Source organism: Streptomyces sp. CLCI03 (assembly GCF_053615355.1).
Window position 1 is genome coordinate 4077517 of record NZ_CM132132.1, and the last position, 57280, is coordinate 4134796.

The 57280-nt window shown below is 71.1% G+C and carries 51 protein-coding genes and 2 tRNA genes (2 of these 53 running past the window's edge); 21 read left to right on the forward strand and 32 right to left on the reverse strand.

What is annotated here, in order from left to right; genetic code table 11:
* Positions 1 to 138 carry the beginning of a class E sortase gene (locus ACWG52_RS18800; RefSeq protein WP_390139332.1) on the reverse strand. 630 nt of this gene lie to the left of the window's left edge, so only the first 138 of its 768 coding nucleotides appear in the window; it begins with the start codon at positions 136 to 138; its stop codon lies off the left edge, out of view.
* Entirely contained in the window at positions 110 to 883 is a 774-nt protein-coding gene (locus ACWG52_RS18805; protein ID WP_375934655.1) for a DUF881 domain-containing protein, read from the reverse strand. Before ACWG52_RS18805 ends, ACWG52_RS18800 begins: the two co-directional genes overlap by 29 nt.
* A gap of 91 nt (positions 884 to 974) precedes the next feature.
* Between ACWG52_RS18805 and crgA the strand changes: the two genes are divergently transcribed.
* Positions 975 to 1229, forward strand: a complete 255-nt coding sequence (gene crgA / locus ACWG52_RS18810) for a cell division protein CrgA (protein ID WP_033214882.1) — start codon at positions 975 to 977, stop codon at positions 1227 to 1229.
* Positions 1230 to 1344: 115 nt separating this feature from the next.
* Here the strand turns inward: crgA and ACWG52_RS18815 are convergent, their stop codons facing one another.
* Together ACWG52_RS18815 and ACWG52_RS18820 are read right to left on the reverse strand one after the other, a co-directional pair.
* Entirely contained in the window at positions 1345 to 2226 is an 882-nt protein-coding gene (locus ACWG52_RS18815) for a rhomboid family intramembrane serine protease (RefSeq protein WP_389804268.1), read from the reverse strand.
* 85 nt (positions 2227 to 2311) lie between these two features.
* Complete coding sequence (locus ACWG52_RS18820; protein ID WP_033214886.1) at positions 2312 to 2839, reverse strand: peptidylprolyl isomerase; 528 nt, start codon at positions 2837 to 2839, stop codon at positions 2312 to 2314.
* Between the two features lie 147 nt (positions 2840 to 2986).
* Here ACWG52_RS18820 and ACWG52_RS18825 point away from each other — a divergent pair, with 147 nt between their 5' ends.
* On the forward strand, positions 2987 to 3694 hold the full coding sequence (locus ACWG52_RS18825) for a DUF5324 family protein (protein ID WP_375934661.1): 708 nt from the start codon (positions 2987 to 2989) through the stop codon (positions 3692 to 3694).
* A gap of 66 nt (positions 3695 to 3760) precedes the next feature.
* Here ACWG52_RS18825 and ACWG52_RS18830 read toward each other — a convergent pair whose 3' ends face one another.
* A complete protein-coding gene (locus tag ACWG52_RS18830) occupies positions 3761 to 4303 on the reverse strand; it encodes a LysM peptidoglycan-binding domain-containing protein (RefSeq protein ID WP_389804271.1) in 543 nt (180 codons plus the stop codon).
* Between the two features lie 198 nt (positions 4304 to 4501).
* Here ACWG52_RS18830 and ACWG52_RS18835 point away from each other — a divergent pair, with 198 nt between their 5' ends.
* On the forward strand, positions 4502 to 5407 hold the full coding sequence (locus tag ACWG52_RS18835; protein WP_389804274.1) for a hypothetical protein: 906 nt from the start codon (positions 4502 to 4504) through the stop codon (positions 5405 to 5407).
* Positions 5408 to 5492: 85 nt separating this feature from the next.
* Positions 5493 to 5672: a hypothetical protein gene (locus ACWG52_RS18840; protein ID WP_453129021.1), complete on the forward strand. Its 180-nt coding sequence runs from the start codon at positions 5493 to 5495 to the stop codon at positions 5670 to 5672.
* A gap of 98 nt (positions 5673 to 5770) precedes the next feature.
* On the opposite strand, the gene ACWG52_RS18845 is transcribed toward ACWG52_RS18840, so the two are convergent.
* Positions 5771 to 8827 carry an AfsR/SARP family transcriptional regulator gene (locus ACWG52_RS18845; RefSeq protein WP_389804279.1) on the reverse strand — a complete coding sequence of 1019 codons (3057 nt, stop codon included), beginning with the start codon at positions 8825 to 8827 and terminating at the stop codon, positions 5771 to 5773.
* A gap of 431 nt (positions 8828 to 9258) precedes the next feature.
* On the opposite strand from ACWG52_RS18845, the gene ACWG52_RS18850 reads away from it, so the two are divergent.
* The gene (locus tag ACWG52_RS18850; RefSeq protein ID WP_389804282.1) at positions 9259 to 10638 is read left to right on the forward strand and encodes an NB-ARC domain-containing protein; all 1380 of its coding nucleotides are present in this window, start codon (positions 9259 to 9261) and stop codon (positions 10636 to 10638) included.
* A gap of 50 nt (positions 10639 to 10688) precedes the next feature.
* On the opposite strand, the gene ACWG52_RS18855 is transcribed toward ACWG52_RS18850, so the two are convergent.
* From ACWG52_RS18855 to ACWG52_RS18910, 12 genes are read right to left on the reverse strand one after another with little or no spacing between them, the layout of a single operon-like run.
* Positions 10689 to 11666, reverse strand: a complete 978-nt coding sequence (locus ACWG52_RS18855) for an MmcQ/YjbR family DNA-binding protein (protein ID WP_389804285.1) — start codon at positions 11664 to 11666, stop codon at positions 10689 to 10691.
* A 29-nt stretch (positions 11667 to 11695) separates the two neighbouring features.
* Positions 11696 to 12841, reverse strand: coding sequence for an NAD(P)/FAD-dependent oxidoreductase (locus ACWG52_RS18860; RefSeq protein WP_453129022.1), 1146 nt, complete (start codon positions 12839 to 12841; stop codon positions 11696 to 11698).
* 37 nt (positions 12842 to 12878) lie between these two features.
* The gene (locus tag ACWG52_RS18865; protein WP_389804291.1) at positions 12879 to 14141 is read right to left on the reverse strand and encodes an ATP-grasp domain-containing protein; all 1263 of its coding nucleotides are present in this window, start codon (positions 14139 to 14141) and stop codon (positions 12879 to 12881) included.
* A gap of 5 nt (positions 14142 to 14146) precedes the next feature.
* A complete protein-coding gene (locus ACWG52_RS18870) occupies positions 14147 to 14650 on the reverse strand; it encodes a YbaK/EbsC family protein (RefSeq protein WP_389804293.1) in 504 nt (167 codons plus the stop codon).
* Positions 14650 to 16428 (reverse strand): ABC transporter substrate-binding protein, encoded by a 1779-nt coding sequence (locus tag ACWG52_RS18875; protein WP_389804296.1) that lies wholly within the window; start codon positions 16426 to 16428, stop codon positions 14650 to 14652. Before ACWG52_RS18875 ends, ACWG52_RS18870 begins: the two co-directional genes overlap by 1 nt.
* A complete protein-coding gene (locus ACWG52_RS18880) occupies positions 16425 to 16760 on the reverse strand; it encodes a hypothetical protein (RefSeq protein ID WP_389804298.1) in 336 nt (111 codons plus the stop codon). The genes ACWG52_RS18875 and ACWG52_RS18880 overlap by 4 nt, the downstream gene beginning before the upstream one ends.
* A complete protein-coding gene (gene ddaH, locus ACWG52_RS18885) occupies positions 16757 to 17581 on the reverse strand; it encodes a dimethylargininase (RefSeq protein WP_389804301.1) in 825 nt (274 codons plus the stop codon). Before ddaH (ACWG52_RS18885) ends, ACWG52_RS18880 begins: the two co-directional genes overlap by 4 nt.
* Entirely contained in the window at positions 17574 to 18827 is a 1254-nt protein-coding gene (locus ACWG52_RS18890) for an ATP-grasp domain-containing protein (RefSeq protein ID WP_389804304.1), read from the reverse strand. The genes ddaH (ACWG52_RS18885) and ACWG52_RS18890 overlap by 8 nt, the downstream gene beginning before the upstream one ends.
* 15 nt (positions 18828 to 18842) lie before the next feature.
* Entirely contained in the window at positions 18843 to 20135 is a 1293-nt protein-coding gene (locus ACWG52_RS18895) for an MFS transporter (RefSeq protein WP_389804307.1), read from the reverse strand.
* A gap of 15 nt (positions 20136 to 20150) precedes the next feature.
* Complete coding sequence (locus ACWG52_RS18900; RefSeq protein WP_389804309.1) at positions 20151 to 21770, reverse strand: class I tRNA ligase family protein; 1620 nt, start codon at positions 21768 to 21770, stop codon at positions 20151 to 20153.
* On the reverse strand, positions 21767 to 22135 hold the full coding sequence (locus ACWG52_RS18905; RefSeq protein WP_389804312.1) for a cupin domain-containing protein: 369 nt from the start codon (positions 22133 to 22135) through the stop codon (positions 21767 to 21769). Before ACWG52_RS18905 ends, ACWG52_RS18900 begins: the two co-directional genes overlap by 4 nt.
* Positions 22136 to 22189: 54 nt before the next feature.
* Entirely contained in the window at positions 22190 to 23500 is a 1311-nt protein-coding gene (locus ACWG52_RS18910) for a lysine N(6)-hydroxylase/L-ornithine N(5)-oxygenase family protein (RefSeq protein WP_389804315.1), read from the reverse strand.
* A gap of 318 nt (positions 23501 to 23818) precedes the next feature.
* On the opposite strand from ACWG52_RS18910, the gene ddaH (ACWG52_RS18915) reads away from it, so the two are divergent.
* The 11 genes from ddaH (ACWG52_RS18915) to ACWG52_RS18965 all read left to right on the forward strand — a co-directional run bounded on the left by ddaH (ACWG52_RS18915) (position 23819) and on the right by ACWG52_RS18965 (position 34963).
* Entirely contained in the window at positions 23819 to 24685 is an 867-nt protein-coding gene (ddaH, locus tag ACWG52_RS18915) for a dimethylargininase (RefSeq protein ID WP_453129023.1), read from the forward strand.
* 107 nt (positions 24686 to 24792) lie between these two features.
* On the forward strand, positions 24793 to 25347 hold the full coding sequence (locus ACWG52_RS18920; protein WP_453129024.1) for a methylated-DNA--[protein]-cysteine S-methyltransferase: 555 nt from the start codon (positions 24793 to 24795) through the stop codon (positions 25345 to 25347).
* Positions 25348 to 25387: 40 nt separating this feature from the next.
* On the forward strand, positions 25388 to 26143 hold the full coding sequence (locus ACWG52_RS18925; RefSeq protein WP_453129025.1) for a 2OG-Fe(II) oxygenase: 756 nt from the start codon (positions 25388 to 25390) through the stop codon (positions 26141 to 26143).
* A 283-nt stretch (positions 26144 to 26426) separates the two neighbouring features.
* On the forward strand, positions 26427 to 27512 hold the full coding sequence (locus tag ACWG52_RS18930) for a 50S ribosomal protein L11 methyltransferase (protein WP_389804931.1): 1086 nt from the start codon (positions 26427 to 26429) through the stop codon (positions 27510 to 27512).
* A 71-nt stretch (positions 27513 to 27583) separates the two neighbouring features.
* The gene (locus ACWG52_RS18935; protein ID WP_033214908.1) at positions 27584 to 28999 is read left to right on the forward strand and encodes an iron-containing redox enzyme family protein; all 1416 of its coding nucleotides are present in this window, start codon (positions 27584 to 27586) and stop codon (positions 28997 to 28999) included.
* Entirely contained in the window at positions 28990 to 29364 is a 375-nt protein-coding gene (locus ACWG52_RS18940) for a Rieske 2Fe-2S domain-containing protein (RefSeq protein ID WP_078908961.1), read from the forward strand. Before ACWG52_RS18935 ends, ACWG52_RS18940 begins: the two co-directional genes overlap by 10 nt.
* A gap of 123 nt (positions 29365 to 29487) precedes the next feature.
* A complete protein-coding gene (locus ACWG52_RS18945) occupies positions 29488 to 30738 on the forward strand; it encodes an ATP-grasp domain-containing protein (RefSeq protein ID WP_390166619.1) in 1251 nt (416 codons plus the stop codon).
* On the forward strand, positions 30735 to 32021 hold the full coding sequence (locus tag ACWG52_RS18950; protein WP_389804331.1) for an MDR family MFS transporter: 1287 nt from the start codon (positions 30735 to 30737) through the stop codon (positions 32019 to 32021). The genes ACWG52_RS18945 and ACWG52_RS18950 overlap by 4 nt, the downstream gene beginning before the upstream one ends.
* Positions 32022 to 32083: 62 nt before the next feature.
* Complete coding sequence (locus ACWG52_RS18955; protein ID WP_389804334.1) at positions 32084 to 33043, forward strand: alpha/beta hydrolase; 960 nt, start codon at positions 32084 to 32086, stop codon at positions 33041 to 33043.
* Positions 33030 to 34325 (forward strand): ATP-grasp domain-containing protein, encoded by a 1296-nt coding sequence (locus ACWG52_RS18960; protein WP_389804337.1) that lies wholly within the window; start codon positions 33030 to 33032, stop codon positions 34323 to 34325. Before ACWG52_RS18955 ends, ACWG52_RS18960 begins: the two co-directional genes overlap by 14 nt.
* A 20-nt stretch (positions 34326 to 34345) precedes the next feature.
* On the forward strand, positions 34346 to 34963 hold the full coding sequence (locus ACWG52_RS18965) for a LysE family translocator (RefSeq protein ID WP_389804340.1): 618 nt from the start codon (positions 34346 to 34348) through the stop codon (positions 34961 to 34963).
* A 29-nt stretch (positions 34964 to 34992) separates the two neighbouring features.
* On the opposite strand, the gene ACWG52_RS18970 is transcribed toward ACWG52_RS18965, so the two are convergent.
* On the reverse strand, positions 34993 to 37179 hold the full coding sequence (locus tag ACWG52_RS18970) for a BTAD domain-containing putative transcriptional regulator (RefSeq protein WP_389804342.1): 2187 nt from the start codon (positions 37177 to 37179) through the stop codon (positions 34993 to 34995).
* Positions 37180 to 37663: 484 nt separating this feature from the next.
* Here ACWG52_RS18970 and ACWG52_RS18975 point away from each other — a divergent pair, with 484 nt between their 5' ends.
* Positions 37664 to 38338, forward strand: coding sequence for an RNA polymerase sigma factor (locus ACWG52_RS18975; protein WP_453129026.1), 675 nt, complete (start codon positions 37664 to 37666; stop codon positions 38336 to 38338).
* Entirely contained in the window at positions 38335 to 39111 is a 777-nt protein-coding gene (locus tag ACWG52_RS18980) for an MGMT family protein (RefSeq protein ID WP_389804347.1), read from the forward strand. Before ACWG52_RS18975 ends, ACWG52_RS18980 begins: the two co-directional genes overlap by 4 nt.
* Positions 39112 to 39118: 7 nt before the next feature.
* Here the strand turns inward: ACWG52_RS18980 and ACWG52_RS18985 are convergent, their stop codons facing one another.
* A complete protein-coding gene (locus ACWG52_RS18985) occupies positions 39119 to 39430 on the reverse strand; it encodes an ArsR/SmtB family transcription factor (RefSeq protein WP_389804350.1) in 312 nt (103 codons plus the stop codon).
* Between the two features lie 226 nt (positions 39431 to 39656).
* Between ACWG52_RS18985 and ACWG52_RS18990 the strand changes: the two genes are divergently transcribed.
* Positions 39657 to 41144 (forward strand): FAD-dependent monooxygenase, encoded by a 1488-nt coding sequence (locus ACWG52_RS18990; protein ID WP_389804353.1) that lies wholly within the window; start codon positions 39657 to 39659, stop codon positions 41142 to 41144.
* A 49-nt stretch (positions 41145 to 41193) separates the two neighbouring features.
* Here ACWG52_RS18990 and ACWG52_RS18995 read toward each other — a convergent pair.
* Positions 41194 to 41266: transfer RNA gene (locus ACWG52_RS18995), tRNA-Ala, on the reverse strand.
* A gap of 162 nt (positions 41267 to 41428) precedes the next feature.
* On the opposite strand from ACWG52_RS18995, the gene ACWG52_RS19000 reads away from it, so the two are divergent.
* On the forward strand, positions 41429 to 41977 hold the full coding sequence (locus ACWG52_RS19000) for a helix-turn-helix domain-containing protein (RefSeq protein WP_030012999.1): 549 nt from the start codon (positions 41429 to 41431) through the stop codon (positions 41975 to 41977).
* 44 nt (positions 41978 to 42021) lie between these two features.
* A complete protein-coding gene (locus ACWG52_RS19005) occupies positions 42022 to 43353 on the forward strand; it encodes a serine/threonine-protein kinase (RefSeq protein WP_389804356.1) in 1332 nt (443 codons plus the stop codon).
* On the opposite strand, the gene ACWG52_RS19010 is transcribed toward ACWG52_RS19005, so the two are convergent.
* The 11 genes from ACWG52_RS19010 to dnaA all read right to left on the reverse strand — a co-directional run.
* Entirely contained in the window at positions 43340 to 44602 is a 1263-nt protein-coding gene (locus tag ACWG52_RS19010) for a hypothetical protein (RefSeq protein ID WP_453129027.1), read from the reverse strand. The two genes, ACWG52_RS19005 and ACWG52_RS19010, sit on opposite strands and share 14 nt — an antisense overlap.
* A 167-nt stretch (positions 44603 to 44769) precedes the next feature.
* Positions 44770 to 44904, reverse strand: a complete 135-nt coding sequence (locus tag ACWG52_RS19015; RefSeq protein WP_208809277.1) for a DLW-39 family protein — start codon at positions 44902 to 44904, stop codon at positions 44770 to 44772.
* Between the two features lie 144 nt (positions 44905 to 45048).
* Positions 45049 to 45122, reverse strand: a tRNA-Ile gene (locus tag ACWG52_RS19020).
* A gap of 118 nt (positions 45123 to 45240) precedes the next feature.
* Entirely contained in the window at positions 45241 to 45873 is a 633-nt protein-coding gene (locus tag ACWG52_RS19025; protein ID WP_078908963.1) for a DUF3566 domain-containing protein, read from the reverse strand.
* A gap of 3 nt (positions 45874 to 45876) precedes the next feature.
* Positions 45877 to 48486, reverse strand: a complete 2610-nt coding sequence (gene gyrA, locus ACWG52_RS19030) for a DNA gyrase subunit A (protein ID WP_389804363.1) — start codon at positions 48484 to 48486, stop codon at positions 45877 to 45879.
* Between the two features lie 43 nt (positions 48487 to 48529).
* A complete protein-coding gene (gene gyrB / locus ACWG52_RS19035; RefSeq protein WP_389804934.1) occupies positions 48530 to 50551 on the reverse strand; it encodes a DNA topoisomerase (ATP-hydrolyzing) subunit B in 2022 nt (673 codons plus the stop codon).
* A 281-nt stretch (positions 50552 to 50832) separates the two neighbouring features.
* Positions 50833 to 51366 (reverse strand): DUF721 domain-containing protein, encoded by a 534-nt coding sequence (locus ACWG52_RS19040; protein WP_389804365.1) that lies wholly within the window; start codon positions 51364 to 51366, stop codon positions 50833 to 50835.
* Complete coding sequence (gene recF, locus ACWG52_RS19045; protein ID WP_390166623.1) at positions 51363 to 52499, reverse strand: DNA replication/repair protein RecF; 1137 nt, start codon at positions 52497 to 52499, stop codon at positions 51363 to 51365. Before recF ends, ACWG52_RS19040 begins: the two co-directional genes overlap by 4 nt.
* A gap of 88 nt (positions 52500 to 52587) precedes the next feature.
* A complete protein-coding gene (gene gnd / locus ACWG52_RS19050; RefSeq protein WP_033214929.1) occupies positions 52588 to 53463 on the reverse strand; it encodes a phosphogluconate dehydrogenase (NAD(+)-dependent, decarboxylating) in 876 nt (291 codons plus the stop codon).
* Between the two features lie 298 nt (positions 53464 to 53761).
* Complete coding sequence (gene dnaN / locus ACWG52_RS19055; RefSeq protein WP_030713963.1) at positions 53762 to 54892, reverse strand: DNA polymerase III subunit beta; 1131 nt, start codon at positions 54890 to 54892, stop codon at positions 53762 to 53764.
* Positions 54893 to 55768: 876 nt separating this feature from the next.
* Positions 55769 to 57280, reverse strand: the 3' portion of a protein-coding gene (gene dnaA, locus ACWG52_RS19060; RefSeq protein WP_389804372.1) for a chromosomal replication initiator protein DnaA. The gene runs 267 nt beyond the window's last position; only the last 1512 of its 1779 coding nucleotides appear in the window; the start codon falls outside the window, past its right edge — the gene reads right to left on this strand; it ends in the stop codon at positions 55769 to 55771.

Below are 57280 nucleotides of genomic sequence, written 5' to 3' on the forward strand. Positions count from 1 at the left end.
CCACAGCAGGACGTAGGCGACGAAGAGCACGATGAGGGTGCCCGCCGTCAGGCACACCTCGCTGAACGTCCGTACCACCAGGCGCAGTACGACGTCAGGACGGACCCGATCACGGGGTGGGCGCCACCGGCTTCGCATAGTGGAGGTCCACTGTGCCGGAGTAGCCGGGAAGTGTCAGCGCCTTGTGCTCGTCCACTTTCCAGCCGAGCCCGTAGGCGTTCACGTACAGCTGGTAGTTCTGCAGGGCCGGGGAGGCGGCGAGGGCCTTCTTCATCGTGCCCGGGTCGCCGACCGCCGAGATCTTGTACGGGGGCGAGTAGACGCGGCCCTGGAGGATCAGGGTGTTGCCCACGCAGCGCACCGCGCTCGTGGAGATCAGCCGCTGGTCCATGACCTGGATGCCCTGGGCACCGCCGCGCCACAGAGCGTTGACCACGGCCTGCAGGTCCTGCTGGTGGATCACCAGGTCGTTGGGCTGCGGCTCGGGCACGTTGGGGATACGGGCGGTGGCGTTCGGCGGGGCGTCGTTGAGGGTGACCGTCAGGCCCTTGCCGGTCAGCTCCTCGGTGCCGGAGGCGGCGCGCAGGGCGGCCAGCTTGGCGTCCTCGGCCTTGGTGCTGCCGTCGTCACGCTCCGCGAGGGTGTCCACCTGTCCGCGTACGGCCGCGGTGCTCTGTTCCAGCTCCGCGTTGTCCTGGCTGCGCTCCTTGATGAGGTCCGACAGCTTCAGGAGTGAGGCGTCCGTCCGGATGTTCGTACCCTTGGAGGTGTTGAAACTGGTGACGAAGAGCAGCCCGGCCAGGGCGAAGACGGCGGCCGTCAGCAGCCGGACCGGCCTGGCCCGGCGACGGGGACCCGCGGAGGAGTCGTCTGAATTGCTCAACGTACCCTTCTCCTTCAACGCCACAGGTCCACTACGCTAACGGACGCCCGGGGCAGGCAAGGTCCCCAGCGCATCGACAGGAGAGCCCCTCGTGCCGAAGTCACGTATCCGCAAGAAGGACGACTACACGCCGCCGCCGACCCGGCAGCCGCAGAACATCCGGCTGACGAATCGCAGCTGGGTCGCCCCGGTCATGCTGGCGTTCTTCCTGATCGGACTCGCGTGGATCGTCGTGTTCTACGTGACCGAGACCCAGCTGCCGATCGAGTCGCTGGGCAATTGGAACATTGTGGTCGGTTTCGGCTTCATCGCTGCCGGATTCGGCGTATCCACGCAGTGGAAGTAGCACCCGAAAGCCCCTGAGGGAAGCTCTCCCCATGAGTTATCCACAGCGTCATCCACACCTGAGGAAAAGACAGAAGATCTGTGGATAACTCTGTGGAGAGTTGACGCCGGTGTGATCAGGTGAGTTCCGCGGTGCGGATCAGGATCAGCGTCGCGGCCAGCAGGAAGGCCACCGCGCAGGTGCCCCACTGGACGAGTGCGCGATGCCGGCCGGCGGTGGGCATGAGCATGCCCAGACCCACCAGCGCTCCGGTGACCAGGCCACCCACATGGGCCTGCCAGGACACCGTGAGCGCGCCACCGAGCGGTACGAAGGTCAACACCAGCATCAGCACGACCATGACGATCACCGGCCGCATCTCGTAGCGCAGCCGCTTCGCCAGGACGACGGTCGCACCCAGCAGGCCGAAGACCGCGCCGGAGGCACCGAGGGTCGGAACGTTCGGCTCGCTCAGCAGATAGACCAGCGCGCTGCCGCCGAGGCCCGAGAGCAGGAAGACCGCGAGATAGCGGACCCGGCCCAGCGCCGCCTCCAGCGGCCCGCCGATCACCCACAGGCCGATCATGTTGCCGATGATGTGCCACCACTCGATGTGCAGGAACACCGAGGTCAACAGCCGGTGGTACTCGCCTGTGGAAACTCCCCGGACGGGCCCGACGAGGTACGCGAACTCCCGGTACCGACCGATCAGCTCCATCCGGACCGCGAGCGCCGGGTCGGCGAGCACCGCGAGGAACACCAGGACGTTGATCCCGATGAGGATCTTGGTGACCAGATGGGGGTCGGCGGCGACCACCCCGCCCGCGATGGTGCGCGGCGCGTTCGCGGTCGGCCGGTGCCCGGTGCCGGAGCCCGCCTGGACGCACTCGGGGCACTGGAAGCCGACCGAGGCGCTGATCATGCACTCGGGGCAGATGGGACGCTCGCAGCGGGTGCAGCTGATCCCCGTGTCGCGGTCCGGGTGGCGGTAGCAGCCCGGCAGACGGTCGGTGTCCATCGGTTCCCTCGGTCAGCGGCGAGGCGGGGCTGCCCCGCCGGTACGTATCCAGTACGGACGGGCGGGGCCGGAAGGTTCCCGGGCGTCAGCGCTTCTCGACGACGACGGACTGGATGATCACGTCGTCCAGGGGGCGCTCGGTCCGCGGGTTGGTGGGGCCGGCGGCGATGGCCTGCACCACCTTCTGGCTCGCCGGGTCGGTGACCTCGCCGAAGATGGTGTGCTTGCGCGTCAGCCAGGCGGTCGGCGCGACGGTGATGAAGAACTGCGAGCCGTTGGTGCCCGGGCCCGCGTTGGCCATGGCGAGCAGGAAGGGCTTGGTGAAGGCCAGGTCGGGGTGGAACTCGTCCGCGAAGCGGTAGCCGGGGCCGCCGGTGCCGTTGCCGAGCGGGTCACCGCCCTGGATCATGAAGCCGCTGATGACACGGTGGAAGACGGTGCCGTCGTACAGCGGGTCCGTGGTCTTCTGGCCGTCGGTGGGGCGGGTCCATTCCCGGGCGCCCGTGGCGAGCTCGACGAAGTTCCTGACGGTCTTCGGGGCGAAGTTCTCCAGCAGCTCGATCTCGATGTCGCCGTGGTTCGTCTTCAGGGTGGCGTAGAGCTTCTCGGCCACGGATCTGCCTTCCATAGTCATCACTGTCGGTCCAGATGGTCGCACGGAGCGCTCCGCAGCACTGAAATCCTCCACCCGTATGCCCTGTCACGCATGCCTGTCCGCGATATGGCAGGCATGATCCGACAAAGGGTGGAAAGGTGAACTGTGTCCGCCACCGAGGAGGAGGATCCCGTGACCGGCAAGGAGAGCATGCGCCTGGCAGCCGAGAGCGCCAGGGAGAGTGTGCGGCACGCGACGGAAGTGGTGGCACCGTACGCGGAATCCGCCAAGGAAGCCGCGGTGCACTACGCCCAGGAAGCGAACGAGCGGCTGGCACCCAAGGTGTCGTACGCGGCGACCAGCGCCGCCCAGCACGCCCGTTCGACCTACGACTGCCATCTGCATCCCCGGCTCAAGGCGGCGCGGGCCCATGTGCCGGAGCCCGTCGACCGGGCGGCGACGCAGGCGCGCCGGGCGGCACGGCAGGCCGCCGAATACACCCAGCCGAAGATCGAGAGCGCGATCGCGGCCGCCACACCGGTGGCCGAGGAGGCCGCGTCCCGGTCGACCGCCGCCATCGCGGCGCTGCGCGGCCAGGTGACCGCCAAGGAAGTGCAGAAGCTGGTGCGACGTCATCACCGGCGCGAGCGCAACGGAAAGATCCTGCGCGGTGCCGCACTGGTCGGCGTACTGGCGGCGGCCGCCTTCGCGGTGTGGAAGTGGTGGGACCAGCAGTCGAATCCGGACTGGCTCGTCGAACCGCCGGCGGCCACCGAGCTGTCGGCGCGCGACGCGGCGCCGACCGGCTTCGACGAGGAGCTGGCCGAGAAGGAGCGCGAGGCCGAGTCGGGCCCCGACGACAGGCAACTCTGAACGGCGCACGGGAAGGGGCCCGGATCCTGTCACCAGGATCCGGGCCCCTTCCGCGTCCGCGGGGCGTCAGCCGGGGAGGGTGAGCACCGTGCCCGGACGGATGAGGTCGGGATTGGGGCCGACGGCTCCCCTGTTCATCGCGTAGAGCTCACGCCAGCGGGCCTCGTTGCCCAGTTCCTGACGGGCGATCGCGGGGAGCGAGTCGCCGGCCCGGACGGTGTACGTGCGCTTCTTCGCGGCGGACCCGGGCCCCCGCGTCGGGGCCGCCGGTACCGCCTTGTGCGCGGCCGAGTGCGGGGTCGGCGTGTGCATGGCGCCCGGCGCGGCGGGGGAGAAGGCCCCGGGCTTGGGCATCGCGGTCGGCCGGGGAGCGGCGGGCACCGCCTTGTGCGCCGCGGACGTGGGGGTCGGGGTCGCGGGGGCGGGCCTGGGCGGCGCGGCCGCCGCCATGCGCTCGGCGGTGGCCCGGGTGGCCGACGCGGCGTCGGCCGCCGAACCCGCGGGCGGCCTCCGCGTCTCGCCCGCCTGCTGCTGCACCTGCTCCTTCGCCTTCTCGGCGGCGTCGTGCGCCTTGTGCTTGTCGGACTTCAGGAAGTCGAAGAGTCCCATGTCTGTACGCCTCCGGCGTGCTGGTCCCCCCTGGGATCGTGCCCTTCTTCCACTGTCCTGCACCGGGCGTCCGAAGGCCCTGCGACGGGGCCGTCCGGGGGACACGCCGGCCCCGGCCCCGACCCACGCGGGAACGCGGCGGGAAGGGACCGGGAAGGCCCGGCGACACCATCGTGGGACACGATGGAGGAGATTTCTGTGATCATCAGACAGTCCGCGGAGCGGGTAGTGCTGGTCAGGCCCGGACCCGGGCTCGTGCGCGCCGCGCTCGTGGCGGGCCTGGACGTCTGGGTGGTGTCCGATCCCGGACCCCACCCACCGAACGCGCGGCTCCCCGCCGAGCTGCCCCCGCAACGCCTCCTCCGGGTGGACTTCGACGACCCGGACGCACTGCGCACCGTGCTGACGGACACCGTCCGACGGCACGGGATCGGCCAGGTCCTCCACCTCGCGAGCGATCTGGAGAAGGGTCTCGGCAGCGGGGCCGCGGCCGCGGCCGAGGAGGTGGTGCGGGAGCTGTCCGCCGACGGCGGGAAGCCGGCCCGCGCCCTGCCGGACGCGGTCACGATCCGGCGGATCCTCAACGAGAGCCGGACCTCCGCGGTACGGGCCCACGAGGCCCGGTCCGTCACCGAGGCCTGTTCGCTGGCCGAGGACTTCCCGCTGCCCGTGGTCATCAAGTCGGCCGACAGATCCGGTTGTTGGTGGACCGTTCCGGTGCACGACCGTCCCGCGCTCGCCCGGTGGGCCGAACAGGCCGTCACCGCCCGGCACTCGGCCCCTTATCTCGTCGAAGAGCTTCTGACCGGAGCCAAGTTCAGGGTGGAGACGCTGACCGTCGACGGGATGCACCTCGTCGCCGACATCGCCCCCGAGGGAACGGCGCCGCCGCTCCACGACGCGGAGCAGGCCCAGATCCGCGCGACCGTCCGCGCCCTGCTGGATCTCGCCGGGTACGAATCGGGCACCACGCGGACGGATGTGCTGGTCGGAGCGCGGGGATCACGTATCGCGGCGGCCACGGAACCGGACCGGGAACAGGCCGGGAACAGCCGTTCCCGCAGCACGACCACGGGCGGTATCGAGAGGGGAACGGACCGGTAAGACCCTCGGCCACTCTTTGGTCTGTCGAGAGCGGCCACCGCACCACACGGGAGCCGCACCGGGTACACACCAGGGGGTTCCACACATGCGCAGCAAGCCGGCGGGCCTGATCGGAATCATCGCGGTGGCTCTGGCGATCGGAGTCGGTGCGACGGTCAGCGGCCCGGTGGACGCCGGTCAGCCCTCCGGCTACCAGGTCCTCGCGGACGACAAGGGTCCCGGGATCGCCCCCCCGGCCCCGACGCCGACCCCGTCCCCCCGCTAGTCCTGCCGCTCGCCGCGCACGGCGAAGTGCCCCTCACGGCGAAGTGCCCCGCACCGGATTCGGTGCGGGGCACTTCGCGTCGCGCGCCGCTCTGCCGCTCAGTACGCCCGCCGGTGCGCCGGCAGGCCCATGAAGTCGAATAACTCCTCGGCGGCCACGCGGTACCCCGCCGCGGCCGAAAGGTCCCCGAGCGCCTCGGCCGCGTGGACCATGCCCACCAGCGCGGACGCCTCCTCGGCGCGGAAACTCATCGGCTCCGCCAGCTTGTGGGCGTGCGCGTGCAGGTCGAGCGCCACCTCGTGCTCCCCCCACGCCCTGTGGAGCCGGCCCAGCACGTTCTCCACCTTGGCGAGCCTGATCGGGGCGCCGCTGGTGCGGCCCAGGGCCAAGGAGCGCTCGGCGAACGCGCGGGCCTGCGCGGCGTCGCCCCGCTCGTGCGCGACCTGGGCGGACAACGCCAGCACCAGGGCCACGTCGCCCGGCGACCGGGTCTCGTCGCACAGGTCGCGGGCGCGTTTGAGGCCGGCGTCGGCGTCCGCGTACTCGCCGAGCCCCACCTGCGCGAAGGCAAGGTCGGCCAAGGCCATGATCTCGTTGCTGCGGTAGCCGAGGTCGCGGTCGATCTCGATCGCCCGGCGGGCGGCCGCGGCCGCCTCCGGATAGCGGCCCCACCGCTCGTACAACGTGCTGAGGGTGGTCAGGCTCTCCGACTCCGCGCGCAGATTGCCCAGTTCCCGGGCCGCCGTCACGGACCGCTCCAGCAGGGGAAGGGCCTCCCCGTACCTCCCGAGCATCGACAGCAGCAGCCCGATGGTCGATTCGCTGTTCGCCTCGGTGTGCCGGTCCCCGGCGCGGACCGCGGTGTCGCGCGCCTCACGGGCGACCTCCAGCCCCTCCTCGAAGCGGCCCAGCTTCCAGCAGGCCGCGCCCAGATTGGCCAGGCTGATGCCGAGGAGCGCCGGATCGTCGAGTCGGCGGGCCGCCGCCACCGCGAGGTGGCCGACGCTCCAGAACTCGTCGAGCTGCCCGTGCGAGTGCAGGTGGAAGCCGATGTTGCGGCTCAGGCAGGCCGCGTACCGGTCGTGGCCGGACCGCTCGGCCAGGGACACGGCGGCCAGCAGGCCCGCCTGCTCCCGGTCGAACCAGCTCACGGCCTGCTCGGCGTCCCGGAAGCGCGGGCGTTCGCCCTGGTACGGCGGGATGCCGGTGGGGCGGCGCTCACGACCCGGGAACAGCATCTCGCAGGCCGCGTCCGAGGTCGTCATGTAGTAGCTGAGCAGCCGCTCGACCGCCGCCGCGTCGTCGTCCGCCGTCGCCGGACCCCGCAGGCTCTGGGCGAAACTGCGCACCAGGTCGTGGAAGGTGTAGAGGCCGATGTCGGGCTGCTGGACCAGATGCACGTCGAGCAGGAACTCCAGGGCGTCCTCGGCGTCCCGGACGGTCGTCCCGAGGAGCGCCGCCGCCGAATGGACGTCGGTCCCGGCGCACGGGTACAGGCTGAGGATGCGGAACGCGGTCCGGTACTCCTCGTCCATCGCCAGGTAGGACAGGCGCAGCGTCGCCGCGACGCTGCGCTCCCCCGAACTCAGCTCGTCCATCCGGCGCTTCTCGTCGCGCAGCCGCTCGACCAGGTAACGCACCGTCCAGCGCGGCCTGTTGCGCAGCCGGGCGGTCGCGATCCGCAGCGCCAGCGGCAGGTGCCCGCACAGTTCGGCCAGTTCGGCGGAGGCCCCCGGCTCGGCGGCCACCCGGGTGGTCCCCAGGGTCTCCGCCATCAGGCTGGTGCTGTCCTCGGGCTCCATCATCCCGATCGACACCCACTCGACGCCGTCGAGATCCAGCAGCCGACCGCGGCTGGTGATCAGGGCTAGGGAGCCGGGCGAGGCCGGCAGCAGCGGCCTGATCTGCGCCGCGTCGACCGCGTTGTCGAACAGGAGCAGCATCCGCCGGCCGTCCAGCTTGGAGCGCCACACGGCGGTGCGCCCCTCCAGGTCCTCGGGAATCCGGTCGCCCGGCGTACCGAGGGCCCGCAGCAGCCCGTCGAGCGCGGCGGCCGGCGTCACGGGCTCGCGGCCCGGGGTGAATCCGTGCAGGTCGATGTGGAGCTGCCCGTCGGGATACCGGTCGGCCAGCCGGTGCGCGGCGTGCACCGCCAGGGTGGTCTTGCCCATGCCGCCCATGCCGTCGACGGCCACGATCCGGGCGTAGCGCTCGCTGCCGCGGCCCTCGTCCCGCACGTAGTCGAAGAGTTCGGCCAGCTCCTTGGCGCGGCCGGTGAAGTCGGGCAGGTCGTAGGGCAGGGTGCACGGGGCGTCGAAAGGCGCGGTGCGCGTTCCCGGCTCCCCTTCCCGGTCCGCCTCGGTACGGGTCGGGGCCTCGGGCGCCGCGCCCTCGGACACCGCGGTCACGGGAGGGGCCGGTTCGGGCACCGGATCCACGGCGGCCGCCGGTTCGGGCACCGGACGTACGGGCGCCACCGTGACCGGCGCCGGCCGTTCGGGCGCGGCCAGCTCGGGGCTGTCCCGCAGGATCGCCTCGTACAGCTTGGCCAGCCGGGGGCCGGGGTCGATCCCGAGCTCGTCCACGAGCAGCTCGCGGACCTCCCCGTACTCCTTGAGCGCCTCGGCCTGTCGCCCGGAGCGGTACAGGGCGAGCATCAGCTGGCCGCGCAGCGTCTCCCGCAGCGGGTGCTGGGTGATCAGGGCGCGCAGGCCCGAGATGAGCTCGCCGCTCTCGCCCAGGGCGAGGCACAGGTCGAAGAACTGCTCGGCGGCGGCCAACCGGCGTTCCTCCAGCGCGGTCGCCGCGGCCTCGATCACGGGTCCGCCGGTGCCTGACAGCACCGACCCCCGCCACAGCGCGAGCGCGGACCGCAGCGCCTCGGCGGCCGCGGACCGCCCGCCTTCGCGCAGGGCCTGGCCCGCCGCCCTGGTCAGGGCGTCGAACTCCAACAGGTCGACCTGGTCGTCCGCCACCACCACGCGGTACCCCGGCCCGTCGGTGGCGATCACCTCGGTGCCGGTGGGTACGCGCCGTCGTAGGTCGGCGACCGCCTTGCGGACCTGGTGCGCCGCGGTCACCGGCGGGTCCTTCTCCCAGGTCGCCTCGACGAGGCGGGCCACGGGCACCACCCGGCCGGCTTCGAGGAGCAACATGCACAGGACCCGTTCCTGTATCGCTCCCCCCAACCTCAGCCGTACCTCGCCGAACCATCCCTCAAGCGATCCGAGCACGTTGAAGCGCAGCCTGCCCCCCGCAGGATTCGCGCCGCGTCTCTCCCCGGACTCCGCATCCGCCCCCGGCATCGGACATCCACCCCCAATGAACACGACCCCTGGCCAGGCCATGTCAACCGGATCATAGGGGTTCCCCCTTGCACGCGGTAAGCATCCGGTAGCAGATCAGGAAGGGCGACACGGACAGTTCATGGGCGGCCCGGAGCAGGCAGCACATCGAGCGAGTACCGAAGGAGCAGGCTGTGGGAAGACTGGAGAGACCACTGGCCCCCGATGCCGGACCAGTCACCGCGTTCGCCCGGGAATTGCGCAGGCTGCGGACCGCGGCCGGCAGTCCCGGATACCGTGACATGGCCACCCGTGCCATGTTCTCCGCGTCCGTGCTCTCCGACGCGGCCGCCGGTTACCGCCTCCCCACCCTTCAGGTGGCCCTCGCCTTCGCCGAGGCCTGCGGCGGCGACCGCGCCAGCTGGGAGCGCCGCTGGCACGAGGCGGCACGCGCCGACGGGGACGACGGGAGTGCCCGTCCGGCGGTCAAGGCGGTGCAGCAGCACCAGGAGAACGAGCTGCGGGCGGCCGACGTACGCGCCGTGCTGCCGCCGCCCTCACAGCTGCCGATGGAGGCTCATCCCCTGGTGGGACGGCGTGAGCTGCTCCAGCGGGCCCGCGCGCTCACCGCCCCCTCGCCGGACGGACAGCGCCTCGCGGCGCCGCTGGTGATCAGCGGTCAGGTGGGTGTGGGCAAGACGGCCTTCGCCCTGCGGCTCGCCCACGAACTCGCCGTGAACCTGCCCGACGGGCAGCTCTACGCGAACCTCGACCCGGCCGCGGACGGACGCAAGGACGCCGCCGGCATCGCGGGCGGTTTCCTGGAGGCGCTCGGCATCCCCACCGACCGGATCCCGAACGATCCCGGTCAGAGAATTGGCCTGTACCGATCGCTTCTGAACCGCCGGCGGCTGCTCGTGGTGCTCGACGGCGTCCAGCACGAGCGACAGATCCGGGAACTTCTCGTCGCGGCACCCGAGAGCCGCGTCATCATCACCAGTCGATCGCGTCTACTGGGCCTCGACGGAATTGGCCGGATCCGACTCCCCGCACTGGACCGCGACGAGTCGATGGAGCTGCTCGCCCAGCTCCTCGGCGGCGACCGGGTCGGTGACGAGCCGCGCGCCTGCCTGCGCCTCGCCGACGCCTGCGGCGACCTGCCGCTGGCGCTCAACCTGGCCGGCCGGCGCATCGCGGCCCGCCCCGAGTGGATGCTGCAGGACTCCGTGTCCGAGCTGCTCGGCGACGGTCCCGGCGGACCGGTAGGCCACCAGGGGCGTGACGGGCAGCGGGCACCGGGCCGCTTCCTGGCCCGGCTGCAGATCGGGGACGACGCGCTGAGCACCCGCCTCGACAGCGCCTACCGGCTGCTGACCCCGTGGGCCCGCCTGATGCTGCGCCAGTTCGCCGGCTCCGACAACCCGCCCTCCGTGGACAACGTGGTGTACGAGTCCGCGGACGCCCTCGCCATGCTGGTCGAGCGGTCCGCGCAGCCGGTGGAGGACCTCCTCGAACGGCTCCTCGACGCGGGGCTGCTCGACCACTCGGACCTGCCGGGGCAGTACGGGCTGACGCCGATGGCCCGGGCGTACGCGCTGACGCAGCCGGACCCGACGGAGGAGGACCCGGCCCCCGCGCCGGCTGCCGCACGGGGCCAGGCGCACGCGCGGCAGCCGAGGTAGGCCGACCCCGATCACGATCCAGGCCCCGGGGACGGCGCGCCGCCGCCGGCTCAGGCCGCGTGGGTGATCGTGACGTAGAGGTGCTCGTCGAGGATCTTGGCGAGGGACACCCCGGGACGGCCGATCTCGGCGCACAGGGCGGCCTCGTCGAGGCCGCCGCTCTCCTCCAGCACCGCCCGCGCCCAGCTCCGCCCGAGCTCCAGGTGGCGGGCGAAGGCCGCCCGGTCCCGGGCCCCGTGCAGCCGCTGCGCGATGGCCGCGTCCCACGGCATGACCGAGTCGGGCCGCAGCGCGTACAGCGCCTTGGCCGCGGCGGTCGGACCGAGGCTGCGGCGGCCGATCGGCAGCGCCGCCAGTTCCTCGTAGGCGGCGGCGAGCCCGGCGATCTCCCGCGGCGTGAGGCGGGCCAGCGGCGCGTGCGCGGGTGCGTGCCGCTCCGCCCACGCGGCGAGCCCCGCGCCGAAGGTGTCGGGCTCGCCCTCGCGCGGGTAACGGATGCGGCAGCCCCAGGAGTTCAGCCAGCGGTGCAGGGCGCCGCGGTGCGCGGCGCGCGAGAGGTCCAGCGCATGGCCGGTCTCCTCGCGGAACGCGAGCCAGCTCCGGTCCACGCCCGCGAAACCGTTGAACACCTCCGCCGAGGCCCGCAGTTCGGCCAGGGACGGCGCGGGCGGGAGCGACGGCGCGGTCGGCGGATCCAGATGGGCGCGGGCGACCTTGGCGGGCACCACCATCCGCCAGGCCTCGGTGACCAGCTCCGTCAGCTCCTCGGTGTCCAGCGCCGCCAGGTGGGCCTCCACCCAGTGGAAGCGCAGGTCGGACGCTCGGGGCAGGAAGAACTTCTCCGGCTCGGCGGCGACGAGCGCCGCCCGTTCCTCCTTGGGGAAGGCGAAGCCCAGCTCGCTCTCGTCCCGGGACAGGGCGAGATAGACGATGGCGCCGATCCGGAACTTCACCCGGTCCCGGATCAGGTGCTCCTCGGTCCTCGGCAGGCTCAGCGCGAGCCGCCGTACGTCCTCCACCGTCGCCACTGCCCGCTCCTCGCTCATCCTGCCGCCGCTCACAGACCCGCGAGCTGCGGGGTGTGGACGTCCAGCGGTGGCCCGTCGAGCGCACCGAGGCCGATCAGGGACGGACTCCTGCCGATCAGCCGGTCGGCCAGCGACCGTGCGATGAGCGGCGCGAACTTGAAGGATGTGCCACCGCAGGCCGCGTACGCGAATCCCGCGCCGCCGAGGGCGACCAGCAGGGGGCCGCCGGTCTCGGCGAAGGACGAGTAGTAGGCGTCCTTGGCCGCGGTGACCCAGGCCGGACCGAAGCCGGGGAGGACGTCCCCGAACTCCTTCTCCAGCTTGCGCTGCCAGTACGGGTCGGTGGCGTGGTCGGTGATCGCGTCCACCTCGCGGCAGGCGGTCGCCGAGGTCAGTTTGAGGGCCGTGCCCGCCACCGGCGGGATCAGCCAGGCTCCGCCGGCCGTGCCGAGGGCCGGTATCGCCGGGGTGGCCGCCCAGGCCGTCGACTGCTGCCGGGGCACCCGGCAGTAGAGGAGGGACTGGCGGTGCAGGGTCAGCCGCTCGGAGATGTTCGGCGGCAACAGGTCCCGGGACCAGGGGCCCACGGCCATCAGCACCGCGTCGCTCCGCAGCACCCGCCCGTCCACCAGCCGTACGCTGCCGCTCTCGCCGTCGACGGCGGTCACGGCCCGGTGCTCGATCAGCTCGATGCCCCGCTGCCACTTCAGCCAGCCGACGCAGGCGGCGAGGACCCGTTCGGCGAGCAGGACACCCGCCTCGTCCTCCAGTACCGCGCCGAGACCGCCGCCCACGTGCAGATGCGGATAGCGGTCGGCCAGACCCGCCGTCGTCAGTTCCCGGGCGTGGCCGCCGGCGTCGGCGAGCATCGCCGCCGCGTCCGTCGCGGCCGCGGGCGGCAGGACGGTGAGGGAGCCGACCTGCTCGTAGAACCGCGTCAGGAACAGTTCCTCCAGTTCGACCCAGCGGTGGTGCGCACGCAGTGCGGCCGCCGTGGTCCGCGGGTCCGCCGGGTGCAGGGCCCGCAGGATCCGGTGCTGGTCGAAAGAGGTGGCTCTGCTGTGCGGGATGGGGCCCTGGTCCACGACCGTGACCTTGTGTCCGTCGAGCACGCACTCGACCGCCGTGAGCAGGGCGATCACTCCGCCACCCACTACCGTCACCCTTGTCGACATCACACACCTCCCTTCAGTTTTCGTTCGGGCCGACGGGTCAGCGCTCTAGGACGATCGTGGTCAGTGCGGCCGCCTTGGCGAGGGACTCCTCGCAGCTCAGGAAGGTGTCTCCGGCGCAGATCAGGTTGGCGTAGCGGCTGAGGTAGCCCTCCGGCGGCAGCAGCAGGCGCGTTCCGGGCGCCACCATCACGTTCGTCTCCAGCAGCCCCGGTACGTCCGAGGTGGCGGGTACGTCGACCGAGCGGACGGTGCCGTTCTGCGGCGGGTACAGGAAGCGGATCCCCACGGTGCGGGACTCGGTCGGGTCCCACGCGGGGCGCACGCCCGCGGCCACGTCCGCGGCCAGTTCCCCGGGCTCCACGCCGGTGGCGAGGCTGCCGAGGTAGGGGATGAGGTCACCGCCCAGGCGGGCGTTCACCTCGATGATCACCGGGCCGCGGGTGGTGAGCTTCACCTCCGTGTGGGTGATCCCGTAGCCGATCCCAAGTTCCCGGTGGGCGGACCCGAGGACGCGCAGGAGTTCCTCGTCGGCGAGCAGCGGGTCGGTGGCGCTGACCACGTGCCCGGTCTCCTCGAAGTAGGGCGCGAGGCCCACTTCCTTGTGCGCGAGGAAGAGCGGGGTCCACTCCCCGTCGAAGACCACTCCGTCGATGCTGATCTCGGGGCCCATGACGCACTCCTCGACCAGCACCCCGCCCTCGTAGTCGCTGTTCCCGCCGCGGCTCGCGGCGTCGGCGACCTCGAAGGCGGCGCGGATGCCGGCCGCGTCGTCGACCCGGATGACGCCGATGCTCGCGCCCATGCCGCGGGGCTTGAGGACGACCGGGTAGCCGAAGGAGTCGGCCGTGGCGAGGGCGGTGTCGGCGTCGGTCACGTAGGCGAAGTGCGGCTGGGGAAGACCCGCGGTGGTCAGCAGCTGCCGGGTGTTGTGCTTGTTGCGGCAGTTGTCGGCGCCCCGGGAGGTCAGGCCCGGCAGTCCGAGCCGCTCGGCTATGAGGGCGGTGGTCACCACGAGCGTCTCGTCGTAGCTGAACACGCCGACCACGCGGTGCTCGGCGGCCACCGCCTCGGCGGCCTTGATCAGGCCCTCCGTGTCGGGGACGAGGCGTTCGCGGTCGAGCAGTTCGACCGTGGTGGAGCCGCGTACGTACTCCTGCTGCCAGGTCGGGTCGGCGGCGTCCAGGATCCAGATCGGGCGGCGCCGGGCGGCGCCCGCGAGCAGGTACTCGCGGTAGGCGCGCTGTCCGCTGCCGACCAGGATCACCACGCCGTCATCGGTCGTGCGGTCGTCGTCCGTCATCTTCGTCACCTCGCGGAGTGGGTCAGGACCCGGTCGCCGGCCGTCGCGATCGCCGCGAGCTGCGGCTGCGCGAGGGCCAGGTAGTCGGGGGTGGACAGGGCCACGGAGCGGTCCAGGCGGGCCGCGTTGAAGTAGATCTCTTCGGTGAGGATCAGGCCCTCGTCGACGACGAGGTGCAGATCGGGGTGGAAGCTGAGCGGCATCACCGTGCCGCAGACGCTGCCGGCCAGGCGCTCGGCGATCTCGGGGGTGGCGAAGGCCGTCCGCCCGCCGCCGAAGAGCGCGCCGACCGCCTCCAGGTCGACCTGCCGGTCGCCGGGAACCACCGCGAGGACGTACTTGCCGACCCGCTTGGTGATGCTCACGCGGACGACGATGCACTTGGCGGCCTGGTCCAAGGGGTGGCCGCGCAGGACACTCGCCAGGTCGGTCCGGCCCTCGGCCGGATGGTCGATCAGCCGGTAGCGCGCCTGATTGCTGTCGAGGAGGCCGATCAGTCGCTGGTACATCAGAGCACCTCGCCGACGTAGTACCAGTCCTCGGGGTTGATCAGTCCGAAGGGGTTGATCGGAGCCACGCCCTTCAGGTCCTTGGCCACTTCCAGCAGGCGGAAGGGGAAGTTGGGCATCCAGATGACCGGGACCTGCCGCGCGATGTGGTCCTGGTAGGCGTACAGGTCGGCCAGGTCGTCGCTGACCACGGTGCGGGCGATGAGCTCGTCCGCCTCGGGGTCGCTGTAGCTGCCGAAGTTCACCGAGGAGCCGGTCGAGTAGAGCGCCTCACCGGTCGGGTAGAAGCCGGGGCCGTAACCCCAGCCGCCGTTCCAGTCGCTGAACTCCCACAGGCACGGGCTGTCGGGGCCCGGGGTGCAGGTGGTGTCCTCCAGGACCAGGACGCTCGCCTCGACCTCGGTCAGCACGATCTCGATGCCGGCCTTCGCGGCGTCGGCGGCGAACTTGCGCATGACCGCGGTCAGGGTCTCGTGCCCCTGGGCGTACCGCATCGAGAACCTCAGCGGGGTGCCGGTGGGGATACCGGCGCCGGCCTCTCCGGGGCCGGTGCCCTCGCGGACGCAGAGCGCCGGGGTGGTGCTGGTGTCCCAGCCGTTCTCGGTCAGGAAGGCGCGGGCCGCCTCGACGTCGAAGGGGTACGGGTCCTCGTGCGCGGCGGGTGAGAGCAGCGGGCTGTCCGGCAGGGCCGGGATGGGCCCGGTGGTCGGGTAGCCGTAGCCCTTGTAGACGTCGCGGATGGCGCCCCGGGAGTCGAGGCAGGACTGGAGCGCCTGGCGGAAGTAGAGCTGCTTGAAGATCTTTCCGGAGACGGTGGGGTTGTTGAAGTTGATCGGGAAGTAATGGATTTTGTAAGTGAGTTGGGGGACGAGGTCGTAGTGCTCGCCGAGCGGATTGGGCCCGCCGACCAGCGGGTCCTCGGCCGGCTCGGTGACCTCGTCGAAGGGCAGGAAGCCGATCTGCACGCCGTCCAGGGCCTCGGGGCCCCGGCGGAGCATCTCGTACTGCTCGGTGTCCGAGCCGGTGGGCACCAGCCGGAACTCGTCCAGGTAGGGCTTGTTGGGGCCGGAGTAGGTCTCGTTGGGCACCAGGACGCATTCGCCCGAGGTGCCGTCGATCGTGTAACTGCTCAGCTTCCAGGGTCCGTTGACCACGCTCCAGACGGGGCTGGTGTCCCAGCTCTTGCGCTCGTCGTTGCAGGCCCGCAGGTAGGCGTAGACCGCGGAGGCCTGCGCGGGGTCGTGGGTGGCGTCGGCCGGCCGGTCGTCGGCGGTGCGGTCCCAGGCCTTCGGCAGCGGGGTGATGGTGCTGAACTGGTTCATCAGCACCCAGTTGTGCGAGTAGGCGCGGTCGAAGGTGAAGCTGACCTTGTCCTCGGCGACCTTCTCGTAGCCGGTCAGGTTGTCCGGGAAGAAGCCCGGCGTGTAGCCGCCGAAGCTGTCCTTCTCGGCCTCCAGGAGGTGCATCCACAGCATCACGTTGTCGGCGTCGACGCGCTCGCCGTTCGACCACTTGTAGGGCTTGATCGTGATCGTCGCCGTGCGGCCGTCCTCGCTCCACTCGGGGGGCTCGGCGAGGCTGCGCTCGTAGTCGACCGTCGGCTGGCCGCCGGTGCCGTACCAGTAGAGCGGGCGGTACATCAGGGTCTGGAACTCGTGCAGGTTGGCCACCCCGTAGTACTCGCCCGGGGTGAAGGGGAAGATGAAGACCGGGCTGAAGCCGCTGGTGCAGGCCCAGGTCACGCTGCCCCCGCGGAGCGGGGTGGTGGGCGGGGTCATGTCGGTACCTCCTCCAGTGCGGATATGCCGCTGTCCGCGTGGACTCCGTAGCGCTCCCAGCGCTCGTTGAGCCGGATCCGTCCGTCGTCCAGGAACTCGGGGGTGCTCCAGCACCGCCCGGCGACCACCTCGCCGTCGGCGAGGACCATCGTGTAGGCGAACTCCAGGTTCCCGTCGGGCTCCACGCGCCCGTTGAGCGAGCCCCTGCGGACCTCTCCTCCGTCGAAGTCGGCCCAGAGCAGGTCGCCGTCCTGGCGGTAGTGGCCGACGGGGGCGTCCTCGCCCGCCGGATAACCGGTGTTGCGGAAACTTCTGCCGTCGTAATCGATCACGGGCGTCGTATCTCCTGAGTGATGCATTTGACCGCGCCACCGGCCTTCAGCAGCTCGGACATGTCCACGGGGTGCGGCTCGAAGCCGCGCTCGCGCAACTCCTCGATCAGATGGGTGGCGGTCTCCGTGACCACCACGTTCAGTCCGTCGCTCACCGCGTTCAGGCCGAAGGCATCGGCGTCCTGGCGGGTGGCGAGGATCGCGTCCGGGTAGAGCTCCCGCAGCACCTCCTGGCTCTCCTCGGAGAAGGCGGCCGGGTAGTACGCCACCAGGTCCTCGTCGAGGACGAACAGCGCGGTGTCCAGGTGGTAGAAGCGGGGGTCGGTCAGGGTCAGGCCGACCACCGGCAGGCCGAAGAACTCGGCGAGCTCCTCGTGCGCTCCGGGGTCGCTACGGAATCCCGCGCCGGCCAGGATCCGCCGGCCGGCCGGGGCGAAGTCGCCCTCGCCCTCGTTGACGTACCGCGGGAGGTGGATGTCGGTGTAGCCGCGGGCCTCGAACCAGGCCCGGTGGGCCTCGGCCTCGGCCGCCCGCTCCTGGTGGCGGAACTTCGCGAGCAGCACCTTGCCGTCGACCACGGTGGCTCCGTTGGCGGAGAACACCATGTCCGGCAGGCCCGGGACCGGGTCGATGAAGGAGACCTCGTGTCCGAAGGAGAGGTACAGGTCCCGGATCCGCTCCCACTGGGCCAGCGCCAGGTCGGCGTCCATCGGCTTCTCGGGATGCATCCACGGGTTGATCGCGTAGGTCACCTCGAAGTGGGTCGGCCGGCACATCAGGTAGTGCCGCTCTGTGGCCGTGCGCCGCGGGGCCTCAGCCATGCTCCGGCCTCATCTCGGTGCTGATGCGGCCGGCCGCGACGTGCGCGGTGGTCAGGGCCTCCGTCAAAGAGGTGCCGGTGGCGCCGATGAAGCCGAGGATGTTGTTGCCCGCCGGGGGGCGCTTGATGACGGTCCCCGCCGTGGCGGTGATCTTCAGGAAGAACAGCGCCGGGTCCTCGGCGACCTCGGTCGGCACCTCGATGGACTCCACCGTGCCCGCGCCGCTGATCAGGCACATCGCGGCGGTGTGCACGCCGGTCGGCGCGTAGTGCGAGACGTCGGGCCGCAGGCCGCGGGCCACGTCCGCCACGCACCGGATGGGGTCGTGGCCGGCGCTGATCCGCGCCATGTGGTCGAGCCCGCCGCCGCCGGGGCGGATCGCGATCTCCAGGATGAAGGGCTTGCCCTGGTGGAAGCGGACCTCGGCGTGCAGCACGGAACGGCGCAGTCCTTGGGCGTGGGCCGCGTCCCGGACCACCTCGTGGACCGCGGCGATCTGCTCGGGGGTCAGGGAGCTCGGGGCGTGGTGGACGTCGTCGTCGAAGGTGCCGCTCTCGACGGTGATCCGGTCCACGATGGAGCCGAGGTACACCTCGTCGTCCCAGGCCAGCGCCTCGATGAGGTGCTCGTGGCCGTCGAGGTAGCCCTCGACGATGATCCCGTTCGGGCCGAGGTCCAGGCCGTCGGCCTCCATCAGGGCCCAGGTCATGGTCTCGATGCCCGAGGTGGCGTCCGCGAAGCGGGCCCGCATCTCCGCCGGGTCGTCGACCTTGAACACGAAGTTGCTGGCGGCGCCCAGGGTGGGCTTGAGGATCAGCGGGTAGCCGAGCTCCTCACCGGCCGCGAGGGCGGCCTCGACGTCCGGGGCGTACCGGAAGCCGGGGTGCGCCGCGTCGCCCCGCTCGTGGGCCTGGCGCATCAGCAGCTTGTTGCGGCTGGTCCGGGCGGCCTCGAAGCCGATGCTCGGCAGGCCGAGCGCTTCGGCGACGACCGCCACCGTGACGACCCCGGACTCCGAGAAGGTCAGGACCCCCTCGAACTCCTCCTCCGCGTGCCAGATCTTGGCGGCGGTGACGATGTCCTCGATCTGCTTGGAGCCGGCGATCCGGTAGCGGTCGGCGTCCCAGAAGTCCTCCGTGCCTATGCCGTTGAGGACGTGGACCTCGGCCCCGAGCGCCTCGATCTGCTGGTAGCGCGAGATGTAGTAGGTGGCGTTCTGGCTTGCTTCGATCGCGAGCAGCTTCATCGGTCCCGACCCCCCTCAGACCTTGGCCGGGACGGGCTCGGCGGCCGGGGCGGCCTCGGCGGCGGGCTCGGACACGGTCTCGGCGGCGGCAGCGGCCTCGGCGGCGGCGACCTCACGGTCGTGCTTGCGGAGCGAGATGACGGTGAGGGTGGAGATGACGACGACCAGGGCGGAGAGGGCGTAGAAGCCGTTCTTCACGTGGGTGGAGTCGACCAGGAGCGAGATCAGGACGACGGAGGCGGTGCCGGCGGCGAGGCCGAAGGCGTTGGTGGCGCCGAACACGAAGCCCGTCTTCTCCTCGGGGGCCGCGCTCATCAGGGCGGTACGGGCCGAGATGCGGGCCACGCAGAAGGCGATGGCGGCGAAGGGGATGACGGCCATCATGGCGTAGAGGTGGATGGACTCCATGGACAGCAGCACCGCGAAGGCGAGGTAGCCGATCAGGGCCGTCTTCAGCACGGTGGCCTTGGAGCTGATCTTCTTGAAGGCCCAGGCGGCGAACAGGGCGCCGATGCCGAAGAGGGCGTCGACGATGCCGAGGTAGCCGGCGTTGGACTTGAAGCCCTCGATGACCAGGACCAGCATGATGCTGTTGCCGACGATGATGACGATGTTGCCGATGATGTAGAGCAGCGCCAGGCGGGCCAGCGGCGGACGGGACGCGGACAGGCGGGCGGCGGCGGCCGACGCGGCCTTGGCCGCGGCCTCGGTGACGGCCTGGCCGGCCGGACGACGGCCGATGAAGAACAGCAGGACGGCGGAGAGCAGGAACGTGATCGCGTTGAAGTAGAAGAGCGACGTGGTTCCGACCCAGACGATCACCCAGCCGCCGAGGGCCGCCGAGGCGAGCGTGCCGGCCTGGATGGCGATCTCGGCGTTGCCGTTGAACTGGGCGAGCCGCGACTCCGGGATGCGCTCCTTGATCAGGGCGTTGCTGGCCGGGAAGAACAGGGCCGCGGAGATCGACAGGACGAAGCTGGCGACGTAGCTGACGGTCGAGGGGTTACCGCCGAGGGCCAGCCAGACCGGCAGGGCGATCGCGGCGACCGCGCTGGCCAGGTCCGAGATCATCGCCAGGGTGCGGCGGTCGAAGCGGTCGGCGAGCTTGCCGAAGAAGAGGGACAGCGCCACCTGCGGGATGGTGACGGCGATCATCAGCCAGCTGACCGCCAGCATGGTGTTGGCCTCGGTGAAGACCAGGTACGAGGCGGCGGTGAGCTGGATCCCGTTGCCCAGGTTGGTGATGAAGGTCGCGGGGATGAGCAGTCGTTCTGCCCGATTGGGACGGGGCGGGGCGATCGTGGACACAGTGCTCCTCGGAGGTCAGGCTCGGGTGACGGCCGGCTCGGCCAGGGGCGCGAAGGCCCCGACCGCGGTCGACAGGAGGGGGAGTCGCAGCGGGGCGACGGGTTCGGTGGGGAAGGCGCCCGCCGGCAGGCTCAGATCGGCGCCGGCCCGCTCGGCCCGGGCCGCGAGGTCGACGAGCAGCGGGGCGGCGCACGCGGTCAGCGTCCGGACGGCGAGGACCAGGTCACCGAGGTCGCTCGGGACGCCCGGCGCCACCCGGTCCGCCTGCGCGAGCAACCGGTCGAGGTGCACGACGATCAGGTCCGCGGCCCGGTGGAGGCTGAAGCTCTCCAGCTCGTAGTGGGAGCGGAACCGCTCGACGACGATCCCCGCCTCCCGGGCACCGGTCTCGGAGACCGGCAGCAGCGCGTCCGCCGGAACCGCGGCGAGCAGTTCCTCCAGCCGGCCCGCGAGGTGGTTCCACGGATCGACGAGCCGGGAGCTCGACAGGGTGTCGAGCGCCTCCCGGCTGAAGTTCGTCCGGGAGTGCTCCGGCGCGGTGAGCGCCAGGTAGAAGCGCACCAGGTCGCGGGGTACCTCGGCCACCAGATCGGCGGCCCAGACCACGTGACCTTTGCTTGTGGAGAACTTCTGGTTCTCCAGTTCGTAGAACTCGTTCGACACGATGGCGTGCGGCTCGACGTACCGGTCCCCGTGCGCCATCAGCAGGGCCAGGTGCGTCATTCCCCAGAAGTAGACGTTGTCGAATCCGAGGAAGTACACGAGGTCGATGCCGTGCTCGGACAGCCAGTGCTCGTCGAAGCGGTCGGTGTGCTCACCGAGTTGCTCCGCCGCGTACCAGGTGCAGTACATCGAGGCGGCCATGCCCTCGGCCCAGGCGTTGAGGACCTGGCCGGGCGTCTCGGTGAAGGGCGCCGGGATGCCCCACGCGGTGGGGTAGGTGATCGGGAAGTCCGGCAGCGGCCGGTCCAGCGCCTCCCGGACGAGCTGCGCGGTGTGCGGGCGCAGGACGTCCCGGTGCCGGACGTAGTAGTCGGCCAGCCGGTCGCGGTACTCCTCCATCGGCAGTACGAGGATCTGCGCCTCGCGGTGCGTGACCACGGCGTCCGGATCGACGGTGGAGCGCGGGCGCAGCAGCTCGTCGAAGTTGTTGGGGTGGCCGCAGGACTCGCACAGTCCGCCGCGGCTCTCCACGAGGCACACCGGGCAGTCGCCGGCGACCAGGCCCTCCATCAGGTACTCGCCGGTGGCCTCGACGTACGGCAGCCGCACCGTCCTGAGTCGGAACGCCCCCTCGCTGTGGAGGTCGGTGACGAAGTCGATGACGGTCTGGCGGTAGCCCTTGTCGAAGGGGGCGAAGCCGTCGACGGAGACGCCGGCCGCCTCCAGGGTGGCGCGGATCTGCGTGGCGGAGCGCAGGGCCAGCTCCTCCGGGGTCAGCCCGGCACGGGCGGCGCTGGCCACCACGTAGGTCTGGCTGTCGTCGGTGCCGCTGGTGAAGATCACCGGCCGGTCCGACGCCCGCAGGTAGCGTGCGTACACGTCGCCCGCGAGGTACGGGCCCGCGAGGTGCCCGGTGTGCAGGTCCCCGTTGGGGGTCGGCGGCGGCGCGATGATGACCGTACGGCGTGTCATGCCTGGGCTCCTTCGTGGCGAGCTGCGAACCGCTGTGTCATGTCGAGGTCCCACCAGACGCTGTACATCTCGAAGTCCTCGTCGGACTCGTTGATCACCCGGTGGTCGGAGCCCGGGGTGAAGTGCACGATGTCCCCGGTCGTGAAGGGCCTGCGGACGCCCTGGGACTCCAGGACGGCGGTGCCGGCGACGGCGATGAAGATCTCGTACTCGTGGTGGGCGTGGGACGTCGATGCGGTGCCGGGCCGGATCACGCACCAGGAGCCCTCGAAGGGGGCGTTGAGCTCGGGCCAGGGCAGCAGCCGCTGCGCGTCGAGGCCGTTCTCGTGCGTCAGTCCTTCACGGTCGAGTGGCTGGGTGAGCATGTGCTTCGGTCTCTCCTCGTCGGACGGGTACGGCTCGTGAGGGGTGCGCGGGTCTCAGACGGCGCCGGCGAAGGCGAGTTCCCGCGGGGCCGGGACCTCCGCGGATCGGGCCCGGCGGTGCGCCAGGATGTCCTGGGTGATCTCGGCGGAGCGGCCTGCGAGCACGCTGAGCAGCGAGTCGGCGATGCCGTGGGTGGCCTCGTTGACGCCTTGCAGGTAGCAGGCGGCGGTCGCGGGACGGCCGAGGTCGAGCCGGTAGTTGCGGCTCACGTTGATCTCCTCGACGCCGATCGACTCCGCGAGGGCCTTGACCGCCCACGGCATCTCGCGGACGAAGCCGGTGCCCAGGAGCACCAGGTCCGTGCGCATCTCCCGCTCGGCTCCCGACTTGCGGTCGACGAGGGTCAGGACGACCTCGTCGCCGTCCATGCGGGCGCCGGTCACGTCCGTCATGGGGTGCATGCCCAGGCGCTCCTGGCCGGAGCGGCGGTCCTGGTAGAACTGCCGGTACAGGCCGTCCAGGGTGGCCGGGGAGAGACCGCCGTAGTTGGAGCGGTACATCTCGCCGAGGAGCTGCCGGCGCGCCTCGGGCGAGGATCCGTAGAACTCGTCGATGAAGGACGTGTAGTAGAGCTCGTTGGTGAACTTGCTGCTCTCGTAGCCGTTCAGACCGATCGAGCGCATGATCATCGTCGGCTTGCACTCGGGCAGGTCCCGCAGCGCGGCGCCGAACAGCTCGGCCGCGCTCTGCGCGCCGCCGATCACCGCGACGCGGTGCGGCAGGTCGGCCCGCACCTCGGCGATGCGTTGCGTGTACTGGGTGCTGTGGATGACGCGCTCGGCCGGCAGGCCGTCGAACACGGCGGGGACGTGGGCGTCGCGGCCCGCGCCGATCACGAGATAGCGGCAACCGATGGTGTCGCCGTCGGCCAGGGTGACCAGCCAGCCGGCCAGCTCCCCGTCGTCGCCCGTCACCGCCTCGACGCCGGCGCATTCGCGGCCGTATTCGACCTGCACCGTGTCGAGTTCGTCGGCGACCCACTGCAGATATTCGGATATCTCGCTGCGGTAAGGAACGAAGCTCGCGAGGTTGACGAAAGCGTCGAGACGTTTCTGCGAGTGAAGGAAATTGACGAAGGAGAATCTGCTGGTCGGATTGCGCATGGTGACCAGGTCCTTGAGGAAGGACACCTGGCTGAGCGCGTCGGGCAGCAGCATGCCTCGCTGCCACACGATGTCCTGCTCGCGCTCGATCAGCAGGGTGTCACCGGCCAGCTCGGGTGCGAGCTCCTCGACGGCGACCGCCAGTGCCAGGTTCGCCGGGCCTGCACCGACTGCGAGCAGTTCGACATTGCGATGCGCCATGGAAGTACCTCCAGATGGAACAGGTGGACAGGTTCGTACGGTCAGGCAGGACGGTTCGCGTCCTTGCGTTGCCTCCCGGGTGATGACCACATTCCATGGCCCCGTCCGATTGCCCGGAAGCCGTCCCGGCCACGGACAATCAACTCGGCGGCGGCCCTCGCGGGCGGGTTGATTGGCCGGTACCACCGATCACTTCCGGTCAATGCGGAGCCCCTTTTCCATGGGGGCACGTGATCAGTTGCGTCACACGTTTCCGGCTGGCCGAACCATCCCTCGGGCAGCCGGGCTTCCATCGGAACCCCATGAGAAGGAGCCCTCGTGCCGCTCACCGAGCCCATCACCCCTGCCGGCGCCCTCTACCGTGCCGAGAGCCCCACCCGGGTCGCCACGCGCCGACGTCTGCTGATGTGCCGACCCCGGCACTACGACGTCACCTACTCGATCAACCCGTGGATGAACCCGCAGCACGCCACGGACAACGCGCTCGCCGTCAGCCAGTGGGAGGGTCTGCGTGACCTGTACCTCGAACTCGGCCACGTGGTCGAGGAGATAGACCCCATCGAGGGCCTGCCCGACATGGTGTTCGCGGCCAACGGCGCCACCGTCGTCGACGGCAAGGTCTACGGGGCCCGCTTCCGGCACGCGGAGCGCACCGCCGAGGGACCGGCGTACCTGCGGTGGCTGGAGGGCCGGGGCTACACGGACTCCCTGTGGCCCGAGTTCGTCAACGAGGGCGAGGGCGACATCCTCACCGTCGGCCGCCGTCTCCTGGCCGGTACCGGCTTCCGCACCGACCCGCGTTCCCACCTGGAGGCGCAGGAGTTCTTCGGCCTCCCGGTCACCTCGCTCACCTTGGTGAACCCGGAGTACTACCACCTGGACACCGCGCTCTCCGTGCTGTCCGAGGACGAGGTCATGTACTACCCGGCCGCCTTCTCCCAGGGCAGCCAGGCCGTCCTGCGCGCGATGTTCCCCACCGCGATCCTGGCCAGCGCCGAGGACGCGGCCGTCTTCGGCCTCAACGCCTTCTCGGACGGGCGTCACGTGCTCCTGCCGGCCGCGGCCACCGGTCTGCACGCCAAGCTGCGGGCGCGCGGCTTCGAGCCGATCGGGGTCGAGCTCTCCGAGCTGCTCAAGGCCGGTGGCAGCGTCAAGTGCTGCACGCTGGAACTGCGCGACCGCTGACCGCGCAACCCTTTCGGCGGCGACGGTGTTTCTACCGTCGCCGCACGGCCCCGGCGGTGGGCCGGGTCGTGACGAACGAAGATCATGACGAACGAAGGAGTCCCGCCATGCCGACCCCCGGTCCGCTCAGCGCCGCCACCGCCACGGTGGCGATCCATCCCACGGCCCTGGGCCCGCTCGTGCTGGCGGCGACGGACGACGCGCTCGTGCTGTGCTGCTACGGCACGATCGAAGCGGCCGAGGAGCGCCTGGGCCGGGGCGGCCTGCGCCCGGCCGGACCGAGTGAGGCGGGCGCACCGGGGCACAAGGTCCTGGACGAGGCCCGGGAACAGATCGACGCCTATCTGGCCGGGACGCGCCGGGACTTCACCGTCGCGACGGACCTGCGGCTCGCCACCCCGTTCAGCCGGCGCACGAACCTGATGCTGGCCGAGTTCGTCCCGTACGGGAGCACCGCGACCTACGCGGACCTCGCCCGGGCGCTGGATCGGCCCGGCGCCGCGCGTGCCGTCGGCACGGCGCTGGGCGCGAATCCGCTGTGCGTGGTGCTGCCCTGCCACCGGATCATCGGCTCCACGGGCAGTCTCAGCGGCTACGCGGGAGGGCTGGAGGCCAAGCGCCATCTGCTCGCCCTCGAAGCCACGGCCTCGCCGGTCGCCTGAATCCGCCGTCCCGCCGTCCCCGCCGCAGAAAGCAGAGCATGTGAGCGCGTACGAGCCGTCCCAGCTCCCGGGCCTCGACGTACCCGGCCCGGTCTTCGCCCCACCAGCGCCCGGAGGCCTCGACTGGGCGCGGCTGACCGCGGAACTGAACACCGAGGGGGTGGCGGTGACCCCGCCGCTGCTCTCGCCCGAGCAGTGCGCGGAGCTGCGGGAACTCTTCGACCACCCCACGGCCTTCCGCAGCACCGTGACCATGGCGCGGCACCGCTTCGGCGAGGGCCTCTACCGCTACTTCGCCTACCCGCTGCCCCCACTCGTCCAGGACCTGAGGGAACGGCTGTACCCGCCGCTCGCACAGATCGCCAACGAATGGGCCCGGCGGCTGGGGCAGCCGGCCTTCGCCCCCGACCACGAGGGACTGCTCGGGGCGTGCGCGACCGCCGGGCAGCACCGCCCGACCCCGCTCCTGCTCCGTTACGGGCGCGGCGGCTACAACTGCCTGCACCAGGACGTCTACGGGGACCTGACCTTCCCGCTGCAGGTGGCGATCATGCTCGACCGCCCGGACGAGGACTTCACCGGCGGGGAGAGCGTGTTCGTCGAACAGCGCCCGCGCGCCCAGTCCCGTCCGCTGGTCAGACGGCCGACCCAGGGCCAGGGCCTGATCTTCACGGTCGACCACCGCCCGGTGCACTCGGTGCGCGGCTGGAGCCGGGTGACGCTGCGGCACGGCGTGAGCGCGGTCCTCAGCGGGGAGCGCCACGTGCTGGGCGTCATCTTCCACGACGCGCGCTAGGAATCCTCCGGGACGTCTATACCGGGAGGCGGCGGAATCAACCGGTCCGAGGACCCGGTTCTGCCGCCTCGTTCCAGCGGATCGCCGCGGTGCGCGGTTCTCGCGGGTCAGCGTCCCGTACGGCGGGCCCGCGCCCGGCAGAACCGCCGCTCGCGCTGAAGTTCCGCTGGAGTTCCGCACCATCGCGCTTCCGTACGGTCGCCTTGCGACGGAGCGCCGATCTTGACGAGCCGTCGTGCACCTCGGCTGATCGGGCGGTCCAACGTGAGGAGCGGTGGCGAACATGCAGCACGTCCAGGGCGCACAGGTCGCGACATCAGGGCACGATCCCGGACCCGACGGTCCGAGCCTGTCGCTCAACAGCTCTCAACACCGGCTCATCACCGCGTCCCTGCAATCGCTGGCGCAGGAGATGAACGACATCGCCGAGCAGGCGTCCGCGCTGCTCACGACACCCGCGGGCCGTCCGTCCACCGACTCCGAGGCCTTCACCCGGATCGCCCGCAGAACGGTGCCCCGCTGGCACTTCGCGATGCTGAACGACATCGAGCGCAACGACGCCCTGGCCGGCGCCCTGGCTCGCGGCATCCCGTCCGGGGCGACCGTGCTGGACATCGGCTCGGGGAGCGGGCTGCTCGCCATGGCCGCGGCGCGGGCCGGCGCGGCCCGCGTGATCACGTGTGAGATGAATCCGCTGCTCGCGGAGGTGGCCCGGCAGGTCATCGACGCCCACGGCTACGGCGACGTCATCACGGTGATCGGCAAGCCGTCGACCTCGCTGGAGATCGGCCGTGACCTCGACGGGCCGGTGGACGTGCTCGTCTCGGAGATCGTCGACTGCGGACTCATCGGGGAAGGCCTGCTGCCGTCGATCCGGCACGCGCGCCGACACCTGCTGAAGCCCGACGGGATCATGTTCCCCTCCGCGGCCCGCATCCTCGGCCGTCTGGTCAGCAGCGAGGACATCCTGCGGCTCAACCAGGTGACGACGGCGAGCGGCTTCGACGTCTCGCTCATGAACACGTTGTCCACCCGCGGCCACCTCCCGGTGCGCCTGGGCACCTGGCCCCACCGGTTCCTCTCCGAGACGGCCACGGTCGTGGACTTCGACCTGGCCGAGGACCCCTTGGAGCCGGGCGAGCGCCAGATCGACCTCACGGCGAGCACCGACGGCGAGGCGCACGCCCTGGTCGTCTGGTTCGAGCTGGACATGGCGGCCGGCACCACCCTCACCAACTCCCCCGAGAACACCCGCTCGCACTGGATGCAGGGCTGGGTCCCGCTGGAGAAGTCCGTCCCGGTGAAGGCGGGCGAGAGCGTCCCGCTCCGGCTCCGGTGGAGCGACTTCTCCCTCGGCGTGCACGTCTGACCCACACCGCCGGCGGGCCCACCCCGTACCGCCGGCCGTACCTCCTGCGCATCCGGACCAAGGAGAACGCAATGAGTCACGTACCGCAGCACGTCCCGTTCGAGCTCAGCGGCACCGCACTGCGCGACGCGATCGTGCAGTACGCCACGAACCCGATCTTCCTCGACAACCTGGACTGGCAGAACGACGACAACCCCTACCGTCGCCAGCTGCGCCCGCAGGTCCTGCCGCACCTCGACTTCGACAAGGTGCCGGGCCGGGAGAACATCCTCGACTACACGAGCCTGGCCGTGCAGCGCCTGCTCACCTCGGTCTACGAGGCCGACCTGGTGTTCTTCCCCAAGTCGGGCCTGGAGGGCAAGGAGGAGGACTTCCGCGCGTTCTACAGCCCGGCCAACCGGGCGCTCGGGGAGCGAATACGGCCGGCGCTGGAGCGGTACGCCTTCGGTTTCCTCGACGACGAGGTCGAGACGTCCGGGAAGTGGACGAAGGCGAGCCTGGACAGTTACCTCGACTCGCTCGACATGGGCGGCGGGGAGGAACTGTCCCCGATCGAGGCGGCCGTCACCGGCTCCACAGACCCCGAGCGCGCCGCCCGCATGTGGCTGGTGCAGTTCGCCCCCGACTTCCTCTCCGAGGCGTCGCCGATGATGCGCAACGTCCTCGGCTACTACGGGCCGGTCCAGTCCGAGTGGTTCAAGGTCGTCATCGACGAGTACGGCTACGGCGTGCACGACACCAAGCACAGCACCCTGTTCGAGCGGACCCTGGAGTCCGTCGGCCTGAAGTCCGACCTGCACCGGTACTGGCAGTACTACCTCAACAGCAGCCTGCTGCTGAACAACTACTTCCACTACCTGGGCAAGAACCACGAGCTGTTCTTCCGCTACGTCGGCGCCCTGTTCTACACCGAGAGCTCCCTGGTGGACTTCTGCCGGCGGGCCGACCGCCTGCTGCACGGCGTCTTCGGCGACTCCGTCGACACCACCTACTTCACCGAGCACGTGCACATCGACCAGCACCACGGCCGGATGGCGCGCGAGAAGATCATCGCGCCGCTCATCGAGGCCCACGGCGAGGGGATCATCCCCGAGATCGTCCGAGGCATCGAGGAGTACCGGGTGCTGCTGGAGGTCGCCGACAAGGACTTCGTCGCGCAGATCTCCTGGATGGACGACCAGCCGGAGCTCAAGAAGCTGCACGGTCCCGTCTACGAGGCCATCAAGGAGGGCCGGGTCCAGGCGCCGGTGGCGCACCTGGTCGAGCCCTTCAACGAGCTGTCCAACACGCACTGCCACGAGGGCGACGAGCTCTGCCACATCGTCTCCGGAACCATGCGCTTCGAGAGCGGGCTCGGTTCCTCGCTGACGCTGGAGGCGGGAGAGGGGGTCGTCATCCGGCGCAACCGGCTGCACGGCGCCGACATTCTGTCCGAGGAGTGTGTCTACGAGATCCACTCGGTGGGGGATTACCGCAAATGCCTGTAGTGAGCTTCCCTGTCGCGGGGCGGGAGAACTGCGTGGTCGTCTCCGGGACGGCCTACGTCTACGCCACGGTCGACGGCCGCGGCTTCGTGATGAACGCCCAGTGCCCCCACCGCGGCGGCCCGCTCCACCTGGCCGGTGTGACACCGGACGCCGGCCGGCTGATCTGCCCCTGGCACGACCGCAAGACGTCCGCGGCGCGACTGCGCAACGAGATCCCGGCCGTGCGGACCGGGAACCGGGTCACGGCGGTCTTCCCCGACCGTCCCGCCCGCGCCGCGACGGCCCCGGCCGATGTATGCGGCCGCACCAGCCGTGAGTACCGGCCATTGTCGGCCGAACTCGCCCGCCCGGGTGCGGCGGTCTGATCCCATCCCGTTGCACCCGGCGTCGGACATCCGGCGCCGGGTGCAACGGCCTGCACCGACCCGGTGTTCTACAGGTGGCGGCGCACCGGCCGAAGGCATCACGACGAACGAGGAGTGTGGACCATGGCGTGGGACGGCGAGAAGCCGCTTCTGCTGCTGATCGGAAGCAGCGGTCAGCGCAGCAGGGAGTTCATTCTGCGGACGGTGAGCACGCGTTACGCGTTATGGCTCCTCCAGCCGGCACCGGTGAGCTGGGAGGAGCCGTACGTCGTGGGCTCCACGGTCGTGGACAACACCGACCCGGACGCGCTGACGGCGGCCGCCCGGCAGGTGGCCGCCGCGCACGAGGTGGCCGGTGTGTTCTGCTACGACGAGGGGCTCGTCACCCCCGCCGCGCACGCGGCCCGGGCGCTCGGGCTGCCGGGCAACTCCCCCGAGTCCGTCATCGCCTGCCGGGACAAGGCCGCCACGCGGGCAGCGCTGGAGACGGCCCGGGTGCCCCAGCCGGCCTCGATCGGGGTCCGGTCCCTGGCCGAGGCCCGGGCGGCGGCGGAGAAGATCGGCTTCCCCGTCGTGCTGAAGCCGCGCGGGCTGGCCGGCGGGATGGGCGTGCGCAAGGCGGACGGCCCCGAGGACGTGGAGAACGCCTACCGGGCGGCGTCCGGCGCCTCCTACCCCGGTGTTCCCGTCTTCGACGTGTCGGTGCTCGTCGAGGAGTTCGCCGACGGCCCGGAGATCAGCGTCGACGCGGTCTTCTTCGACGGGGAGTGCGTGCCGCTCGTCGTCGCCCGCAAGCAGGTCGGCCTGGCGCCCTTCTTCGAGGAGACGGGCCACGAGGTCGACGGCGCCGACCCGCTGCTGACCGATCCCGAGCTGTTGGAGGCGCTGCGGGCCGCGCACGCCGCCCTGGACTTCCACACCGGCGTCAGCCACACCGAGTTCCGCATCACCGCCGGCGGACTGCGCCTGATGGAGGTCAACGCCCGCCTCGGCGGCGACATGATCCCCTACCTCGGGGAGCTGGCCACCGGCGTCGACGTCGCGATGGCGGCGGCGGACACCGCGGCGGGGGTCCGCCCGGACACCGAGGTACGCCACCGCAAGGCCGCGGCCATAGCCTTCCTGTACCCGGACGAGGACATCGAGATCGATGCCGTGACCGTCCACGAGGACCGCTTCCCGGCCGAGGTCCACAGCGCCGACGCGATGGCGGGTCCCGGCGCGGTGCTGCGTCTGCCGCCGCGCGGCTACATCTCCCGCTACGCCCGCGTGATCGCCCTCGCCGACTCGGTCGAGCAGGCCCGCGCCGCCCTGCTGACCGCCCCCGAGATCGTGGAGCTCGACTCCCGCCCGGCGGAGGTACCCGCTCCGTGACGAACACCGGACACGACTCCCCGGAGGGCCGCAAGGCCGCCCGGCCGTCCGTCGTACAGACCCTGCGCGGGATCCCGGGACCGATCTGGCTGGTCCTGGTCGGCATGCTGATCAACCGGCTGGGCAATTTCCTCCAGATCTACCTGGTGCTCTACCTCACCGACAAGGGCTTCAGCACGTCCGCGGCCGCCTTCGCGCTCGGCGCGTACGGGGTGGGCTCGGTCGTCGGCGTCCTGGCGGGCGGCTCGATCTCGGACCGGGTCGGCTACGCGTGGACCATCGTCGGCTCCATGGCCCTCGCCGGCCTGCTCACCCTCAGCTTGGTCTTCCTCGACAGCCTGCCCGTGGTGATCACGGTGGCCGCGGTGATCGGCATCGCCGCCCAGGCCTACCGGCCCGCCTCCTCGGCGCTGCTGGTGGAGGCCACCCCCGAGGAACACCACGTCATGGTGTTCGCGGTCTACCGCATGGCGTTCAACCTCGGCACCACCGCGGGCCCGCTCCTCGGCGCCCTGCTGATCAGCTACTCGTACGACCTGATGTTCTACATCGACGCGGTGACGTCGGTGGGCTTCGCCCTCTTCGCCCTGGTCCTCGTCCGCACCGGGACGACCACCGGTCCCGGCTCCCGGGACCCGCAGGCCGACGGCGCCTCGTACCTGGCCGTACTCCGCGACCGTCGCTACCTGCTGTTCCTGCTGGCGCTGTTCCTCAACGCCGTCGTCTACATCCAGCACACCTCCGCGCTGCCGCTCCAGCTCAAGGCCGACGGCCACGGACCGACCTTCTACTCCGCCCTGCTCTCGCTGAACGCGGCCATGGTCATCTGCCTGGAGCTGCTGTTCACCAAGTACGTGCAGCACCTCCCCGGACGGATCGCCGTCGCGCTGGGCGTCGGTCTGGTCGGCGTCGGCATGAACCTCTACGTGGCCGGTCCCGGCATGGCCATGTTCGTGATCGCGACCGTCGTCTGGACGGTCGGCGAGATGATCGGGACCCCGACCGCCTCCGCCTGGCCCGGCAAGGTCGCCCCCGCGCACCTGCGGGGCCGCTACATCGCCGCCTCCGCCTTCCCGATGCAGATCGGCTACGCGGTCGGCCCGGTGATCGGCATCGCCGCGTGGCAGGCCTCGGCCGCCTCCGTGTGGTGGCTGTGCGGAGCACTGACCGCCGTCGCCGTCCTCGTCACCCTGATCGGCATGGCCGAGCCCCCCGCCGACAAGCGGCGGCCGGCCGCGGACACCGAACCGTCGGCCACGCCGGCACCCGCCGAAACACCCTGAGCCCCCTCCCCCGTGCCGTGGTTGCCCGGCACGCCGTGATCCGGAAGTGAGCGAAGCTGCCCATGGCCTACGCAGACGGCATCGAGAATTTCGTGAAGACCGTCGACGGCGCCCTGCCGCCGGACTTCTACACCTACCCCGTCGAACGACAGCGCGCCCTGTACGACGGGCTGACCGAGGTCCTCCCGATCCCCGTGCCCGAGGGCGTGACCCACCGGGACGCGAGCGTCACCCACGGCGGACGCACCGCCCGGATCCGCATCTACGAGCCGGCCCGGCGCACGGGCGACGCCGTGCTGTTCTACATACGCGGTGGCGGCTTCGTCATCGGCTCCCTCCACAGCCACCACAGCCTGGTCGCCGAACTCGCCGACCGCACCGGCCTGGTGGCGATCGCCCTCGACTTCGGCATGGCCCCGGAGAACCCGCACCCCGGCCCGCTGGAGGACTGTTACGCCGGACTCTGCGGCACCCTGGCCGACCTGCCCGCCCTCGGCCTCGACTTCATCGACCCCGAAGGCGCGGTGCTCTGCGGGGAGAGCTCCGGGGCCAACATGGCCGTCGTCCTCTCGATGATCGCCCGCGACCGGGGCGGCCCCCGGCTGCGCGGCCAGGCGGTCATCAGCCCGGTGCTCGACTTCACCCGGTGGCGGCACGGCGGTGAGGACGCGCCCCTGCTCTCCGGCGGGGAGATGGAGTTCTACACCGCCTGCTACTGCCCCGAGCCCGGACAGGCGGAGCTCCCGTACGTCTCACCGCTGCTCACCGGCACCTTCCACGACCTGCCGCCGGCGTACGTGGTGGGCTGCGAGATGGACTCGCTGCGCGTGGACGCCGAGAAGTACACCGCCCGACTGCGGCAGAACGGCACGCCGGTGACGTACGTGATGGAGGAGGGGATGGTGCACGCCCCGGTGCGCGCCCGCCGGATCAGCGAGCCGGCCGGGGCGTTCTTCGCCCGCTACTGCGACGCCGTGGCCGCCCTGGCGGCCGGAGAGGCGGCGGGCCGTGACGAGCGCTGACCGGATCCCGGACGCACCGCAGGGCCCCTGTGTGATCGTCGACCCGTACTCCTCGGGGGCCCTGTTCGCGCAGACGCTGGCCGACCACGGCGTCCCGGCGGTGGCGGTGGTCACCGGCCCCCGCCCCCCGGAGGCCTACGCCGGCTCCTACCGGCCGCAGGACTTCCCCGAGGTCATCGTCCACGACGGCGACCTGGACGCCGTCGTCGCGCGGCTGCGGGCGCTGGACCCGCGCTGCGTCGTGGCGGGCTGCGAGTCGGGCGTGGAACTGGCCGAACGGCTCGCACCGCTCGTGACGCCCGAGCGGTGCAACGTACCCGAACTCGCCGATGCCCGCAGGGACAAGAGCGCCATGGCGGCCGCCGTCGCCGCGGCCGGGCTGCAGATCATCCCGCAGCTGTGCACCGATGACGCCGACGAGGTGGCGGCCTGGCTGGAGCGCGAGGGCCTGGCCGGGGCGGACCTGGTCGTCAAGCCGCCCAAGAGCGCCAGCACCGACGGTGTGATCAAGCTGGTCGGCGGCACGGACTGGCGGACGGTGTTCGCGCGCCAGCTCGGCCGGGTCAACCAGTTCGGCGAGGTCGACGACCGGCTCCTGGTCCAGAAGTTCGTCACCGGCACCGAGTACGTGATCGACACCTTCAGCCACGACGGCAAGCACGCCGTCGTCGACGTGTGCGCCTACCGCAAGGTCGACAACGGTCCGCACATGGCCGTCTACGACACCATGCGCTGGCTCCCCCCGGACGACCCGGCCCTGCCCGGCCTCACGGAGTACGTCTTCGGCGTCCTGGACGCGGTGGGTGTGCGCTTCGGCTCCGCCCATGTCGAGGTGATGGGGACGGCGGACGGACCGCTGCTCATCGAGCTCGGGGCCCGGCCGCACGGCGGCGGCCAGCCGCGCTTCAACCGCCACGCCACCGGCGACAGCCAGATCGACCGGACCGTGCGCTGGCTGACCGGGGGCGAACTCCCGCAGGGCTACGAGCTGCTCGTCCACCAGATGTGCGTCTTCCACATCGCGCCGCGCTCCGGAACCGTCAGCGGCACGGCCGCCCTGGACGGGCTCCGCGATCTCCCCAGCCACCACTTCTCCATCCAGAACCTGACCGACGGCGACCACGTCCCCGCCACCAAGGACCTGGTCGACAGCCTCAACTTCGGGTTCGTGATCCTCGCCCACCCCGACGCCGAACAGATCCAGCGGGACTACGAGGCCGTCCGGGCCGCGGAGCGCCTGCTTTCCATCGAGGAGCAGCGATCAACACCGCCGCTTTCCTGATCAGTTCCCTGGTGGTGATCATGACGCCCGGACCCGACCTCGTCATGATCACCAACCTGGTGCTGAACGGATCCCTCCGCGTGGCCACCGCCGCCGCACTCGGCATGATCACCGCGGGGGCCGTCCAGGCCGGGCTCGGCGCGGCCGGGCTGGCCGCCCTCCTCGCGGCGAGCCCGGGGCTGTTCGCCGCCTTCCGCTGGGCCGGCGCGGTCGTGCTGCTCGGCTGGGCCGTGCTCGCCGTGCGGCGGGCCACCGCCCGGGTCGGCGCCCCGGCCCCGGCGCCGACCCCCGAGGCCACGGCCGTCCCCGCGGCCGTCCCCGCGCCCGCGACGGGTGAACCCTCGGTACGCCAAGCCTTCGGGCAGGGCCTGCTGTGCACCGGGTCCAACCCCAAGGTGGGCATCTTCCTGATGGCCTTCCTGCCCCAGTTCGTGCCCGTGGGCATGGCCCCCGAGATCGGGGTCCCGCTGCTGGCCGCCTGCTATCTGGCCCTGGGCCTGATCTGGCTCCTCACCTGGATGCGGCTGGTCCACCGGCTCGCCCCGCACCTGCGCTCCCCGCGGGTCCTGCGGATCACCGACAGCCTCACCGCCGTCGTGTTCGGGCTCTTCGCGGTCCGGCTGGCACTGGGCGGGTGAGGTGGCCTCCCACCTGCGCCCCGCTGCGGTCACACCGACCGCAGCGGGCACTGCGCGTCCTCCCGCAGCGCCAGTCTGCGCGCATAGCGCAGCAGCGGCGCGGGGAGGGAGAACCGGTTGGGCGCACACTCGCGCAGCAGGCTCACGCCGACCAGGCGGCGCAGCGCGCGGGTCGCCTCCAGCGGGGTGGTCCCCGCCAGGTCCGCCATGGCGTAGCCGCTGACGAGCCGTCCCTCGGTCCGCGCGAACAACCGGAACCAGCGGCGCAGGGGCTCCGGCAGGGACACGTAGGAGAGTTCGAACGCCGCGTGGACCGCGGTGAACAGGTCGTCGTTCTCGACCGGCAGCTCCCGGAACGCCCCGGCCTCCTGCAACTCCACGCAGAGTTGGGCGATACCGACCCGGGGGTGCTCCTCCAGCCGGGCCGCGAGCAGCCGGATCGCCAGCGGCAGACCTCCGCACTGCCGGTTCAGCGCCCGCGCGGCCAGCGGCTCGGCGTCCACCCGCCCGCTGCGCAGCAGCCGGGCCAGGAGCGTGAGCGCGTCGTCCTCACCGAGCACGTCGAGGTCGAGCCGCGGCACGCCGTCGCGGGCCACCAGTCCCGGCAGGGTGTCGCGGCCGGTGACGAGCACCGCGCAGCCGGCCGCGCCCGGAACGAGCGGACGGATCTGGCTCTCCTCGCGGGCGTTGTCCAGCACGATCAGCATCCGCCGGTCCGACAGCAGGGTGCGGTACAGGTTCGCGGCCTCGTCGAGGGACCGGGGGAGCTCCCCGTCGGGGACGCCCAGGGCGCGCAGGAACGAGGCGAGCACCTCCTGCGGGTGCAGCGGCCGCCGGTCGGCGTACCCGTGCAGGTCGACGTACAACTGCCCGTCGGGGAACCGGTCGCGCACCCGGTGCGCCCAGCGCACGGCCAGCGCCGTCTTGCCCACGCCGGGAAAGCCCGTGACCAGCACGGCCGGCACCTGGCCGACCTGCTCGCCGGTGGGCAGGAGCAGCCGGTCCAGCCGCTTCAGTTCGGCGGTGCGGCCGACGAATCCCGTGCTCGCCGCCGGGGTCTGGGACGGCCGGGGCCTCGGCGGGGGCGCGGCCGGCCGGGTCGCGGGCGGGGGCGGCGCGTCGAAGGCGGCCCACGCGGCCGCCGGTCCCGTCCGCGGCCAGGGCAGCTCCTGGTGCAGGATCCGCAGGTGGGCGCGGCGCAGTTCGTCGCCCGGTTGGACACCCAGCTCACGATCGAGTCGGCGGGCCACCTCGGAGTAGATCCGCAAGGCCTCGCGCTGCTCCCCGCAGCTCGCCAGCACCAGCATCAGCCGTGCCTGGAGGCCCTCGTGCAGCGGTTCCTCCTCCGTCGCGCCGCGCAGGGCTCCCAGGACCCGCTCGGGCCGCCGCACCTGCAAGGAGAGGTCGGTGTACAGCAGCAGGCTCTCCACCCGCTGCCGGGCGGCCGCCATGGCCGCGGGATGGTGCGGCAGCAGCGGTTCGCCGGCCAGGAGCGGGCCGCGCCAGTAGCCGTATGCGCGTTCGGCCAGCTCGTGGGCCGCCTCCGCGTCACCGGCCCCGTGCGCCTGCCGGGCACGGGCCCACAGGTCCTGGAACTGGGTCAGGTCGACCTGGTCGCGCTCCAGTTCCAGCACGTAGCCCGTGTGGGTGCGGGCCAGGAACGAGGGGGCCGGTGCCCGCGCCTCGTCACCGGGGAGCAGCAGCACCCGGCGTGCCTGGCTGACGTAGGTGTGCACCAGGTTCTGGTACGACCGCGGCGGGTCCTTCGGCCACAGCACGTGGGTGATCTCCCCCAGGCCGGCCGCCTCGGGGTACCGCACGGCGAGCAGGGCCAGCAGGCGTCGCACCTTGGCCGCGTGGACGTGGGTCTCGACGCCGCGGTACCGGACGGACAGCGGACCGAGGATGCCGATGTGGAGCCGCTCGTTCCCCGGTCGTACGGGCTCACGCGCGGGCGGCGCCAGCTGTCGTGCGGTGTCCGCGTCGAGGCCGAGCACCCGGGCCAGGAGCCGTACGGTCCGCGTCTGGGGCCGGTGGACCCGGCCGTGCTCGATGTCCCGCAGGACCCGCACGCTCACCCCGGCGCGTTCCGCCAGCTCGCGCTGCGTCAGTCCCTCGCGTCCCCGGAACGAGAGAAGCCGTTCACCGAAGGACCAACTGCCGCCGCCTAAGTCTTCGTCCGCGGGCGCCGCGGCGCGGACGCGGTTCCCCATCATGCCGTGAATGCGGGTACGGGCGAAAGCGAGGCGGGAAGGCAACGTCTAGTGAATCGTTTTTCCATTGCCGTGCGCAGAACGGTCGCCACCACGCCTCCCCCGAGACCTCACCGGATCTTGAGCAACCCGGACCGTGAGCGACCCGGCTGTGCGCCCACAACTCGTCCGCAACTCTAGCTTCGCGGTGCGACCCCTGGTCAAGGGGCTCGCCCCCTTTTGTTCCGAACCGGTCACATCGCACCCCTTGTACCTCCGCCTTCGGGATTCCCGCGAATATCGGCCAGATGGCGAGAAAGAGGCAGCACTCCATGATCCCCCTCGGACAAGATCTCCGGCACGCCCGGGAAGATCGCACCGGAGTCCGCCCGATATCCGGATGACATAAAGGGAACCGGATATCACACCGAATGCGAATGGCAGGCAAAGCAAAAGAATTTTGGCGCCGGCTGCAACGTTCGTGGGCGGCCCGGTGTTCACAAGGAGGATGGACGAGACGACTCCCCCGCTGACGGAACTGCTCGCGACCGACCTGGACGACGGGTTCACCGAACTCGTACGCACCCAGGCCGGCACCGTGCGCGCCGTCCTGCTGCGTCTCTCCGGCTCCGCGCGGGACGCCGACGACCTGGGCCAGGAAACGTTCCTGCGCGCCTACTCCGCACTGCGCGGGTACCCGCCCGAGCGCCGCGGGCAGCTCCAGCCGCGCGCCTGGCTGCTGACCATCGCGGCGAACGTATGGCGCAACCACGTCCGCACCCTGAGCCGCCGGCCCGGCGTCGCCGACGGTATCGAGGTGACGACCATAGAGATCCCGGACGGCTGCCCCGGGCCGGAACAGCTCGCGCTCGACGGCGCGCGCCGGGCCCGACTGGTGGCCGCGCTGTCCCGGCTGCCGGACCACCACCGGCTGCCCGTGGTGCTGCGGCACATCGGCGAGCTGAGCTACCAGGAGGTGGCCGGGATCCTGGACTGCCCGGTCGGCACGGTGAAGGCCCAGGTGTCGCGGGGGCTCGCCGCCCTGCGCGCGGAGCCCGGCCTGGCCGCCGACCGCGGCGCGTACGGAGCGGACGGGACGAAGACGACTGAAACGGCGAATACGGCGACGGCGAAAACGGCGCACGAACCGGCCCGGACGGAAAGGAAGGAGGCGACGGGATGAGACTGCCGGACGAGTTGGACACGTTGCGCGAGGCGGCACCCGCGGGGTTCGCGGCCCGCGTGCTGGACCGCGTCGGCGTTCCGGCACATCGCTACGACTGCTACGTGCGGGCCGAGTCCCCGGTCGGCACCCTCTACGTCGCCCACGGGCGGGGCGCGGTGACCGGCGCCGCCGCCACGGACTGGTACGCCGACGACCGGGCGTTCGAGGACGCCTACCGGGCCCGGACCCATCGGTCCGCGCTCTCCGGGGTCAAGCCCCCGCCGGGGCTGGCTCGGGCCCTGCGCGGCCGGGACCGGACCCTGCGCTACGCGTTCGGGCCGCTCCCCGAGGAACAGCGCGCCGTCCTGTCGGCCACCCGCGCCGTCCCGTTCGGGCAGCTCCGTCCGGCGGCCTGGCTGGCCCGCGAGGCGGGGATGCCGCATCTGGCGCCGGAGGCGGTGGTGGCGGCGGTCCGGGCCAACCCGGTCCCCGTGCTCGTACCGGCGCACCGGCTGTGCACGGACGACGGGCTCCCGGCGGACTGCGGACTGCCGGCCGCCTTCGAACGGCGGCTGCGGGACTGGGAGGGCGTGGACGCCGAGCGCGTGGAACGGTTCGTGCGCGCGGGCGCCCGGTTCCTGGGCAGCGGCACCACGCGGATCTTCTGCTACCCGACCTGTGCACACGCGCGCCGCATCACCGCCCGCCACGAGGTGCCCTTCACCTCGGCCGACGAGGCCTCCGCCGCCGGCTTCCGGGGCTGCCTCAGCTGCCGGCCGGCCGTCGTCTGACCTTCGTTCAGCCGTCGGCGACGATCAGGTCGAGCAGGCCGGGGAAGCGCAGGTCCAGGTCCGCGCGGCGCAGCGTGGCCGCCCGGCTGTTGCCGCGGTCCACCTGCCGTACCAGACCCGCCTCGCGCAGGATCCGGAAGTGGTGGGTGGTCGTCGACTTCGAGACCGGCAGGTCGAAGGAGGCGCACGTGCGCTCCGTGCCCACCGGTTCCCCCAGCAACGCGCGCACGACGGCGTAACGCAGCGGATCGGAGAGCGCGTTCAGCACGACCGGCAGGCTCATCTCCTCCGGCGAGGGATGACCGTCCTCGTCGGGCACCGCGCCCTCCTCCCATAGGTACGGCTTGCATCATACCTCGCCCCTGTGTCAGCTTAAGGTTCGATCAAAACCGAACCTGCCCGTCAGCGGGCCGGGCCGAGCCGGGAGTTGTGCCCATGAGTACGCAGACCACACCGTCGGCCGCGCCACCGTTACGATCGCAAGAGCCACCGGGGCCACCGGCCCGGTCGGGGCACACCGCGACCCTGGCCGCCGGGAGGACCGCGTGAAGCACACCCAGGTCCTGGTCGTCGGGGGCGGGCCCGTCGGGATGCTCGTCGCCGCCGAGCTCGGGCACCACGGCGTCCGCACCGTCGTACTCGAAGCCGAACCGCGGACCGTCGACCGGCCCAAGGCCGGCACATTGCACGCCCGCACCGCGCAGGGTCTGGCCCGGCGCGGTCATCTGCCCGCGCCCGTCGCGACCGAGGACCTGCTGGGGCACGGCCGCGCCGAAGGGTTCCACTTCGCGGGTGCCCCGGGACTCGTCATCACCGCCCCCGCCACCGAGCCCCGCCCCGTGCTCGGCCGCTCCCAGGCCGAACTGGAACGGTACTTCGAGCTCCGGGCCGGCGAACGGGGCGTCGACGTGCTGCGTGGACACCGGGTGACCGACATCGTCCAAGGGCCCGACGCCGTCCACGTCAGCGCTCAGGGGCCGGACGGCGAAAGGCGGTTCACCGCCGAGTACGTCGTCGGCGCCGACGGTGCCCGCAGCACGGTGCGCGAGCGGCTCGGCTTCGCCGCGGACACCCACCCGGCCACCGTGTCCGCCGGGCTCGGCCTGGTGCGGCTGACCGACCCGGACAGCGTGCCGTACGGCTGGCACCGCACCCCGCGCGGCTGGACCATCGCGGGCGTCTCCCCGTACGGACACAGCCGGTTCATCACGATCGACTTCCGGGGCCCCCACCCCGACCGGCACTCCCCGCTCACCCTCGACGAGCTGCGCCAGGAGGCCGAACGCGTCATCGGCCACCCCGTACCCATGGCCGACCCGCGCCACCTTTCCCGCTTCAGCGACTTCGCCCGGCTGGTGCGCGACTACCGACAGGGCCGGGTGTTCCTCGCCGGCGACGCCGCCCACATCCACTTCGCCGTGGGCGGGCAGGGCCTCAATCTGGGGCTGCAGGACGCTCTCAACCTGTCCTGGAAACTCGCGCACACCCTCGCCGGCACCGCGGGCAAGGACCTGCTCGACACCTACGACGCCGAACGCCGGCCCGCCGGCCGGCGCGTCATCGACAACACCCGGGCCCAGCTCGCCCTGATGCGGCCGGACCCCGCGCTCGACCCCCTGCGCGATCTCGTCGCCGACCTCCTGGAGATCGACGCGGTGAACACCCGCCTGGGCCACATGATCAGCGCCCAGGAGACCGTGTACCCCGCGCGCACCGGGCACGGCTCCCGCTGGGAGGGCCGGTTCCTGCCCAACCTGCCGCTCACCACCGCCACCGGCCCGACCGACCTGACCCGGCTGCTGCTGCCCGGCCGTCCCGTCCTGCTCCTGCTCGGGGAGGCCGGTCGGGCCCACGGCGAGCAGGCCGCGGCCTGGGCCCACGCGGTGCGCACGGTGTCCGCGACGCCCGCCCGGCCGCTCCCCTGGGACGCCGTCCTCGTCCGGCCCGACGGGTACATCGCCTGGGCCTCCGACGGCGGCGGCTTGGCCGGCGCCCTGGGCGACTGGTTCGGCGAGCCCCGCCGCCGGACATGAAAAATGCCCTCCGGTCCTGCGTTTCCGCAGGTCGGAGGGCATTTGTTTGTGGAGCCTAGGAGATTCGAACTCCTGACATCTGCCTTGCAAAGGCAGCGCTCTACCAACTGAGCTAAGGCCCCGTGGAAGTGGACGCACCTGTCCCGTGCGGGAGGTGTGGTCGTTCCGCAGAACAGAGTACCGGGTGTACCCCCTCATCTCGCAAAATGATAGGGACTCCCGCCGTGCGACCACTCTCCGTAAGATGCTCGCGAGGTTCGCACCAGCGAAGGGGAGTAGTCAGAGTGGACGCAGTACAACAAGAGGCCACGGCCAGAGCCAGAGAGCTTCAGCGCAGCTGGTACGGGGAGCCCCTGGGAGCGCTCTTCCGCCGGCTCATAGATGACCTCGGCTTGAACCAGGCCCGCCTCGCTGCCGTCCTCGGACTGTCGGCGCCCATGCTGTCCCAGCTGATGAGCGGCCAGCGAGCCAAGATCGGGAATCCGGCCGTGGTCCAGCGCGTCCAGGCCCTCCAGGATCTCGCCGGCCAGGTGGCCGACGGAAGCGTCAGCGCGGGGGAGGCCACCGACCGGATGGACGAGATCAAGAAGACCCAGGGGGGTTCCGTCCTCAGCAACAGCGGCCAGACCACCACCAGCTCCGGCGCGCCCACGGTCAAGCGGGTCGTCCGCGAGATCCAGTCGCTGCTGCGCTCGGTCTCCGCGGCCGGCGACATCATCGACGCGGCGAACACCCTCGCACCCAGCCACCCGGAACTGGCAGAGTTCCTCCGGGTGTACGGCGCGGGCCGCACCGCCGACGCGGTCGCCCACTACGAGGCCCACCAGAACTGACACGCACGAGGGCGGACGACGGGTGACGGGGGACGGGCGCAGCGATGGGTGAGGTGTTCGCCGGTCGGTACGAGCTGATCGATCCGATCGGACGCGGTGGCGCCGGCGCGGTGTGGCGGGCCTGGGACCACCGCCGTCGCCGCTACGTCGCCGCGAAGGTCCTCCTGCAGAGCGACGCCCACACGCTCCTGCGGTTCGTACGGGAGCAGGCGCTGCGGATCGACCATCCGCACGTACTGGCTCCGGCCAGCTGGGCGGCCGACGACGACAAGGTCCTGTTCACCATGGACCTGATCGGCGGCGGCTCGCTCGGCCACGTGATCGGGGACTACGGTCCCCTGCCGCCCCGTTTCGTGTGCGCCCTGCTCGACCAGCTCCTGTCGGGGCTCGCGGCGGTGCACGCGGAGGGCGTGGTGCACCGCGACATCAAACCGGCCAACATCCTGATGGAGGCCACCGGAACCGGGCGGCCGCACCTGCGGCTGTCCGACTTCGGCATCTCCATGCGCAAGGGCGAGCCGCGGCTCACCGAGACCGACCTCGTGGTCGGCACGCCGGGCTATTTCGCCCCCGAGCAACTCCTGGGCGCCGAGCCCGACTTCCCCGCCGACCTCTTCGCCGTGGGGCTGGTCGCCCTGTACCTCCTCCAGGGCCGCAAGCCCGATTCCCAGGCGTTGGTGGAGCACTTCTTCGCGCAGGGCACCCCGGGCGCCCCCGAAGGCGTTCCCGCCCCGCTCTGGGACGTCATCGCCGGTCTCCTGCAGCCGGACCCCCAGAGCCGTTTCCGGACGGCCACAGGGGCGCGCAAGGCCCTTGCCGAGGCCGTGGAGCTGCTGCCGCCGCCCGCCCCGGACGAGGAACGGGTGGAGGTGTTCGACCAACTCGGCCCGCTGCCGCCCGGATTCGGCCCGCAGGGTCCGCAGAGCACGGCGGCCGCGACCCCGCGCGCCCCCGCCGCCGAGGCCGTGACCCCGGGGACCTCCGCCTCCGTCACGGTGCCCGCGGAGCCCGTCCGGCCGGACCCGCGCGCCACGGCACGCACCGCTCCCACGGCCCTGTCCGCGCCGACGACCCCCTACCCGGCCGCCCCGGCCACCCCGTACCCTGCGGCCCCCGCCGTCCCGGCTCAGGCGCCGGGGTTCGGGCCCTCGGAGACGGGGTTCGGCCCCTCGGAGACGGGCAGCTTCCACCTCCCGCCCCCGACGACATCGGCCGCGGCGACGACGCCGACCGTGCCCGTCCCCTCGACCCTCGCAGCGCCGCCGGTCCTGCCGGGCCGCGGGATCGCCCCGCCCTCGGCGAAGGCGGTGGCCTCGCTGCTCGCCGCGGCGCTGCTCTGCTTCGCGGTGGGCGTCTGGGCCCTCACGCAGCTGTAGGACCGCGCCCCCGCCGCCCGAGCAGCGTCCAACCGCCCAGCACCAGCAGCAGGACCGTCCCGGTGCCGAAGCCGGCGCCCGCCACGATCCGCAGGGTGGAGTGCCGCTCGGCGGCCTCGGCCGCCTCCGGGGCGGTGAGCCCCTCCTCGGCCGCGGACCGGTCCTCGTCGCCCACCCCGAAGCCGCCCGCGGCCGGACTGCCCCGGTACGCGGGCCCCTTGACCGGGCTACCGGCGACGTCCAGGCGCAGCGTCAGCGGTACGGGTACCGCGTCCTCGGTGAAGTCGGCGACCTTCGCGCCCATGGTCACCGCGACGTAGTACCAGCCCGCGACGGAGACGGGCTGCACGGCCCGGTCGTTCGCGAAGCGGTTCTCGTACGTGACGGGCGGGGTCTTCTCCAGGGTGATCCCGGCCTGCTTGCCGTCGTACGAGACGTCCTTGTCGGAGATCAGGCCCCGGTACGGGCTGTACAGGGAGACCGTGAGGCCGCCCGAGGCCGAGCCGTAGGTCTTGGTCATCTTCGCGGCGGCCAGTTCGGCGCCGAGGCCCAGCTGCTGTCCCCAGTCCAGCGGGACCCGGTAGAAGCGGGTCTGCCCGGGCCGCATCTCGTCGCGCCACACGCCGGCGCCCAGGGCGCGCGCGTCGTTGAAGCCGGTGCCGCCCTCGCGGGGCACCGCCTCGGTGCCGGGCAGCGCGGGGGCGCCCGAGGGCCAGGTGCCGGGCGCTGCGGTGGGGGCGCCCGGACCGCGGCCGGGCTCCTTCTGGACCTTGATCTCCAGCGGCCAGGGGCTCTGGTCGTAGCCCTTGGCCGAGGTCCGGGTGACCTTGGCGTAGTACACGCCCGCGGGCGCGCAGTCCTCGTCCTCGGAGCCCCTGCGGACACCGGCGGCGGCGATCGGGTAGGCGTCGTAGCCGAAGTTCGCCCGGCCGCCGCTGCCGGGGCAGGAACGCCCGGCGGTGGTCATGATCTCCACCTCGACGCCGTCGCCGCCGGAGACCTTCGCGCCGGCCGCCGGGCGGACCACGGCGGAGACGTAGACGTCGGACCCGTCCTTGTCGAGGACGAGCCGGTACATGCGTTCGCCCGGTCCGAGCGTGTCCCGGTAGACGTTCCCGGCCTCGATCAGCGGGGCGTCCGCCGTGGAGGGCTTGCCCTCGACGGCCTCGGCGCCGTCGGCCGCCCGGTAGGTCGGCAGGGGGCCGGGCGCGGCCCCGTCGGCGTACGCGACCCCCGGTGAGACCGTCACCAGGCCCAGGGCCGCCGCCCACACTGCCGTCCGTCCCCGAACCATCACGCCCACCCCGAGTTTGCCCGCGCAAGCCAAATATTTACATAACGGAATTTTTCGTCACAGAGCAGCACAAAGCCCCGGCCGCAGCGGCAGCCGGGGCTTCATGTGATCAGCCTTGGGTCTCACACACCGGAACCAGAGGGCACGGAGTCAGTTGCCTCCGTCCACAGGTCCTGCTCGGCGCGGTCCGCCTGGATCTGGCGGTACACGAGGAGCCCGCCGATGGCGGCCAGTGCGACCAGGAGCAGCTTCTTCACCGCGCGACCTCGTCTTTCGTTGACGTAGGGGACTTCTGGCGCCCAACAATACACACCGACCGATACCGATCGGTGACCTGCCGGCCCACCAACTGGCCCGACGACAAAGACCCCCAGGCCTTGGCCTGGGGGTCTTCGACACTGTGGGGCTAACAGGATTTGAACCTGTGGCCTCATCCTTATCAGGGATGCGCTCTAACCAACTGAGCTATAGCCCCATCCGCGCTGCGCGCTGACTCCTGAAGATTAGCGCACAGACCCGGTCAGGCCAAAATCCGTTGCCCGAGGGCGTCTGCGCAGGTCATCCGACCCGTCGCGGGCGCCCGAACAGAAGGCCTACTCGTCCTCGGCGAGGGTGAGCTCCACACCGCCGACGAAGCCCGCCGACAGGTTGTAGATGAACGCGCCCAGCGTCGCCAGTGCCGTCGCCAGCACCACGTCGATCACCGCGATGACCGACGTGAAGATCAGAACGCGCGGCAGCGACAGGAACGACTGGAGGTCGAAGCCGTTGCCCTCGTTCGAACCGGTCGCCTCGCTGATCGTGCCGCCGACGGTCGAGAAGACGCCCATCGCGTCCATGACCATCCACAGCACGGCCGCCGCCACGATCGTGCAGATGCCGAGCGCGATCGACAGCAGGAAGCTGACCTTCATGACCGACCACGGGTCGGCCTTGGCCACCCGCAACCGCGCCTTGCGCGTACGAGGAGCCGTACGGACCCCCGTACGCGACTTGCGCTGCGCGGCCGCTCCCTTGCCGCCCTGCGCCGTCGCCGGGCCCGAGGGCGCCGGGTAGGCCTGCGGCGGGTGGTACGGCTGTGCGGGCTTGTCCTGGCCGGCGTCCGCGCCGACCGAGGGCTTCGGTCCTCGGGTGTCCGTCACGGTTCCCCCCTGGGAGTCCGCGGCAGGGCCACGGGCACCGTTCGCTCCAGTCTTGGCCGGTCCGGCGCCCGTGGCTCCACTCACGACTTACTCCTCGTGCTCCCCGGCCGAGGGCTGCGTGCCCTCGGCGGCCTCGGCGGCCTGTCCGTCGGCCACCTCGGTGTCGTTCTCGTCGGCCTCGACCTCGTCAGCTTCCTGACCGGCCTCGGCGTTACGGGCGATGCCGACCACGGCATCGCGCTTGCCCAGGTTGATCAGCTGGACGCCCATGGTGTCACGGCCGGTCTCCCTGACTTCGTTGACGCGCGTACGAATCACACCACCGCCGAGCGTGATGGCGAGAATCTCGTCGCTCTCGTCGACCACGAGCGCCCCGACGAGCGATCCGCGGTCCTCCACGATCTTGGCGGCCTTGATACCCAGACCGCCACGGCCCTGGACGCGGTACTCGTCGACCGGCGTCCGCTTGGCGTAGCCGCCGTCGGTCGCGGTGAAGACGAACGTACCCGGCCTGACAACGTTCATCGAGAGCAGTTCGTCACCTTCACGGAAACTCATGCCCTTCACGCCCGAGGTGGCGCGGCCCATCGGGCGCAGCGCCTCGTCGGTCGCCGTGAAGCGGATCGACTGCGCCTTCTTGCTGATCAGCAGCAGGTCGTCCTCGGCGGACACCAGCTCGGCGCCGATCAGCTCGTCGTCGCCGCCGGCCTCCGTCTCGCGGAGGTTGATGGCGATGACGCCGCCCGAGCGGGGCGAGTCGTAGTCCTTGAGCGCCGTCTTCTTCACCAGGCCGCCCTTGGTGGCCAGGATCAGGTACGGCGCCGCCTCGTAGTCACGGATCGCGAGGATCTGGGCGATCTTCTCGTCCGGCTGGAAGGCCAGCAGGTTCGCCACGTGCTGCCCGCGGGCGTCGCGGCCGGCGTCCGGCAGCTCGTACGCCTTGGAGCGGTAGACCCGGCCCTTGTTCGTGAAGAACAGCAGCCAGTGGTGCGTGGTGGAGACGAAGAAGTGGTCGACCAGGTCGTCCTGCTTCAGCTTGGTGCCGCGCACGCCCTTGCCGCCGCGCTTCTGCGAGCGGTAGTCCTCGGTCTTGGTGCGCTTGACGTAACCGCCGTGCGTGATCGTGACGACGATGTCCTCCTCGGCGATCAGGTCCTCGATGGACATGTCACCGTCGAAGGGCACCAGCTTGGAACGCCGGTCGTCGCCGAACTTCTCGACGATCGCCGCCAGTTCCTCGCTGACGATGGAGCGCTGACGCTCCTCCGAGGCCAGGATGGCGTTGTACTCGTTGATCTTGGCCTGGAGCTCGTCGTGCTCGGCGACGATCTTCTGACGCTCCAGGGCCGCGAGGCGGCGGAGCTGCATCTCCAGGATCGCGTTCGCCTGGATCTCGTCGATCTCCAGGAGGCCCATCAGGCCCTCGCGCGCGATTTCGACCGTGTTGCTGCGCCGGATCAGCGCGATGACCTCGTCGATCGCGTCCAGCGCCTTGAGCAGACCGCGCAGGATGTGCGCGCGCTCCTCCGCCTTGCGCAGGCGGAACTTCGTCCGCCGGACGATGACCTCGATCTGGTGCGTCACCCAGTGGCGGATGAAGGCGTCGATCGACAGCGTGCGCGGCACGCCGTCCACCAGCGCCAGCATGTTCGCGCCGAAGTTCGTCTGCAGTTCGGTGTGCTTGTAGAGGTTGTTCAGCACGACCTTGGCGACGGCGTCGCGCTTGAGCACGATCACCAGGCGCTGGCCGGTCCGCGACGAGGTCTCGTCACGGACGTCGGCGATGCCGCCGACCTTGCCGTCCTTCACCAGGTCCGCGATCTTCTGCGCGAGGTTGTCGGGGTTGGTCTGGTACGGAAGCTCCGTGACCACCAGGCACTGGCGGTTCTGGATCTCCTCGACCTCCACCACCGCGCGCATCGTGATGGAGCCGCGACCGGTCCGGTACGCCTCCTCGATGCCCTTGCGGCCCACGACCAGGGCGCCCGACGGGAAGTCAGGTCCCTTGATCCGCTCGATCAGCGCGTCCTGGAGCTCCTCGTGCGAGGCCTCCGGGTGCTCCAGCGCCCACTGCGCACCGGCCGCGACCTCGCGGAGGTTGTGCGGCGGGATGTTGGTCGCCATGCCGACCGCGATGCCGGCGCTGCCGTTGACCAGCAGGTTCGGGAAGCGCGCCGGGAGCACGGTGGGCTCCTGGTTGCGGCCGTCGTAGTTGTCCTGGAAGTCGACGGTCTCCTCGTCGATGTCCCGGAGCATCTCCATGGCCTGCGGCATGAGCTTGCACTCGGTGTAGCGCATCGCGGCCGCCGGGTCGTTGCCCGGGGAGCCGAAGTTGCCGTTGCTGTCGACCAGCGGCATGCGCATCGACCACGGCTGGGCCAGACGGACCAGGGCGTCGTAGATCGAGCTGTCACCGTGCGGGTGGTAGGTACCCATGACGTCGCCGACGACACGGGCGCACTTGTAGAAGCCCTTCTCGGGCCGGTAGCCGCCGTCGTACATCGCGTACAGCACGCGGCGGTGCACCGGCTTGAGGCCGTCGCGCACGTCCGGCAGGGCGCGCGAGACGATGACGGACATCGCGTAGTCGAGGTAGGAGCGCTGCATCTCCGTCTCGAGCCCGACGGGCTCGATGCGCAGCTGCGGCTGCTCCTCTTCCGCGGGATTCTCTGCGGTGGGGGTGGTTTCGTCGGCCATTGCTGGTCAGAAATCCTTTCAGGCGGCGGTCAGCGGAGCCGACTCAGATGTCGAGGAAGCGGACGTCCTTGGCGTTGCGCTGGATGAAGGAGCGCCGGGCCTCGACGTCCTCACCCATCAGCACCGAGAACAGGTCGTCGGCCTGCGCCGCGTCGTCGAGCGTGACCTGGCCGAGCACGCGGTGGTCCACGTCCATGGTGGTGACGCGCAGTTCCTCGGCGTTCATCTCGCCCAGACCCTTGAAGCGCTGGATCGAGTCTTCCTTGATCCGCTTGCCGTTCTGCTTGCCGAGCTCCACGAGGGCGTCGCGCTCGCGGTCCGAGTACGCGTACTCGAAGTCGTCCCGGCCCCACTTGATCTTGTAGAGCGGCGGGCGCGACAGGTACACGTGACCGGCCTCGACCAGCGGCCGCATGAAGCGGAAGAGGAAGGTCAACAACAGGGTGTTGATGTGCTGGCCGTCGACGTCGGCGTCCGCCATCAGGATGATCTTGTGATAGCGGAGCTTCTCGATGTCGAAGTCCTCGTGCACACCGGTACCGAAGGCACTGATCAGCGCCTGGACCTCGGTGTTCTGGAGGATCTTGTCGATCCGCGCCTTCTCGACGTTCAGGATCTTGCCGCGGATCGGCAGGATGGCCTGGTACATCGGGTTGCGGCCGGACTTCGCGGAGCCACCGGCCGAGTCACCCTCGACGATGAAGATCTCGCACTTGGTCGGATCGTTCGACTGGCAGTCGGACAGCTTGCCCGGCAGCGAGGCGCTCTCCAGCAGACCCTTGCGCCGCGTGAGGTCACGGGCCTTGCGGGCCGCGACGCGCGCCGTGGCCGCCTGGATCGACTTGCGGATGATGTCCGCGGCCTCGACCGGGTTGCGGTCGAACCAGTCGTTGAGGTGCTCGTGGACGACCTTCTGCACGAAGGTCTTGGCCTCCGTGTTGCCCAGCTTGGTCTTCGTCTGGCCCTCGAACTGGGGCTCGCCCAGCTTGACCGAGATGATCGCCGTCAGACCCTCGCGGATGTCCTCGCCGGCGAGGTTGTCGTCCTTCTCGCGCAGCAGCTTCTTGTCGCGCGCGTAACGGTTCACCAGACCCGTCAGGGCCGCACGGAAGCCCTCCTCGTGCGTACCGCCCTCGTGCGTGTGGATCGTGTTCGCGAAGGAGTAGACGCCCTCCGTGTACTGCGAGTTCCACTGCATCGCGATCTCGACCGAGAGCATGCGCTCCTTGTCCTCGGCCTCGACGTCGATGACGGTCGGGTGGATGAGCTCACCCTTGCGCGAGTTGAGGTACTTCACGAAGTCGACGATGCCGCCCTCGTAGTAGTACTTCACCGTGCGCGCCTGGGGCTCGGCCGCGTCCGCGTCCGGGTCGTCGGCGCCCGCGGTCGCCTTCGCCGACTCGCGCTCGTCGGTCAGCGTCAGGGTGAGGCCCTTGTTGAGGAAGGCCATCTCCTGGAAGCGCCGCGACAGCGTCTCGAAGGAGTACTCGGTCGTCTCGAAGATGTCGCCGTCGGCCCAGAAGGTGACCGAGGTGCCGGTCTCGGCGGTCTCCTCGTTCTTGGCCAGCGGGGCCGTCGGCACGCCCAGCTTGTAGTCCTGGGTCCAGCGGTGGCCGTCCGTCTTGACCTCGACCGCGACCTTGGTCGACAGGGCGTTCACGACGGACACGCCGACACCGTGCAGACCACCGGAGACGGCGTAGCCGCCGCCGCCGAACTTGCCACCCGCGTGCAGGACCGTCAGGACGACCTCGACGGCCGGCTTGCCCTCGGACGGGACGATGCCGACCGGGATACCGCGACCGTTGTCGACCACGCGCACCCCGCCGTCGGCGAGGATCGTCACGTCGATGGTGTCCGCGTGTCCGGCCAGCGCCTCGTCGACCGAGTTGTCGACGACCTCATAGACGAGGTGGTGCAGACCACGCTCGCCCGTCGAGCCGATGTACATACCCGGCCGCTTGCGGACCGCGTCCAGGCCCTCAAGGACCTGGATCGCACTGGCGTCGTAATTCTTCTCGTTGGAGTCGCCGGAATCGGCCACGAAGCGCCCTTTCTGGCACAGCGCAGCCCGTACTCCGGACCAGCAAGGCGCCGGTGGAGCGGCCGCGTCGATCTGCGTTGTCTGCGTGATCCCGCGAACGGGCGGGATTTGCTCCAGTCTACCGGTACCACGGACATGAATGGGGGTTTGCCGGTACCTGAGTCCGCATGTGCCGCCCTGAACCTCCTCTCTCCGACTCCCCACATCCGGGGAGGGGCTCAAAGAGGCTCACACGGGCACCCAGCGCTTCGGCCTGTCAACCTCCGGCTACCGTGAGGGACGCCACCCGCCGGGCCGCCTACTCACCCGTAGGTGTCGCCCGGGCCCTTGCTGCCCGGAGCCCGCCACGGCCCGTAGCCCTTCGGCCGGCCGCCGGGCCCCTGGACCTTGATCAGGCGTACCGTGCCCTGGCCCAGATCCGCGTTCAGCCGCGCGACCAGCTGCGGGGCCAGCAGCTTCAGCTGCGCCGCCCACGCCGAGGAATCGCACCGCACGACAAGCTCACGATCCTCGTACCGCTGCGGTTCACAGTGGGCCGCGATCTCCGGGCCGACGATCTCCGCCCAGCGCTCCATCACGCCCGCCACCGCCATCGGCATCTCCCAGCCGCGTTCGGTGCGCAGCCGGTCGAGCGCCGCCATGAGCGGCATCGGGTCCCGGCCGTCCGCACGGGCCCCCGAGCGCAGCCCCGGCTGCCGCCCCTTCTTCCCGCCGACCGCGTTGCCCCGGGCCCGCGCCTGCTCGCGCGCCGCCGCGAGGGCCTGGCGCGCGAGGTCCACCCCGGAGGCCTCCGGGGTCCTGCGACCCTCCTGCGGATCCTTGGCCTGCTCGTTCACAACCGGGTCACCTCACCGCCGGACACCCCGAACCGCGTTCCGACCAGCACCCCCGGAACGTCGTCGTCCACCGCCGCCGTCACCAGGACCTGCTCGCCCGGGGCCACCAGCTCCGCCAGCCGCTCCCGACGCCGGGCGTCCAGCTCCGCGAACACGTCGTCCAGGATCAGCACGGGCTCGCTGCCCTCCGAGCGCAGCAGCTCGTACGAGGCCAGCCGCAGCGCCAGCGCGTACGACCACGACTCCCCGTGGCTCGCGTACCCCTTCGCGGGCAGCTCCCCGAGCCGCAGCACCAGGTCGTCGCGGTGCGGGCCCACCAGGGTCACACCGCGCTCGATCTCCTGCTTGCGCACCTCGGCCAGGGCCGCCAGCAGCGCCTCGTAGAGGGCCTCGCGGGTGCGCGCCGCACCGCTGTCCACCGGCTCGCCGACCGAGGACCTGTACGCCAGGCCCAAGGGGCCGCCGCCGGGCGCGAGCTGTTCGTAGGCCTTGTCCGCCAGGGGCAGCAGGGTCGCGATCAGGTCGAGGCGCTGGACGAGCAGCTCCGCGCCCACGCGCGCGAGGTGCTGGTCCCACACGTCGAGGGTGGACAGGTCCAAGGACCGGCCGCCGTGCCGGCGGGCCATCGCCGCGGACTTCAGGAGGGTGTTGCGCTGCTTGAGCACCCGCTCGTAGTCGGAGCGGACGGCGGCCATCCGCGGCGAGCGCGCCGTGACCAGCTCGTCCAGGAACCGGCGCCGCTCGCCCGGGTCGCCCTTGACCAGGGCCAGATCCTCCGGCGCGAACAGCACCGTCCGTATGATCCCCAGCACGTCCCGCGGCCTGACCTGCGAGGAACGGTTGATCCGGGCCCGGTTCGCCCGGCCGGGGTTGAGTTCCAGCTCGACCAGCTGCTGCCGCTCGCCCTGGGTGACGGCGGCCCGGATGATCGCCCGGTCCGCGCCCATCCGCACGAGCGGGGCGTCCGAGGAGACCCGGTGGCTGCCGAGGGTCGCCAGATAGCCGATCGCCTCGACGAGGTTGGTCTTCCCCTGGCCGTTGGGGCCCACGAAAGCGGTGACGCCCGGGTCGAGGGGAACCTCGGCCCGGGCGTACGAGCGGAAGTCGGCCAATGAGAGATGCGAAACGTGCATACGGCGCCGACCTCCCCCGGCTTCCCACTACTCGCTGTGGTGCTGTGCTGCTGTCCCTGCGGGCCTCTCGGCCCCGGGCTGTGACGTGCTACTTCTTCTCGACCGCGTGGCCGCCGAACTGGTTGCGCAGCGCGGCGATCATCTTCATCTGCGGGGAGTCGTCCTGCCGCGAGGCGAAACGCGCGAACAGCGACGCGGTGATCGCGGGCAGCGGTACGGCGTTGTCGATCGCCGCCTCCACCGTCCAGCGTCCCTCGCCGGAGTCCTGGGCGAAGCCACGCAGCTGCTCCAGGTGCTCGTCCTCGTCGAGGGCGTTCACGGCCAGGTCCAGCAGCCAGGAGCGGATGACGGTGCCTTCCTGCCAGGAGCGGAAGACCTCGCGGACGTCGGTGACCGAGTCCACCTTCTCCAGGAGCTCCCAGCCCTCGGCGTAGGCCTGCATCATGGCGTACTCGATGCCGTTGTGGACCATCTTCGCGAAGTGGCCGGCGCCGACCTTGCCGGCGTGCACGGCGCCGAACTCGCCCTCGGGCTTGAGCGCGTCGAAGACCGGCTGCACCCGGGCCACGTCCTCGGCGGCGCCGCCGTACATGAGCGCGTAGCCGTTCTCCAGACCCCAGACGCCGCCGGAGACACCGCAGTCGACGAAGCCGATGCCCTTGGCCTTCAGCTCCTCGGCGTGCTTCTCGTCGTCGGTCCAGCGGGAGTTCCCGCCGTCGACGACGATGTCACCGGGCGACAGCAGCTCGGCGAGCTCGTCGACCGTGGACTGGGTGGCCGCACCGGCCGGGACCATGACCCACACGACGCGGGGGGCCTGCAGGCTGTCCACAAGTTCCTGCAGGCTGTGGACATCCGCGAGGTCCGGGTTGCGGTCGTATCCGATGACGGTGTGGCCTGCGCGGCGGATGCGCTCGCGCATGTTGCCGCCCATCTTGCCGAGACCGACGAGACCAAGCTCCATCAGGTGGTTCCTTAAGCGTTGTGGCCGTCTTTGCCGGGGCTTCCCCGGCCGTGTCCTCACCGGACGCGCGGGGGGTCGCCCACCGGATCCGAGCCTACGCCGGGCCGTGGCGGCGGGCCCTGCGGGCGCTCCATGGCGGCCGAACCGGCTTTCCGGGTTTCCCGGTTTCCGCGTTCCGAGCTTTCGAGCTTTCGAGCTTCGGGCTTCCGGGTCCTCCCCGGTGGCTCCCCACCCTGTGGACGACGTCGGGCCCGGTCCCGCTGCGTGCGAGACCGGGCCCGACGTCGACAGTGGGGCGTCAGCCGGACAGGCGCACCGGCATGATCAGGTACTTGTAGGCCTCGTCCGCCTCCGCGTCGATCGCCGGGCGGCCGCTGAGCAGCGCCGGCTTGGTCGACGTGGTGAAGCTGAGCTGGGCCACCGGGGACGCGATCGCGCTCAGGCCGTCCAGCAGGAAGGTCGGGTTGAAGGCGATCGAGATGTCGTCGCCGTCCAGCTGGGCGTCGACCCTTTCCACAGCCTGTGCGTCGTCGGAGGAACCGGCCTCCAGGATCAGCACGCCCTTCTCGAAGCTGAGGCGGACCGGGGTGTTGCGCTCGGCCACCAGGGCCACGCGCTTGACGGCCTCGACGAAGGGCGCGGTCTCGATCACGGCGATCGAGTTGAACTCCGTCGGGAACAGCGTCCGGTACTTGGGCAGGTCGCCTTCGAGCAGCCGGGTGGTGGTGCGGCGGCCGGCGCCCTCGAAACCGATCAGGCCCTCGCCCGCACCGGAGCCGGACAGCGCCAGGGTGACCGTGTCACCGCTGGTCAGCGAGTTGGCGATCTCCTGGAGCGTCTTGGCGGGCACCAGGGCCACGGCCGACGCCTCCGGGTTCTCCGGCTTCCACAGGAACTCGCGGACCGCGAAGCGGTAGCGGTCGGTGGAGGCCAGGGTGACGCGGTCGCCCTCGATCTCGATGCGGACACCGGTCAGCACCGGCAGCGTGTCGTCACGGCCGGCGGCGGTGGCCACCTGCTTGGCGGCGGAGGCGAAGACCTCGCCGGCGACGGTGCCGGTCGCGGTCGGCATCTGCGGCAGTGCCGGGTACTCCTCCACAGGCAGGGTGTGGAGTGTGAATCGCGAGGAGCCGCAGACCACGGTCGCCCGTACACCGTCTGTGGAAATCTCCACCGGTCGGTTGGGGAGGGCGCGGCAGATGTCGGCGAGCAGCCGGCCGGAGACCAGGACGGTGCCGTCCTCCTCGACGTCCGCCTCGACCGAGACCCGCGCCGAGACCTCGTAGTCGAAGCCGGAGAGGCTCAGGGTGCCTTCCTCGGCCTTGAGCAGCAGGCCCGCGAGGACGGGCACCGGCGGCCGGGCCGGGAGGCTACGGGCCGCCCAGGCCACCGCCTCCGCGAGTACGTCGCGCTCCACCCGGATCTTCACCGGAACCGCCTCCTGCTGTTGCTCGCTCGTCTGCCGGCCTTCGTCGTCGGCTCGTCGATGCCTCGACCGATGCCGGGGACCAGTCTGACGTACGACGCCGACACTCGGTGCGGCCGGCGGTCAAGTCGGGAGCGAGGCGTCGGGGCGGGCGATCGACGAGTTGTGCACAGGACCCGCTTGAAAACCGAAACCGGCCTAACTCTCCATGGGGGTAGTAGTAGGGCCTGTGGAAACGGTGGATAAGCCCGTTCTCGCAGGTCAACCCCGGTTTTTTATCCACCGACCCTGTGGGTGACACCGGTGGACAACCCCGTGTCTCTGTGGAGAACGAAAAGTTCTGCACAGGCTGTCCCCAGGTGACCCCGATTACTCCACAGGTGCGTCCCCAGCTTTCCCCCGGTACTCCACAACCCAAACGTCTACATCCGTGTGACGGCTTTCACTCCGGGCGGTGAGAGGGGGTGGTGTGTTGCCGAACAGTGGACAAGGGTGTGGAGAAGGCCGCGCATCCTGTGCACAGGACGTGGAAACCTGTGGGCCGACGGTGGACAACGCCGTGGACGGCGCTGTGGACGAAATATTTGTCCACAGCCTGTGGATGACGTTTGTGCACAATTCCACAGGGGGCTGACCTGCCCTGATGGAGACTCACCCCGCATGCCTGTGGACAGATTGTGGGCGACGCGACCCGTCCCCAGGGTGTGGACGGAAGAAAGTCTCCCAATCTGTGGATGAGTTGCTCCCGCGGGGGCGTATTCGAACAGGTCAGGGGCGCGCGAACGACGAAGGGCGCCCCCGTTGTGGACCGGGAGCGCCCTCTGAACGCGTTTGAAGAGGCCGTGGAGAGGCCCCGAACCGGGTGTGGAGGAGCCGGGCTCAGCCGTTCTTGATGCGGTTGGTGAGCTCGGTGACCTGGTTGTAGATGGAGCGTCGCTCGGCCATCAGAGCCCGGATCTTGCGGTCCGCGTGCATGACGGTCGTGTGGTCGCGGCCGCCGAACTGTGCCCCGATCTTGGGCAGTGAGAGGTCGGTGAGCTCACGGCACAGGTACATGGCGATCTGCCGGGCGGTGACCAGGACCCGGCTGCGCGAGGAGCCGCACAGGTCGTCCACGGTCAGGCCGAAGTAGTCGGCGGTGGCCGCCATGATGTCGGAGGCCGTGATCTCCGGAGCGCTGTCCTCGCCGCCCGGGATCAGGTTCTTCAGGACGTCCTCGGTGAGGCCCAGGTCGACCGGCTGCCGGTTGAGGCTCGCGAAAGCGGTGACCCGGATCAGCGCCCCCTCCAGCTCGCGGATGTTGCGCGAGATGCGGGAGGCGATGAACTCCAGTACCTCCGGCGGGGCGTTGAGCTGCTCCTGCACGGCCTTCTTGCGCAGGATCGCGATACGGGTCTCCAGCTCGGGCGGCTGGACATCCGTGATCAGGCCCCACTCGAAGCGGTTGCGGAGCCGGTCCTCCAGGGTCACCAACTGCTTGGGCGGCCGGTCGGAGGAGAGCACGATCTGCTTGTTGGCGTTGTGGAGCGTGTTGAAGGTGTGGAAGAACTCCTCCTGCGTCGACTCCTTGCTCGCGAGGAACTGGATGTCGTCGACGAGCAGGATGTCCATCTCGCGGTAGCGCTTGCGGAACGCGTCGCCCTTGCCGTCGCGGATCGAGTTGATGAACTCGTTGGTGAACTCCTCGGAGCTCACGTACCGCACCCGGGTACCGGGGTAGAGGCTCCGCGCGTAGTGCCCGATGGCGTGCAGCAGGTGCGTCTTGCCGAGGCCCGACTCCCCGTACACGAAAAGGGGGTTGTAGGCCTTCGCGGGCGCCTCGGCGACGGCCACCGCGGCGGCGTGCGCGAAGCGGTTGGACGCGCCGATGACGAAGGTGTCGAAGAGGTACTTGGGGTTCAGCCGCGCGGTCGGCTCCAGCGGGCCCGAGCTGGAGCCGCCGGACGGGGACGGCGCCGAGGGCCGGCCGGGGGCCTGGCGCGGCGCGGGCTGCTCGTACTGCTGGGGCTCGTACGACTGCTGCTCGTATTGATGGGACTGGTGCTGCTGCTGGGACTCGTACGGGGACTGCTCGTACTTCTGCTGCTCGTAGGAGCCCTGGTCGTAACCGGACGGCTCGGGCTGCTGGAGGTAGCCCGGCTGCGGGGACGCGTACGGGTCGCGCTCGGGGAAACCGCCGAGGCGCGGCTGCTGCCAGCCGTAGTCGTCCTGTTGGCCGCCGCGGGGCCAGGCGCCGGGCTCGGGGCGCTGCTGCTGGTAGTCCGGGTAGGCCGGGCGGGCGGTGGGGAGCTGGTCGTCGCCCGGGCCGCCGCCGGGGCGCTGGCCGCCGTACGGCTCGTACCCGCCCTGCTGCTGGACGGGCGGGGCGGGGGGCGCGGGCTCGCCGGCGGA

What these genes read in the sequence shown, in the direction of transcription:
- ACWG52_RS18905 (WP_389804312.1), bottom strand. Translation starts at nt 22,135, where the DNA reads ATGCTCACCCAGCCACTCGACCGTGAAGGACTGACGCACGAGAACGGC.
- ACWG52_RS18850 (WP_389804282.1), top strand. Translation starts at nt 9,259, where the DNA reads ATGGCCACCCGTGCCATGTTCTCCGCGTCCGTGCTCTCCGACGCGGCC.
- ACWG52_RS18920 (WP_453129024.1), top strand. Translation starts at nt 24,793, where the DNA reads ATGCCGACCCCCGGTCCGCTCAGCGCCGCCACCGCCACGGTGGCGATC.
- ACWG52_RS18970 (WP_389804342.1), bottom strand. Translation starts at nt 37,179, where the DNA reads ATGATGGGGAACCGCGTCCGCGCCGCGGCGCCCGCGGACGAAGACTTA.
- ACWG52_RS19005 (WP_389804356.1), top strand. Translation starts at nt 42,022, where the DNA reads ATGGGTGAGGTGTTCGCCGGTCGGTACGAGCTGATCGATCCGATCGGA.
- ACWG52_RS18965 (WP_389804340.1), top strand. Translation starts at nt 34,346, where the DNA reads ATGACGCCCGGACCCGACCTCGTCATGATCACCAACCTGGTGCTGAAC.
- ACWG52_RS18875 (WP_389804296.1), bottom strand. Translation starts at nt 16,428, where the DNA reads ATGACCCCGCCCACCACCCCGCTCCGCGGGGGCAGCGTGACCTGGGCC.
- ACWG52_RS18900 (WP_389804309.1), bottom strand. Translation starts at nt 21,770, where the DNA reads ATGACACGCCGTACGGTCATCATCGCGCCGCCGCCGACCCCCAACGGG.
- ACWG52_RS18955 (WP_389804334.1), top strand. Translation starts at nt 32,084, where the DNA reads ATGGCCTACGCAGACGGCATCGAGAATTTCGTGAAGACCGTCGACGGC.
- ACWG52_RS18860 (WP_453129022.1), bottom strand. Translation starts at nt 12,841, where the DNA reads ATGTCGACAAGGGTGACGGTAGTGGGTGGCGGAGTGATCGCCCTGCTC.
- ACWG52_RS18910 (WP_389804315.1), bottom strand. Translation starts at nt 23,500, where the DNA reads ATGGCGCATCGCAATGTCGAACTGCTCGCAGTCGGTGCAGGCCCGGCG.
- ACWG52_RS18840 (WP_453129021.1), top strand. Translation starts at nt 5,493, where the DNA reads ATGCGCAGCAAGCCGGCGGGCCTGATCGGAATCATCGCGGTGGCTCTG.
- gnd (WP_033214929.1), bottom strand. Translation starts at nt 53,463, where the DNA reads ATGGAGCTTGGTCTCGTCGGTCTCGGCAAGATGGGCGGCAACATGCGC.
- ACWG52_RS18890 (WP_389804304.1), bottom strand. Translation starts at nt 18,827, where the DNA reads ATGAAGCTGCTCGCGATCGAAGCAAGCCAGAACGCCACCTACTACATC.
- ACWG52_RS18940 (WP_078908961.1), top strand. Translation starts at nt 28,990, where the DNA reads ATGCCTGTAGTGAGCTTCCCTGTCGCGGGGCGGGAGAACTGCGTGGTC.
- ddaH (WP_389804301.1), bottom strand. Translation starts at nt 17,581, where the DNA reads ATGGCTGAGGCCCCGCGGCGCACGGCCACAGAGCGGCACTACCTGATG.
- ACWG52_RS18870 (WP_389804293.1), bottom strand. Translation starts at nt 14,650, where the DNA reads ATGTACCAGCGACTGATCGGCCTCCTCGACAGCAATCAGGCGCGCTAC.
- ACWG52_RS18980 (WP_389804347.1), top strand. Translation starts at nt 38,335, where the DNA reads ATGAGACTGCCGGACGAGTTGGACACGTTGCGCGAGGCGGCACCCGCG.
- recF (WP_390166623.1), bottom strand. Translation starts at nt 52,499, where the DNA reads ATGCACGTTTCGCATCTCTCATTGGCCGACTTCCGCTCGTACGCCCGG.
- ACWG52_RS18975 (WP_453129026.1), top strand. Translation starts at nt 37,664, where the DNA reads ATGGACGAGACGACTCCCCCGCTGACGGAACTGCTCGCGACCGACCTG.
- ACWG52_RS18815 (WP_389804268.1), bottom strand. Translation starts at nt 2,226, where the DNA reads ATGGACACCGACCGTCTGCCGGGCTGCTACCGCCACCCGGACCGCGAC.
- gyrA (WP_389804363.1), bottom strand. Translation starts at nt 48,486, where the DNA reads ATGGCCGACGAAACCACCCCCACCGCAGAGAATCCCGCGGAAGAGGAG.
- ACWG52_RS18930 (WP_389804931.1), top strand. Translation starts at nt 26,427, where the DNA reads ATGCAGCACGTCCAGGGCGCACAGGTCGCGACATCAGGGCACGATCCC.
- ACWG52_RS18845 (WP_389804279.1), bottom strand. Translation starts at nt 8,827, where the DNA reads ATGTTGCTCCTCGAAGCCGGCCGGGTGGTGCCCGTGGCCCGCCTCGTC.
- ACWG52_RS18865 (WP_389804291.1), bottom strand. Translation starts at nt 14,141, where the DNA reads ATGACGGACGACGACCGCACGACCGATGACGGCGTGGTGATCCTGGTC.
- ACWG52_RS18945 (WP_390166619.1), top strand. Translation starts at nt 29,488, where the DNA reads ATGGCGTGGGACGGCGAGAAGCCGCTTCTGCTGCTGATCGGAAGCAGC.
- ACWG52_RS18830 (WP_389804271.1), bottom strand. Translation starts at nt 4,303, where the DNA reads ATGGGACTCTTCGACTTCCTGAAGTCCGACAAGCACAAGGCGCACGAC.
- ACWG52_RS18935 (WP_033214908.1), top strand. Translation starts at nt 27,584, where the DNA reads ATGAGTCACGTACCGCAGCACGTCCCGTTCGAGCTCAGCGGCACCGCA.